Below are 55,482 nucleotides of genomic sequence, written 5' to 3'. Positions count from 1 at the left end.
CAAGTGGTCTTGAAGTCTCTGGAAGCTGAAGCGAACGATGTCTTCAGGGGCGGCAAAAGGATCGGCTCTCCTTTCCCTGGGATCTGGATCAAGCCTGAATAATCCGTTTCTCTGGAGAATTTCAAACCATGTGGTTCCCGGAGGTGCCGGGTATGCGTGGAACCTCCCATCGACGATACGTATGGCGTCGCTATGCGGGACATAGTCCCGTCTGTTTGCAGCCATCTCTGATGCAATAGCAGCGAGTGCCTGGTTCGTCGGCCTTACCAACTCATCGCTACCATCCCTACCGGCACCCAAGTTGCGAGCAATACTCTTCGTATAGAACGAAAAAACCTGCTTCGTGCCGACCAAACCCTTGGGGAACCACTTTTGATTTTCCCTTTCAAGAGCAACGCAGGCGCTACGCAAAAAAAGCGGATTTACAAACTCGGCAGCTAACCATGGGGTGTTCGGTTGAGATATGCCGCGCTTTCCCAAGTATATTCGAGCCGCTCTGGACTGCTCTTCCTGTGTCTCAAATCCGCGAATTCGGAACGCCGGAACCTTCTCACTTACCGCAGGAGGGATAATGTAAGGAATGTATTCAGTCCTACAACTGAAGGCCAGCGTTAGGTTCGGGTGGCGTTCGATTCTTGCCACGAACTCTGCAAGCTCATTACGCCAGAGAGTTAATCCAGCCCCCTCATTTACCGCATCCACCAGGATCAATCCGCGCTTGCCGGTAACGTCTGCGGCGGCACTCAGTGCTTGAAGCAATGCGTCAGGATTAATGTCTCCGACTCCCAGGCGCTTTGAAAACTGAGCCCAGACGCTGTCGCCGTTTAGCTGTTGGCCAAGTATCAGGACGACAGCTCTGCCCTCTGATATGGCGTTCTGCGCTACGTTACCCAGCAGATGCGATTTTCCCGTTCCCGCTTTTCCAAATATGAAGATGCTGCGACCTGATTCCGCAGAAATGTATCGACCCTCGATGAGTGATCTGAAGGCGTATGCTGCACCACTGAGATCTCGCAGTCGGTACTCTATATAGTCCAATGAGGAGCTGCTGGACTTTGGTTCCTTCGCCTTTTCTTGCTTCGCTCGCCAAAAAATTCTTTCTAGATCATGGACGCTTTCTGAAATAGACTCGATTATCTCTAAGGCTGCCGCTACAGGCCAGACTCTGTAGGCGTCTGAAGTAAATGCGAGGCTAAGTTTCTCCAAGTCAATTGTTTTGGCGTGGATATTCTCAATAAGCTCTAAGCTGCCTTCGAATGACTGCTCAATGTCTCCAAGTTGGGCGGCTTTTTGTATTTTTGAAAAGTGATCCTGGATCTCGGAGACAATGCTATCGTCTCGTAATATGACCTTGAATATTCTTTCAATGCCAACTTCCACATGGTCTTCAGGATGGTATCTTTCGTCCAGCGATTTGACTGCTAGGTCAATGTGATCGGAAAACCATTTTGGTGAGAACTCAACGTCGCCGAACCAATATCTGCGCAACCCCTCCGCATTCGGATGGGTGAGTCGATCCGTGATCTCTGAGGCCGTCCATGCAATAAAGTCGACATGTTTACCCGGCGCAACGAGCTTTCCCCATGTTTCCTTTCGAGAGTGCCAGCGTTCCCAACCTGTGTTGCCGCCACCTTGCTTGCCAGTCTTATCAGTCAGGTCACAGGGGAGAGCGACAATATACCTGGACAATCCTGGATGCGTTTCCAAGGCTCGCCGCACGGAGTCGTCAATGTTAGCCCAGTTTATATCAGCCGATTTCGTATAGTATTTAGCTTGATAACCAACCTCGCTTCCATCACTGAGCAACCAGTACGCCTCGATTCCCCCATCTCCTCCAGCACCTTCTATTCGCCTGAACTCCGCGTCAGCGGCTGGTGGTTCACGTCGGGCTAGCTGGCAAACGAGTTCTTCAAATGCGAGGCGCTGTCCTGAATCCATGCCTCTGATGCGTCTGTAATCCATGGAGTGTCCATTGCGAAAGCTAATAGTCGTGATGGCAGATAGCCTGTGCCAAGTGTATACGGTACGGACACGTTCGGAGTCACTAGCCCGTGGGCGAGACGGGCCTACGTGAAGATCGGTGGATCTAGGGGTATCGGAGGCCATCAACAAGTGTTGGCATAGCGACACATTTTCCTGGGCGTCAACGTGGGTAAGGCCCGCAAATGCATGCGCAATGAATGAAGGTAAGTGCTTGTTATTTCTCACGTAATGTGCAATTATAATTCTGCACTACGAGATGATACAGATATTGCTCAAGGATACATTCGTAGTGTGCATCATAGGTGTCGCATGAAGCCACTGGGCACGCCGTTCAACCTCACCGAGGGCGCCGCGCTGCTGAGCCTGGTCGGTCGCCTGACTGGCTACACGCCGCGCTGGTTCACCTATTTCATTGGTGACGCGCACGTCTACGAGAACCACCTGGACATGCTCAACGAACAGCTCACCCGTGAACCGTTCCCGATGCCCAAGCTGGTGATTTCCGACCGTGTACCGGAGTTCGCCAAGACCGGCGTGTACCAACCGGAATGGCTGGAACGGGTAGAGCCGAGTGATTTCTCGCTGGAAGGCTACCAGCACCACGCGCCGATGACCGCGCCGATGGCGGTCTGAACTGCAATCCTTAAACCTGTGGGGATAACCCTGTGGGTGTAAAACCTGTGGGGGTGTGGATCAACTCTCAATGCCCGTGACTGCGCCCCACATGTGAATGCTCGACCTCGGTCGCCACGACCCCGCCACTGACCTCCAGCCGCTGCAAGATCCCGCACTGTTCGATATCCGGCCCTTCGCTGCAGCGTTGGCGCAGGTCGAGCAGTTGCGCCTGCAGCGCGAGCAGGCCGTCGATCCGTGCCTTGACGTGATGGATGTGCTCATCGATCAGCGCGTTGACGCTTTCGCACTGGTCCTGCGGGCTGTCGCGCAAGGCCAGCAGGCTGCGGATTTCCTCCAGCGTCATGTCGAGGGTGCGGCAGTTGCGGATGAAGGTCAGGCGCTCGGCGTGGGCCTGGGTGTAGACCCGGTAATTGCCGTCGCTGCGGGCCGGCTCCGGCAGCAGGTTTTCGCGCTCGTAGTAGCGAATGGTCTCGACCGCGCAATCGGTCAGTTTCGCCAGTTCTCCAATCTTCATCGCAACGATCTCCAAAAGGGTGCTTGACCCTATAGTGGCTACAGGGTCTTTACTTGGCAACAGGCACCTTCATGGACGCGACCCAATGAGCGACTCCCGGCACACCCACGCCCCCGGCGACCAACACCCCCACAGCCACGGCGCAAAATTGCAGCCTGTGCAAAAGCCCCATGATCACGCCAGTCACGGCGGTTCCTGCTGTTCTTCGGCTGCGTCGCCGGCGCTGGTGAAAATCAGCGAGGCCGTGACTGAAAGCGCGCGCCTGAGCCGCTTTCGCATCGAAGCCATGGACTGCCCGACTGAGCAGACGCTGATCCAGAACAAGCTCGGCAAGCTGGCCGGGGTGCAGCAACTGGAATTCAACCTGATCAACCGGGTGCTGGGGGTGACCCACGACCTGCCGAACACTGCGCCGATCATCGAGACGATCAAGGCCATTGGCATGCACGCTGAGCCGATCGAGGAGGGCGCCGCTGACGACAGCCGTCCGCTGCCGGCGAAAAAACATTGGTGGCCGCTGGCGCTTTCGGGTGTCGGCGCGCTGGCCGCTGAAGTGATCCACTTCACCAACGCCGCGCCAAACTGGGTGGTGGCGATCATCGCGCTGATCTCGATTCTCAGCGGTGGCCTGGGCACCTACAAAAAGGGCTGGATTGCCCTGAAAAACCTCAACTTGAACATCAACGCGCTGATGAGTATCGCGGTGACTGGCGCGGTGTTGATCGGCCAATGGCCGGAAGCGGCGATGGTGATGTTCCTGTTCACCGTTGCCGAATTGATCGAAGCCAAGTCCCTGGACCGGGCGCGCAATGCCATCAGCGGCCTGATGCAAATGACCCCGGAAAAGGTCACGGTGCAGTTGGCTGATGGCAGCTGGGTCGAACAGGAAGCCAAAAGCATCGAGCTGGGTGCTTTGGTGCGGGTGCGTCCCGGCGAGCGGATTGGCCTCGATGGCGAAGTGATGGCGGGCAACTCGACCATCGACCAGGCGCCGATCACCGGTGAAAGCCTGCCGGTGGAAAAGACCGTCGGCGACAAGGTTTTTGCCGGCACCATCAACCAGTCCGGCTCCCTTGAATACAAGGTCACCGCGGCGGCCAACAACTCGACACTGGCGCGGATCATCCACGCCGTCGAGCAAGCCCAGGGCGCACGTGCGCCGACCCAGCGCTTCGTCGACGCCTTCTCGAAAATCTACACCCCGGTGGTGTTCGTCTTCGCCCTGGGCGTGGCGTTGATTGCGCCGCTGTTCATGGGCGCCGCCTGGTTCGACTGGATCTACCGCGCCCTGGTATTGCTGGTGGTTGCCTGCCCGTGCGCGCTGGTGATCTCGACCCCGGTGACCATCGTCAGCGGCCTCGCGGCGGCGGCGCGCAAGGGCATCCTGATCAAGGGCGGCGTGTACTTGGAGGGCGGCTACAAGCTCGATTATCTGGCGCTGGACAAGACCGGCACCATCACCCACGGCAAGCCGGTGCAAACCGATTATCTGCCGCTCGACCCAACCGCCGAAGCCACCGCTCAGGTACTGGCCGCCAGTCTCGCCGGACGCTCCGACCACCCGGTATCGCTGGCCGTCGCCAACGCTGCTGTGGATAAACAAATGGCGCTGCGCACTGTGGATAACTTCGCAGCGCTGACGGGGCGCGGAGTGCGCGGCGAAATCGACGGGCAGGTCTACCACTTGGGTAACCATCGCTTGGTGGAAGAGCTCGGCCTGTGTTCACCGGCCCTCGAAGAAAAACTCTTCGCGCTGGAACAACAGGGCAAGACCGTGGTGCTGTTGCTCGACAACTCAGGTCCCTTGGCGCTGTTTGCCGTGGCGGATACAGTCAAGGAATCCAGCCGCGAGGCGATCCAGCAACTGCATGCGTTGGGGGTGAAAACCCTGATGCTCACCGGCGATAACCCGCACACCGCTCAGGCCATCGCTGCCCAGGTGGGCATCGATCAGGCCCAGGGCGACTTGCTGCCGACCGACAAACTCAAGGCCATCGAAGCGCTGTATGCCCAGGGGCATCGGGTCGGCATGGTTGGCGACGGGATCAACGACGCTCCGGCGCTGGCCCGTGCCGAGATCGGTTTTGCGATGGCTGCAGCCGGCACCGATACTGCGATTGAAACCGCCGATGTCGCCCTGATGGACGACGATCTACGCAAAATCCCGGCATTCATTCGCCTGTCACGCCAGACCTCGACTGTCCTCACGCAAAATATCGCGTTGGCATTGATCATCAAGGCGATCTTTCTTGGGGTAACCTTCTTCGGTCTGGCCACCATGTGGATGGCCGTGTTTGCCGACATGGGCGTGGCCCTGCTGGTGGTGTTCAACGGTCTGCGCCTGCTGCGCAAGTAAACGAAGAGAGGGTGATGTGCTGAGTGCCGAGCTGAAGGCTTTTTATATGGTCGCGCGTCTGGGCAGTATCACCCTCGCCGCGAAAAAGCTCGGCCTGAGCCAACCCACGGTGACCACGCAGATTCGCCACTTGGAGAGTCAGTACTCAGTCGAGTTGTTCTATCGCGGCGGGCGCCGGCTCAGCCTCAGCGATGAGGGCGCGCGGTTGCTGCCGATGGTCAAGGCGCTGCTGCAACAGGAAGCGGATATCGAGTTTTTCCTGCGCAACAGTGGCCAGGTCCAGGGCGCACTGCGCATCGCCGCCACTGCGCCTTATTACATTCTCGACCTGGTGAAAACCTTCCGCGAGCGCCTGCCGCAGGTAGAGGTGGCGGTGGAAATCGGCAACTCGCAGCAGGTTCTCGAAGCGCTGGAGGACTACCGGGTCGACCTCGCCGCTTCGTCGCAACTGGTGGAAGATGCACGCCTGATTCGCCGCGTACTCGGCTCCGATCCCTTGGTGCTGGCCGTCCACCGCAACCACCCGCTGGCGGTGCGTGAACATGTGCCTTTGAGTGCGCTGGTCGGGCATACCTTGTTGATGCGTGAGCCGGGCTCCACCACTCGGCGCCTGACTGAAGAATTGCTGGCCGGCGCCGGTGTGAGTTTTGGTCCGTTGCTGGAAATCGGCAGTCGCGAGTCGATCCGTGAGGCGGTGCTGCGCAATATCGGCATCAGCATCATCGCCCGCCAGGAAGTGCCTCACGATCCGCAACTGCGGGTGTTGACCCTGGAAAATGCGCCGCAGATTCCCGAATACCTGTATTGCCTCAAGGAGCGCAAGAATGCGCGCTTGCCGGCGGCGTTTCTGGGGTTGGCGCAGGAGATGGCGCCTGTAGGAGCGGGCTTGCCCGCGAATGCGTAAACCCAAATCGCCCAATACCACTATCGGCAATTTTTGCCTCACTGCCACATGAAGTAAGCATTCGCTCCCTAGGATGGCCTGCATCTGCCAGATGAGGTCCGTCCATGAACCGTTCCGTCGCCACAGCCCTGACCCACCCCGGTATCCCGATGCGGGTGCGCGGTATCGAAAAACGCTTCGGCGCGTTTACCGCGCTGGATCATGTGTCGCTGGACGTGGCGGCCGGCGAGTTGGTGTGTCTGCTCGGGCCTTCGGGCTGCGGCAAGACCACCTTGCTACGCTGTATCGCTGGCCTTGAGCGTCAGGACCGCGGTGAGCTTTACCTGGGTGAGCGCGACGTTTCGTTGCTGGCACCCCAGGCGCGGGACTACGGCATTCTGTTCCAGTCCTACGCGCTATTTCCCAATCTCAGCGTCGAAGCCAACATTGCCTACGGCCTGGCCGGCAGTGGTCGCGACGAAGTGCGCAAGCGTGTCGCGCAGATGCTGGAGTTGGTGGGCCTGACCGGCAGCGAGAAGAAATTCCCCGGCCAGTTGTCCGGCGGCCAGCAGCAGCGCGTCGCTCTGGCCCGCGCCCTGGCGCCAGCCCCTTCGTTATTGCTGCTCGACGAGCCGATGTCGGCCCTTGATGCCCGGGTGCGCGAGCATCTGTGTACCGAGTTGCGTCAATTGCAGCGCAACCTCGGCATCACCACCCTGATGGTCACCCACAATCAGGACGAGGCGATGCTGATGGCCGACCGGATTGCCGTGATGAACAACGGCAAGGTCGAGCAGTACGCCACCCCGCAGGAAATCTACAACCGTCCGGCCACCCCCTTCGTCGCCGAATTCGTCGGCCAGGGCAACTGGTTGCCGTTCCAGCGCAGCAGCGACAGCCACGCCCAGGTCGGCGGCATGCCGGTGCGCCTGGCCGACAACAGCGCCAAGGCCGCGTCGGGGCGCTTGTTCTGCCGCCCGGAAGCGATCAGCGTCAACCCGGCGGTGCACGAGGAAAACCTGTTCCCGGCCAAGGTTCGCGAAATCACTTTCCTGGGCAATCGCTGCCGGATGAGCTTCGAACTCAACCATCTGCCGGGTCATGCACTGCTCGCCGAATTAGCGCCTGAAGCCATGCCACGCCTTGGCGCCCAGGACATCATGGTTGCCTTGCCGCCGCGCAGCCTGCAGGTGTTTGCCTGATGAGCGCGCCCGTTGCCCTGCCGCTGGCGCACAAGCAGATTCGCCAGAGCTCCCGTGCTGAAATCGGTGACCGTTTGTTCGTGGTCGGCGGCAAGCTGCTGCTCCTGTGTTTGCTCGGCGTTGCGGTGTTGATGCCGCTGCTGGCGATCTTCTGGCGTGGTTTCAGTAACGATGCAGGGCAGGGCGGTGGCTGGGTCGCGGCCCGGGAACTGCTGAGCAGCGCCAACTTTCACTGGTTGCTCGGTAACAGTCTGAAGGTCGCGTTCAGCGTCGCCGCCATCGTCGTACCGCTGGCCTACCTGTTTGCCTACGCCTTGCAACGCACGCTGATTCCCGGCAAGGCGGTCTGGCGTGGCCTGTCGTTGCTGCCGTTGATGGCGCCGTCGATGCTGCCCGGGATCGCGCTGGTCTACCTGTTCGGCAACCAGGGTCTGTTGCGCGGGCTGTTCTCGGACAACATCTATGGCTTCTGGGGCATTGTCCTCGGCGAGGTCATCTACACCTTTCCCCATGCCTTGATGATCCTGCTCTCGGCGCTGTCCCTGGCCGATGCACGGCTGTTCGATGCCGCCTCGAGCATGGGCGCCAGTCCGGCCAAGGCGTTTCGCAGTATCACCTGGCCGGCGACGCGTCAGGCGGTGTTCGCCGCGTTCTGCCTGGTGTTCACCCTGACCATCACTGATTTTGGTGTGCCGGTGGTGGTCGGTGGCGACTATCAGGTGCTGGCGCTGGAAGCCTACAAGGCGGTGGTCGGCCAGCAGCAATTCGGCCGTGGTGCCTTGATCGGCATGGTGCTGTTGCTGCCGGCGCTGTTCAGCTTCGCCGTTGATGCCTGGTTGCGCCGTCGTCATGGTGATTCCATGAGCGGTCGGGCCCAGGTGTTCCAGCCGACACCCTCGCGCTTGCGGGATAGCTGCTACCTGGCGGTGGTGCTGTTGATCTGTGCGGTACTGCTGTTGGTGTTCGGCATGGCGGTGTATTCGTCGCTGGTCAAGTTCTGGCCCTACAACCTGTCGCTGTCGTTGAAGCACTACCAATTTGGCGACACCGCCGGCGGCGGCTGGCTGGCCTACGGCAACAGCGTGAAGATGGCCTTGTGCACGGCGTTGATTGGTAGCGTGGTGATTTTCACCGGCGCCTACCTGATGGAAAAAACCAAGGGCCAACGCGGCTTGAACCTGGCCTTGCGTATGCTCAGTTTCGTGCCGATGGCAGTGCCGGGTCTGGTGCTGGGCCTGGGCTACGTCTTTTTCTTCAACCTCAACGGCAACCCGCTGCATGTGCTCTACGGGACCATGACCCTGTTGGTGGTGTGCACCATTGCCCACTACTTGACCACCGCACAAATGACCGCGACCACCGCTCTGCGTCAGCTCGATGCGGAATTCGAAGCCGCCGCGCTGTCGCTCAAGGCCCCGCTGTATCGCCACTACTGGCGCGTCACGCTGCCGATTTGCCTGCCGGCGCTGCTGGACATCGTGCGCTACCTGTTCGTCTCGGCGATGACCACCGTTTCCGCAGCGATCTTCCTCTACAGCCCCGACACCATCCTCGCGGCGGTAGCGGTGCTGAACATGGACGACGCCGGCAACGTCGGCGGAGCTGCCGCCATGTCGACTTTGATCCTGATCACTTCGGTGGGCGTGTCCCTGCTCCTGGCCTGTGCTTCGCGCGGTTTGCTGCGCCGCTCCCAGGCCTGGCGGGTGACCGCGCCCGGCCACTGATTCCCTCAACCCCTGCTTCGCACCCAAAAGGAACCGCACCATGTTCAAGCCCCTGGCTCTAGCCGCTGCTGTCCTCACCGCTTTCAGCTTCAATGCGTTCGCTGCGAAAACCGAGCTGACTGTCTACACCGCGCTGGAAGCCGAGCAACTGAAGACCTACAAGCAGGCTTTCGAAGCGGCCAACCCGGACGTCGAGATCAAGTGGGTGCGTGACTCCACTGGGATCATCACCGCCAAGTTGCTCGCTGAAAAAGCCCGACCACAGGCGGATGCGGTCTGGGGTCTGGCAGCGTCCAGCCTGGCGATCCTCGATCAGCAAGGCATGCTGCAAAGCTACGCGCCCAAGGACCTGGGCAAGATCGGCGCGAACTACCGCGACGCCGCCAACCCGCCAGCCTGGGTCGGCATGGACGTCTGGGCTGCGACTATCTGCTTCAACACCGTCGAAGCCGAGAAGCAGGGCCTGAGCAAACCGGTGAGCTGGCAGGACCTGACCAAACCCGAGTACAAGGGCAAGATCGTCATGCCGAACCCGGCGTCGTCCGGTACCGGTTTCCTCGACGTCAGCGCCTGGCTGCAGACCTTCGGCGAGAAGCAGGGCTGGCAGTACATGGATGACCTGCATCAGAACATCGGCCAGTACGTTCACTCCGGCTCCAAGCCGTGCAAGCTGGCGGCTGCCGGCGAATTCCCGATCGGCATTTCCTTCGAGTACCCGGCCGTGCAACTCAAGCGCCAAGGCGCGCCGCTGGACATCATCCTGCCGAAAGAAGGCCTGGGTTGGGAGATCGAAGCCACCGCCGTGATCAAGGGTACCGCTCATGAAGAGGCGGCGAAGAAACTGGCCGACTTCTCCGCCAGCCCCGCGGCGATGGAGCTTTACAAAGAGAACTTCGCGGTGCTTGCCCAACCGGGGATTGCCAAGCCGCAGACCGAACTGCCGGCTGACTACGAGCAGCGCCTGATCAAGAACGACTTCGCCTGGGCCTCGAAGAATCGCGACGAGATCCTCAGCGAATGGCGCAAGCGTTATGACGGCAAGTCCGAGAAAGTGGCTGCCAAGTAAGATCTCTATTGGCTGATAGGGCCTCATCGCTGGCAAGGCAGGTCCTACGGGTTTTGCGTCGTGTGCAATTTTTCTGGAATATGCAAACCCCTGTAGGAGCTGGCTTGCCAGCGAAAAAGGTCCTGAATTTGGGACAAAAACTACATGACCCACCACAACGACCTGCTGATCATTGGCGCCGGCATCCTCGGCCTGTCCCATGCCTACGCTGCGGCCAAACGCGGTCTCAAGGTCCGCGTCTTCGAACGCACTGCCACGCCCCTTGGCGCCTCAGTGCGCAATTTCGGCCAGGCCCTGATCACCGGCCAGCCACCCGGGAAAATGCTGCAACTGGCCCAAGCCAGTCGCGAGATCTGGGGCCACTGGGCGCAAGTCGCCGGCCTGCAGCTCAAGCGCAACGGCTCTTATCTATTTGCTCGCAGCGAAGCCGAAGAGCAACTGCTGCAAGCCTTCTGCGAAGGTCGGGCGATCGAACATGGCTACCGCGTCAAACTGCTGCGCGGTGCCGCCCTGCATGCCTTGTACGACGGGCAGTTCAGCCATCACCGTGCGGCGTTGCACGGTCTCGACGACCAGCAACTGTATTCCCGTGAAGCGATCCCGGCGCTGATCGACTTCCTGCGTCGCGAACTGGGCGTGGAATTTCACTTCAGCACCCTGGTACGCGAGGTCGAGCCCGGCCGCGTTCACACCACCGCCGGCAGCTTCAGCGGCGAGCAGATCATTGTCTGCTCCGGCCACGACTATCAAACCCTGCTGGCCGAGCCGCTTGCCGCGCTCAAGCCGCAGGTCTGCCGTTTGCAAATGCTCCGCGCCCGGCCGCAGACCCCGCTCAACCTGCAGCATGCCGTGCTGACCGGCCTGAGCTGCGTGCACTACGGCGCCTTCGCTGACCTGCCGCAGGCGCAAGCAGTACGGGCGCAGATTCTGCGCGAGACGCCGCACCTGGATGAACACGGGATTCACCTGCTGATCAGCCCGACGCCCCACGGCGAGCTGATCATCGGCGACTCCCACCATTACGGCAGCGATCCCTCGCCATTCAACGCCGAGCAGGTGGACGACTGGATGATCGAACTGGCCGAGCAGACCCTCGGCTGTCGGGTGCAGGTGGTCGAGCGCTGGCAGGGCGTCTATGGTGCCAAGGGGCCGGCGCCGTTTTCGTTCCTGCAGGCCGCGCCGGGGGTGCATGCGGCGTTGATGCACACCGGCGTGGGCATGAGCGTCGGCCCGGCGCTGGCCGAGCGAAATATCCAGAGCTTATGGGGAGCGTGCTGATGCAACGCAGTGAACAGGTGGTCGCCGAAGTCTTCGCTCTTTACGAACGCTTCGGTGCCAGCGATTACATCGGCGAGCCTATATCGCAGATCGAACACATGTCCCAGGCCGCCGAACTGGCGATGGCCGAAGGGTATGACGACGAAGTGGTGCTGGCGGCGTTCTTCCACGACATCGGGCACATCTGCGCCGAGAACGCGGAAAACATGGGCGGCTTCGGCGTGGTCAGTCACGAGCGCCTCGGCGCTGACTACCTGCGCCGGCTGGGCTTTGGCGAGCGCATGGCGCGGCTGGTGGAGTATCACGTCCAGGCCAAGCGCTATCTGACCCTGACCGAGCCGGGTTACTTCCAGCGCCTGAGCGAAGCCAGTCGTCGCACCCTGGAATACCAGGGCGGGGTGATGACGCCCGGTGAAGCGCGGGCGTTCGAACAGGACCCGCTATGCGCCGTCAGCTTGCGCCTGCGCCACTGGGATGAGCAGGCCAAGGAAATCGGTGTGCCGCTGCTCGATCTGGCGACATTGAAAGCCAAGGCGCTGGGTGTGTTGGCTCACTAGAGATCAGGCCTCGATCACCTTCTGCGCCAGGGCCTCCACCTGTTCCTGGCGCTCGGCCTGGCTCAGCTTCGCCTGTGGATTGAGCGACGACCACTGCGGATGCGCTCGCGCCCGACTCAGGGCTTCCGGCAACTTGCCCTCGCGCCAGCCTTTGTCTTCAGGCGTCGCGACCTGGACGCTGTCCATTGCCGCATGCCCGCGTTGATCAAGGGCTTGCACCAGTTGTCGCTGACGCAGGGCCAACAGGCGCAGCACGTTGTCGTCGACGGTCAGTTCGCGCTGGCCCTTGAGCTTGCCCAGCAGCCGGCCGCCATAACTGCGTGCGGTCTGCAGGGCGCCGCCGGCAATCGCCCCGGCCAATGCCGCCGCGCCGAGGGTCAGGCCACCCACCAGCAAGTCGACCCCGGCGCCGGCCGCCGCGCCTGCAGCGATCCCGCCGCCGACTCTGACGCCAAGCTGCTTGAGAGTTTCCGGGTTGAACAGGTCATCGCCCCAACGTCCATCGAGCAGCGGTAGATCGCTGGCGGCGGCGTCCTGTGGGCGGAAGGCATACAACTTGAGCAGCGCTTCGACGCAGCGCTGTTCGCGTTGGCGGATGGCCTTGCGCAGTGCGCTGATCGCTTGCTGTTCCTGCTCGGCGTCACTGACCACGCTGCGGCGGCAGGCGGCGCAGTCGATCAGCAATTCGGCGATCAGTCGCGCCGCGCTTTGCCGGCGGGCCAGACGCTGGGCCTGTTGGTCGGCGATCAGTCGCTCCAGTTGCCCGCGCGCACTTTCCATCATCAGCGCCAGGCTTTCATACAGTCGGCGCTCGCCGTCCTCCGGCGGCGCCACGCTGTCGAAACGCACCAGCGCATGCAGACCGAGGCGGGCCAGGGCGTCGCGCCAGTCCGGTTCGCGATGGTTGGCGCTGCTGACGAAATTCAGTACCGGTAGCAGCGGTTTGCCGCACCCTGCCAGAACCTCCAGTTCGTCGCGATACTTGGCCAGCACCGGTTCGCGGGCGTCGATCACGTACAGCCCGGCATCCGACGCCAACAGCTGGCGCAGCACCTTGGCCTCTTGTTCGAAACGCTGGCGCGCCTCGCTGCCCTCGAGAAACCGCGCCAGCCGCGCCGGGCCGTCGAGGCGTTCGCCGGGGCGCTCCAGGTGTTCCAGATAGTCGAGCAGGGCAATCGCGTCTTCCAGTCCCGGCGTGTCATAGAGCTCCAGCAATGCCTCGCCATCGACCGACAATCGCGCACCCTCGACGTGCCGGGTGGTGCTGGGGCGATGGGACACTTCGCCGAAGCCGACATCGCGGGTCAGGGTGCGCAGCAATGAAGTCTTGCCGACATTGGTATGACCGACCACGGCCAGTTTCAGCGGTTTGTTATGGGCATCAGTCATGACCCGACTCCAGCCAGTTCATCGGTGCGCAATCGGCGAAGGGCAGGCCCAGTTGCTTCAGTGCGGCGTGCCAGTCGCCCAAGCGTTCGGCGTCCAGCGCCTGACCGGCGGGCGCTTGCAGCAGCCAGACGCGGCTGGCGGTGGCGTTGCGCGCCAGTTCGGCGATCAGCGCCAGGCTGCCACGGTCGGGGGAGCGTCTTGGGTCGCAGGCGATCAGCAGCCGCGCCGGCGGGAAGCGGGTCAGTTGTTCGAGGAGTTTTTGCCGCGACTCGCGGCTGTCGAGAATGCCGGCGTTCTTGACCGTCTTCGGCAGCGCCGGTGGCCACGGGCGCTGGTCGTCGAGTTCGATACCCACCAGCAACGCGCCGTCGCTGTGCAACCCATGGCTGCCGCCTTCGACCTGATGCAACTGTTGCGGCGCGGCATCACTGACGCCGAGGCGTTCGCTGCTGGGCATCAGTCGCTCACGCAGCTGCGCATAACCCGGCAGATTCAGGTCCAGGCGCAATTCGCCACGGCCGCTTTTCCAACGCCACAGGCACAGCAGCGTCAACAGCAGGCGCGGGATGATGCCGTACATCAGCAGCACGCCCACCAGCCAGCCGGCCCAGGCTTGCCGGGCGGTTTCGATGTTCAGCGCGGCATCGCCGCTGGCGCGGATCATTGCTTCGCTGGGAACACTGAAACCAAGCAACGCGGGCAGGGCGCCGAGGGCCTGGGTCAGGTTGACGAAGGTGGCGCCGCTGAGAATGGTGGTTTCCCAGACAAAGCCGTAACGCCGGGTCGCCAGCAGCGTCAGGACGATCACCAGCGCACTGACCAGGGCCAGCAGCCACAGACCGTTGACCAGCATGCCGAGCACCCAGCGGTTGAGTTTTTGCCGTTGCAGCAACAGCAGCAGGGCCGGCGCCAGGTGCGCAGCCTTGGCGTCGCGGGCGAGCTTTTCGCTGAGCCACATCCACAGGCGACCGAGGGTCGCGCCGTAGTCGCCGGCAAAGATCAGCCCGGACGCCCAACTCAGCAGCAGAATCAGGTTCAGCCCGAGCAGGCTGCCCAGGGCCCAGAACACATTGACCGGGCTCTGACCGTCGCCGAGGGCGGCAAAGGCCAGGCCGGCGCCGCTGACGATCGCCAGCGCCGCGAGGACGATCAGCGCCAGTCGCGCGCCTTGCAGCCAGTGTTGCAGGGCGCTGCTCAGGCCGTCGCGTTCGGCCAGCCACAGCGCTCGCGCCTGGATCCGTGTCGGCAGATCGCCGCCGGCAGTTCGGGCCAGGCGGTTGGCTTCCGAGTCCTCCAGGGCGCCGGCGTGTTCCTCGCGCAGGCGAATGGTTTCGGTCAGCCAGAGTGTGTGCAGTTCAGTCACGCGTCGTCCCGTCGCTCAGGTGAATGAATGAGCATAACCGCTGTGGCGCTTATCGGGGAAAGCATGGCTCTGGTATCCTCGGCGCCATGAAAAAATCACTCCCCCTCAGCCTGATCGCAGCCCTCGGCGAAAACCGTGTGATCGGCGTCGACAACAGCATGCCTTGGCATTTGCCGGGCGATTTCAAATATTTCAAGGCCACCACCCTCGGCAAGCCGATCATCATGGGGCGCAAGACCTGGGACTCTCTCGGTCGGCCGTTGCCGGGCCGGCTGAACATCGTGGTCAGCCGCCAACCTGACCTGCAACTGGAGGGCGCCGAAGTCTATCCGTCCCTCGAGGCCGCCGTGGCGCGGGCGCAGGAATGGGCGCTGGAGCAGGGTGTCGACGAGCTGATGTTGATTGGCGGCGCGCAGCTCTACACCCAAGGCCTGGCCCACGCCGACCGGCTGTACCTGACCCGCGTGGCCTTGAGCCCCGAGGGCGATGCGTGGTTTCCAGAGTTCGATGCGGCGCAGTGGAAGCTGGTGTCGGACACGCCGAATGCGGCGCAGGATGGCAAGCCGGCGTACAGTTTTGAGGTTTGGGAGAAAGCTTAAAAGCTTCGCGGGCAAGCGGAACGCCGCCCGGCCCTCTCCCACCGTTCACAACCCATTGCAGGAGCGGGCTTGCCCGCGAAGAGGCCCGCCCGGTCACCCTGGATCTCAGGCGTGCGCCAATTCCTCATGCTCATCGGCATCGAGCAATGCTTTATCGGTCTGCTGCATGATCTGGCTGGTGATCGCCCCGGCGGTCATCGAGCCGCTGACATTCAGCGCGGTGCGGCCCATGTCGATCAGCGGTTCGACCGAAATCAGCAACGCCACCAATGACACCGGCAAGCCCATGGCCGGCAGCACGATCAGCGCGGCAAAGGTCGCGCCGCCACCGACGCCGGCCACACCGGCCGAACTCAGGGTCACAATCGCCACCAGCGTCGCGATCCACAGTGGGTCCAGCGGGTTGATGCCTACAGTTGGCGCAACCATCACCGCGAGCATCGCCGGGTAGAGACCGGCACAACCGTTCTGGCCAATGGTCGCACCGAACGACGCGGCGAAGCTGGCGATCGACTGTGGGATACCCAGGCGGCGAGTTTGCGCTTCGATGCTCAGCGGAATGCTCGCTGCGCTGGAGCGGCTGGTGAAGGCGAAGGTCAGCACCGGCCAGACTTTGCGGAAAAAGCGCAGCGGGTTGATCCCGGCCAGCGCCACCAGCAGGCCGTGCACCACAAACATAAGGCCCAGTCCGAGGTAGGACACCACCACGAAACTGCCGAGCTTGATGATGTCCTGCAGGTTGGAGCCGGCAACCACCTTGGTCATCAGCGCGAGCACGCCATACGGCGTCAGCTTCATCACCAGGCGCACCAGACGCATCACCCAGGCTTGCAGGGTGTCGATGGCGTTGATCACTTTCTGACCTTTTTCCACGTCATCCTTGAGCAACTGCAGCGCTGCGACACCGAGGAACGCGGCGAAGATCACCACGCTGATGATCGAGGTCGGCTTGGCGCGCGCCAAGTCGGCGAACGGGTTCTGTGGAATGAACGACAGCAGCAACTGCGGAACATTGAGGTCGGCGACCTTGCCCGCGTAATCGCTCTGGATGGTTTGCAGGCGCGCCATTTCCTGGGTGCCGGCCACCAGGCCTTCGGCGGTGAGGCCGAACAGATTGGTCAGGCCGATGCCGATCAGCGCGGCGATCGCCGTGGTGAACAGTAGGGTGCCGATGGTCAGGAAGCTGATCTTGCCCAGGGACGAGGCGTTGTGCAGGCGCGCCACTGCGCTGAGGATCGAGGCAAATACCAGCGGGATCACGATCATTTGCAGCAATTGCACGTAACCGTTGCCCACCAGGTCGATCCAGCCAATGCTGGCCTTGAGGATCGGGTTGCCAGCACCGTAGATCGAATGCAGGGCGACGCCAAAGCCGACGCCCATGGCCAGTGCCAGCAGGACTTTTTTGGCCAGGCTCCAAGTGGTGTGGCGGGTCTGGGTCAGGCCGAACAACAGGGCGAGGAACACCAGCAGATTGAGGATCAGCGGCAGATTCATGACAACTCCAAAAAGACTTGTGCCAATCGCGATGCAAGGGCGATTGCGAACCGGTAAGCCTAACAGCTTGATTTCTATTGAATTAATATCAAAAAGGCAGGTCGACTGTCGTTTTTGGAATAAGGCCGTGGCGCTGTGGGTTATGTCGGTGGCGGAATCAGCACGCAAGCGGTCGCGCTCAGACGAGGACTGTCACACTTATTTGTTAGCGTCGATAGCTTTCATCCAGGGAGAAATGCACATGAAAGTCGCCGCGAAAGTGTTAGCCGTCGCCATGTGCCTGGGCCTTGCCGGCCAGGTGTCCGCCACTGATCTCAAGCACTGGCCCGAGGCCCAGGCCAAGCAATTGGACGCGATGATCGCGGCCAATGCGAACAAGGGTAACTACGCGGTGTTCGACATGGACAACACCAGTTACCGCTACGACCTGGAAGAGTCGTTGCTGCCGTTCATGGAGAACAAGGGCCTGATCACCCGTGAGAAACTCGATCCCTCGCTGAAACTGATGCCGTTCAAGGACACCGCCGATCACAAGGAAAGCCTGTTCAGTTACTACTACCGGCTCTGTGAAGTCGACGACATGGTCTGCTACCCCTGGGTCGCGCAAGTGTTCTCGGGCTTCACCCTCAAGGAGCTCAAGGGCTACGTTGATGAGCTGATGGCCTCCGGCAAGCCGGTGCCGAGCACCTATTACGAAGGGGATGTGGTCAAGACCATCGAGGTCAACCCGCCGAAAATCTTCACTGGGCAAGCCGAGCTGTACAACAAGCTGATGGAAAACGGCATTGAGGTCTATGTGATGACCGCCGCCTCGGAAGAGCTGGTGCGCATGGTCGCTTCCGATCCGAAATACGGCTACAACGTCAAACCGCAGAACGTCATCGGCGTGTCGATGCTGCTCAAGGACCGCAAGACCGGCGAGTTGACCACCGCACGCAAACAGATCACCGCCGGCAAGTATGACGAAAAAGCCAACCTGGGCCTGGAATTGACCCCGTATCTGTGGACCCCGGCGACCTGGATGGCCGGCAAACAGGCCGCGATCCTGACCTACATCGATGAGTGGAAAAAACCGGTGCTGGTAGGCGGCGATACCCCGACCAGCGATGGCTACATGCTGTTCCACGGCGTCGACGTAGCCAAGGGCGGCATCCACCTGTGGATCAACCGCAAGGACAAATACATGACCCAGATTAACGGCATGATGGCCAAAAACGCTGCGGCCCAGGCCAAGGAAGGCTTGCCGGTGACGGCGGACAAGAACTGGGTGATCGTCAAGCCGGAGGAGATTCAGTAACTCCGGCATCCCGCCGCTCCTGTAGGAGCGAGCCTGCTCGCGAAAAACCTTAGGGCGCCGCAGGTTGTCAGAATATGAGATCCAGGTGCGCTGACAGTCAGGTATTGGCGCACTTGGTTTCCGGCTTTACAGAGCCGTCCTACACCAAACAACGAAACGTCTGATTTAACTCCGGCATTGGCTCTTCTAGCGTGCGTCCTTTCGATCTGACAGGGACACATTTCGCATGAAGCGCCACCTCATCACCGTTGGGGCCAAAACCACCGTCGGCGGCGACGTACGCACGGGCACCGGATTTTTCAAGATCGAAGACCAGCCCGTCGCCTGTGAAGGCGATGAAGTCTATTGCCCGGCATGCGACAGCTACGGGGTCATCGCCTTCGACGGTCCCCATCTGAAAAACTCGTTCTACGGCCGCCAAGTCGCCCTCGACGGTGACCTCTGCCGCTGCAAGTGCGACCCGCCACCCCGGCTCGAAGCCAGCCAGACAATCTTCTCGGAAGTGTTCGAAAATGCCCAGGCGTTCGACCACAGCCGAGCCGCCACTCAATCATTCGCCCCCACTCCCGCCGCCCCGCGCTCCTTCAACGCCTCGCCTGCCGCAGCGTTCAGCGAGCAACCCACGCCATTCTGCGAAAACCTCTGGCGCAGCTACCAAATGCGCGCCGAAGCCATCGTCGCCCCGGGTGGCATCCTCATCGCCGACCCCAAAGCCCGCAACCGCGTGATCAATGCCGCCTACGCCAACCTCTGGCTGAAAGACCCACGCTTCCAATGGGCAGGGCTTGCGGCGTTTGCGTCGAAGCAGGTGGGGTGTGGGTTGTTGCATGCGGTGGAGTCGATCGAGAAGATCCAGGCCGAGCACCAGGCAGGACAACGCATGATTGATAGCGCTGAGCGGCGCTGGAAATTTCCTGGACTGACCCTCTTCGGCAAGACCGACAAACGAGCGCAACACGACTACGAACAAGCCCGCAGCAACAACCCGGTGCCAGGCGTCGACCTGCGGCGCGACGGCGAACCGCTATCGCTGGTGCAACAGCAACTGCAATTCGTCCACGACATGCTGGCGCTGGGTAATACCACGCTGTTTTTGGATGTGTATCCGTTGCATTTGTTTTATAGCGAGAGGGGGGTGGGGGCGTTTGAGGAGTGTTTGCCGTCGCGGAAGAATCTTTATGGGAATGAACGGTATCCGCTGTTGTGGCCGATTGAGCAGGAGAAGTTGGGTTTTGGATTCAACCACAAGGAAATTGGGCAGGCTTTTCATGCCATCGAGAATGGTGACGTAGCGAAAAGTGTGGACCATCTTGCCAGACACGAGCAGGTCAATATCTTGCAACCGTCGATGTACAGCGACGCTCGATTTGTAAGGTTGTTGCGAGGCAACCATGCATCCTATGTCACGGGTTTTCCGTCCGGCGCTGCACAAGCCATTGAGCTCACATTAGCTAGTCAGTGTCGGCGCGTCGATGACAGCCGTACTATTGGATTCGGCAACAATCCCCTGGCAGACCTATCCGATATCGACCAGCGCATGGCTTTTGTGCTCAAGGCTGCTGGGGAGTTTGATAGGCTGCTACAGGGTGCAGACCGTTATCTAATCGAACAGTCAATTCGGGATATTGCCGGCGGGCATGGTGTGCGATGAGCTGGCTCAAACGATTGGGTTGGCAGCGTGGTGTATTTGCAACTGCTGTGGCAGTCCTATTGTGGGCAGCATTTAGAGAGCCGGAAATTGCGTTGGTTATTGGCGAACCATATGAGGCCATGCGTCATCGCTCTAGCGCAAGCATTGGTCCTGCGATCCCAGGGCGTGCCTGGTTCAACATTCCCAAGTCAGATGCTCGTTTGAAATTTGTTGATCCTCAATACGGCTTCGTGACACCTCCGGCTCGTTTTTTCGCAGTTATGTTTGATGACGAGTTGGTCGACGGCGTTCGAATGTCTCCCCAAATCGAACCGCTCTTGCTCGATGACACCCTCAAGATTGTATTGGACCTACAAGACCAGTGGCGCAAAGCAGGTTGGAACCCAATCCGCATCAAAGATGATCCACCGTTTGCCGACACGCCCGAATGGCGCGCTCAATTACGAGGTGTAAAAAAAGGCGGCACCTCTTATTGGCAAGCAGGAAGCAAGTACCAAGCGATGTTGGTGGTAGGGCGATTCAGAGACGATAAGCGCCCGAGCGAGGAGCGATATCTCATCACGCTGGCTATAGCCGAGCCTTGGGTCCGGCCATGATCCGTGTTCGAGGTGTGCTGAAGAGTCCGATCAAACATGTGATTTGGCACACACGTATTTCGGTAATGGGCATCGCGGCTCTGTTGGCGGTAGTTGTGATCAAGGCGGTTTCGGTTGAGCCAGAAATCGCTTTGGTGATTGGTGAGCCCTACGAGGATATGCGCCAGCGATCCAGTGCATCCATAGGTGCTGCCGTTCCCGATGGTGTGTCTTTTTCCATTCCGCAATCAGATGCCCGTCTTCGTTTCACTGATCTCCAGTACGGATTTTTCACTCCTCAGGCTCGTTTCTTTGCGGTGTTTTACAACGATGGGTTGGTATACAGCGTGCGTATGTCTCCCCAGCTCGAGCCGCTTTTGCTCGACGACACTCTCAAGCTGATATTGGATTTGCAAGACCAATGGAGGCAGAAAGGCTGGCGAGCTATTCGTCCACCGATTGCTGACACGCCCTATTGGCGTGCTCGATTACAAAATGAGAGGAAGGGCGGTACAACTCGTTGGCAGGCAGCCAATCTTTATCAGGTCATGCTGAATGTGGGGCGCTTTGATGATCCCAAGCGTCCGAACGAGGAGCGATATCTTATTACCCTGTCGATCGCGGAGCCTTGGGTCAAACCATGATCCTGCAAATAGTCTGAGCAGCTCCGCAAAAACCTCGCATCTATCCAGTACCGGTTCACCCAGTGCGACGCCGCGCTTATGCCGGTTGTTCGTGCTGGGTGATTTCTCGCGAATCTGTGAGCGGCCCGTTGCCGACATTTCCAGTCACTCACCCCTGCGGTCACAATCTTGCGTAAAGGACTACGCCTACATCAGAATCGTCCGACTTGTGCGCCTTGTCCTCGGCCACTACCGTGATCCGTCGCTGAATATCAGCGATCGGGTTTGGTAGCCCGAGTGTGTGAGGTGCAAGGCAACACCTTGGGCAATGCTTTGTCATTGCTGCATTTATGGTGGCCATGCACAGGGCGCTTTCGGGCGCGCCGGATTCCTTACACCCCGGTCTACCAACCTGTGTATTGGCCGCCACCCTTCGTTTGGTAGCGAGGGTGATGGCTCCTTATCTATAGGTGTAAGGAGTTTTTCCCATGTTGAAGATCACCCCCGATCCTCCAGAACACAACGCCCCACTTTCCCGCGCTCACACCACTCCCCGCAAACCCTGCCGCACCTTCCTGATTACCCCTGGCCTCGACAATGAAGCCCTGTTGGCGCACGCCAGTGAGTCGCTGGCCTCGGCGCACGTCATGGCCAGTGATTTCGCCGGGTTGCTGGAAGGTCCGCAACGCAGCACGATGCTGGGTATTGCGCAGGTCATCATGCTGGGTGAGTTGGCGGTGAATCAGGCGCTGGATAATCTTGATCCGCACGATTGATACAGGCAAAAAAATGCCCCGCACGAGGCGGGGCATTTTTTGTTCAGCAGCTAGCGATCACAGCCCGTCAAGCATGGCCTTGTTGCGTACCGCGCCCTTGTCGGCGCTGGTGGCGAGCAGGGCGTAGGCTTTCAGCGCGGTGGTCACTTTACGTGGGCGCACTTCCACCGGTTTCCAGCCTTTCTTGTCCTGCTCAGCGCGGCGGGCGGCGAGTTCTTCGTCGCTGACCAGCAGGTTGATCGAACGGTTCGGGATGTCGATCAACACCTTGTCGCCGTCCTGCACCAGGCCAATGGCACCGCCGGCAGCGGCTTCTGGCGATGCGTGGCCGATGGACAGGCCCGAGGTGCCGCCGGAGAAGCGGCCGTCGGTCAGCAGGGCGCAGGCTTTGCCCAGGCCCTTGGACTTCAGGTAGGAGGTCGGATAGAGCATTTCCTGCATGCCCGGGCCGCCTTTCGGACCTTCGTAGCGAATGATCACGATGTCGCCGGCCTGCACTTCGTCGGCGAGGATGCCGCGTACGGCGCTGTCCTGGCTTTCGAAGATTTTCGCGTTGCCTTCGAACACGTGGATCGACTCGTCGACACCGGCAGTTTTCACCACGCAGCCGTCGAGGGCGATGTTGCCGTACAGCACGGCCAGGCCGCCTTCTTGCGAGTAGGCGTGTTCGAAGCTGCGGATGCAGCCGTTTTCACGGTCGTCGTCGAGGGTTTCCCAACGGGTCGACTGGCTGAATGCGGTCTGGGTCGGGATGCCTGCCGGGCCGGCCTTGAAGAAGTGATGCACCGCTTCGTCGTCGGTCTGGGTGATGTCCCACTTGGCAATGCCTTCGGCCATGGTCTTGCTGTGTACGGTCGGCAGGTCGGTGTGCAGCAGGCCACCACGGGCCAGCGAGCCGAGGATGCTGAAAATCCCGCCGGCACGGTGCACGTCTTCCATGTGGTACTTCTGGATGTTCGGCGCCACCTTGCACAGTTGCGGCACTTTGCGCGACAGGCGGTCGATGTCACGCAGGTCGAACGCGATCTCGGCTTCCTGGGCGGCGGCCAGCAGGTGCAGGATGGTGTTGGTCGAACCGCCCATGGCGATGTCGAGCATCATGGCGTTTTCGAAGGCCTTGAAGTTGGCGATGTTGCGCGGCAATACCGACTCATCGTTCTCGCCGTAGTAGCGCTTGCACAGCTCGACGATGGTGCGGCCGGCCTGCAGGAACAGCTGTTCGCGATCGCTGTGGGTGGCCAGGGTCGAACCGTTGCCCGGCAGGGCCAGGCCCAGGGCTTCGGTCAGGCAGTTCATCGAGTTGGCGGTGAACATGCCGGAGCACGAACCGCAGGTCGGGCAGGCGCTGCGCTCGTACTCAGCGACTTTCTCGTCAGAAGCGCTGGAGTCGGCGGCGATGACCATGGCGTCAACCAGGTCCAGGCCGTGGGAGGCGAGTTTGGTCTTGCCGGCTTCCATCGGGCCGCCGGAAACGAAGATCACCGGGATGTTCAGGCGCAGGGCGGCCATCAGCATGCCAGGGGTGATCTTGTCGCAGTTGGAGATGCAGACGATGGCGTCGGCACAGTGCGCGTTGACCATGTATTCGACGGAGTCGGCGATGATCTCGCGGCTCGGCAGCGAATAGAGCATGCCGTCGTGGCCCATGGCGATGCCGTCATCGACCGCGATGGTGTTGAATTCTTTGGCAACGCCGCCAGCGCGCTCGATCTCGCGGGCGACCAGTTGACCCAGATCCTTCAAGTGAACGTGGCCCGGTACGAACTGGGTGAACGAGTTGGCAATGGCGATGATCGGCTTTTTGAAGTCGTCATCTTTCATCCCCGTGGCGCGCCACAGGGCACGAGCACCGGCCATGTTGCGGCCGTGGGTGGATGTTTTCGAACGGTAATCAGGCATGGAGCACTCCGGGCGGCAAATCAGGTATCAAAGGGGAGTGAGCTTCTATTGACGTCTGGAACACCCGAAAAATGGCCGTGTGTCCGGACGTTGCCGCAAACGTGACGGGATCGCCGTGCGCATTGGCCTTGAGCTCATAAACCCGCCGGGGGATGACTGGCGATGAATAGCGTCGATTCTACACCGCTGGCGGCTGGAGGGAATGGCCGAAACCGTGAACACGGCGGCTTTGGGACGTGTGGAGTTGTAGGAGTGAGCTTGCTCGCGAAAAACGTCAACGATAACGCAGTGCTATTAGGTAGAACGCATTGGATGGCGTTTAGCGTAGATTTTGGCGTTGGTCAGCCAGCCCAAAAGGCTGAGGAGAATAAAGCTTATTGCGATAGTTACGAGCAGATATTTGCCCGTCTGCGCCAGTGCCGCGCTGCTGATGGCAGCTGTGAGGAACATGATGCTATTACCTGCTGACGCCGCCGTACCCGCGCTGCTTGAGAACATTGACATCGCTGCAGAAATTGCGGCGGGCCGCACGAGTGTTACGGCGAGGGCGCTTATTAGCATTGGGGCCAGCAAGGTCACGGGCGTGATGGCGTCAACATTGAGAGTCAGCGCTAACAGTACGCCGGCAACACAGAGCAATCCGAGGCCGATGTTGATTTGCCGGGACAGTGGAACACGTTTTTGCAACAACCCCGCGGCGACACCACCCAATAAATAGGCGATGCCGTACACCATCAACACCAGCGCGTATTGGTATTGGGATAGTTGCAAAGCGTCCATGAAAATCAGCGGTGTCACACTGATTAACGCGAAGTAACAGGCGAAGGCCAGAGAGGCGATCCACCAGTAGCGCAGGAAATTATGGTTGCCCGCTACGGCTTTCAGTGTGGCGATAATCGATAACGTCACGCGATGCGGGCTGGCGGACTTGGAGGGTAGGGTGGATATCGCATGGATCAGCATGCCCAGGGCCATCAAGGCGAATCCGTAGAAGCTCCCTTGCCAGTCGAATAAGGTTTGCAGCCATGAACCGATCAGCGGTGACAGGGCGACAAACGAGCCGCTCAGCGTCATGTAGTAGAGACGTACTCGCGCTCGATCCTGTTCCTCGAACAGATCTTCCACCAGAGCATGCCCCAGCACAAAAAAGCCGCAGCCTAAAGCCTGCACTGTGCGAAACAGCATGAAAGTCAGGTAGTCAGCGGCCAGTACACAGCCTATCGCTCCCAGGATCGACAGGCTGATACAAGCCAAAAGCACTGCCTTGCGTCCCCATTTATCCGAGAGTGGACCGACGACTAGTTGGGATATCGAGAAAGCCAGGGTGAACACGCTGATGGACAGCGCAATGTCGGCGCTGGTGGTATCGAAGTGGGTGGCGAGGGCTGGGAAAGACGGCAGCAGAATATTGATTGGGAAAAAGCTGATCAGCGAGATGCAGGTGATAAGGATGAATCGTGAAAGGTATTGTCGCCTGGATTCGTCACTAGCCGTGGGCGGTTGTGAGGACTTAGACATTATTTTTGTTTTCCGCAGGAAAGCCAGAAACCGATACTAATCTGCGAGGTGTGGAGTTCAATCAAAATGGGCGTGGGGTATTTCCCTTTTTTATGTAGGAATGGGACTGCGTAGGCGGCGGGTCGTGATTTATCACGCAAATCGGCAGTTCGATTCGAAACCTGAGCGAGCTTGCTCGCGAAGAGCGCATGGACACCGCAGACTGCCTGATAGCGCTGCGTTATCGTTTACGTTTTTCGCGAGCGAGCTCGCTCCTACGGTGGGGTAGTAGTTCGATCAGCTATTCGGCAACAACCGGCAAGTAATGCTCTTGATGTAACGCGTTTCAGCAATCGCCGGATGCACCGGATGATCCGGGCCCTGGCCGCCGCGTTCGAGCATCTGGATGTTGCGGTCCAGGTGGCGGGCGCTGGTCAGGAGGATGTTCTGCAGGTCGTCTTCGGGCAGGTGCATCGAACACGAGGCACTGACCAGGATGCCGTCTTTGTTGAGCAGGCGCATGGCTTGCTCGTTCAGGCGGCGGTAGGCGCCTTCGCCGTTCTTCATGTCTTTCTTGCGCTTGATGAAGGCGGGCGGGTCGGCAACGATCACGTCGAAACGCTCTTCGCTGGCTTTCAGTTCCTTCAAGGCTTCGAACACGTCGCCTTCGATGCAGGTCATCTTGTCGGCGAAGCCGTTCAGTGCGGCGTTACGCTCGACACCGTCCAGCGCAAAGCCCGAGGCGTCGACGCAGAACACTTCGCTGGCGCCGAAGGCTGCTGCTTGCACGCCCCAGCCGCCGATGTAGCTGTACAGGTCGAGCACGCGCTTGCCCTTGGCGTAGGGTGCCAGGCGCGCGCGGTTCATGCGGTGGTCGTAGAACCAGCCGGTTTTCTGGCCCTGGATCACCGGGGCCTCGAATTTCACCCCGTTCTCTTCCAGGGCAACCCACTCCGGCACGAGGCCGAACACGGTTTCGACGTAGCGCTCAAGGCCTTCGGCGTCGCGCGCGGCGGAGTCGTTCTTGAACAGAATGCCGCTCGGCTTCAGTACCTGGGTCAGGGCGGCGATCACGTCGTCCTTATGGGCTTCCATGGTTGCCGAAGCGATCTGCACCACCAGGATGTCGCCGAAACGATCGACCACCAGGCCCGGCAGCAGGTCGGAATCGCCGTAGACCAGGCGGTAGAACGGCTTGTCAAACAGGCGCTCGCGCAGCGACAGGGCGACGTTGAGGCGGTGCACCAGCAGCGACTTGTCCAATGGCAGCTTGATGTCGCGCGACAGCAGGCGGGCGCAGATCAGGTTGTTCGGGCTCATGGCCACGATGCCCAGCGGCTTGCCGCCGGCAGCTTCCAGAATCGCTTGATCGCCAGCCTTGAAGCCGTGCAGTGGGGTGGTGGCTACGTCGATTTCGTTACTGTAGACCCACAGGTGACCGGCGCGCAGGCGACGGTCGGCGTTGGCTTTGAGGCGCAAGCTTGGCAGGGACATGACGTCGCTCCAGGTGAAAAAAAGAGCGGGATTATAGCGCTAGATGGGCGCTCGAAGCGCGCTAGTTTGTCGGTGATACGCTGGACATAGCGCCCATTGGGCGGTTTTTTTCCGCTAGAATCGCCCACTTGCCCAGAGTGAGTACTTATGTCCCAAGAGCTAACTTCCGAACAGATTCAGCAGGCCCTGCAAGGCATCAGCGTTCCACCGCAACCACAGATCATGGTGGATCTGCAAATGGAACAGTACATGCCCGACCCGGACCTCGCCGTGATCGCGAAGTTGATCTCCCAGGACCCCGGTCTCTCTGGTGCGTTGTTGAAAATCGTCAACTCGCCGTACTTCGGGCTGAGCAACAAGATTGCCTCGATCCAGCGCGCGGTGAACCTGCTGGGCAGTCGCTCAGTGATCAATTTGATCAACGCGCAGTCGATCAAGGGCGAGATGAATGACGACACTATCGTCACGCTCAACCGTTTCTGGGACACCGCCCAGGACGTGGCGATGACCAGTCTCAGCCTGGCCAAGCGCATCGGCTCGCAAGCGGTGGACGAGGCCTACGCCTTGGGCTTGTTCCACGATTGCGGGGTGCCGCTGATGCTCAAGCGTTTCCCCAACTATATGGCGGTGCTGGAGCAGGCCTACGCCAATGCCGGTGCCGAGTGCCGGGTGGTGGACACGGAAAACCGCGCCTTCAATACCAACCATGCCGTGGTCGGTTACTACACCGCCAAGTCTTGGCGGCTACCGGAGCACGTGACCCACGCCATCGCCAATCACCACAATGCCTTGTCGATTTTCAGCGACGAGTCGGCGCGCAACAGCCAGTTGAAGAACTTGCTGGCGATCCTGAAGATGGCCGAGCATATCTGCGCGTCCTATCGGGTGCTGGGCAACCAGACCGAAGACCATGAGTGGGACAGCATCGGCCATTTGGTGCTGGACTATGTCGGCCTCTCGGATTATGACTTCGAGAACCTGAAACAGACGATTCGCGAGCTCGGTGCTCACCACTGAGTGTCGGACCTTTGCCTGAACCGAGTGCGCCATGCCTGAATTGCCAGAAGTCGAAACCACCCGTCGCGGTATTGCGCCGCACCTTGAAGGCCAGCGCGTCAGTCGGGTGATCGTGCGTGACCGGCGCTTGCGCTGGCCGATCCCTGAAGATCTCGATGTGCGCCTGTCCGGGCAGCGCATCGTGCTGGTGGAGCGGCGGGCCAAGTATCTGCTGATCAATGCCGAGGTCGGCACCCTGATCAGTCACCTGGGCATGTCGGGCAATTTGCGTCTGGTGGAAGTCGGCTTGCCGGCAGCCAAGCATGAGCATGTGGATATCGAGTTGGAGTCCGGCCTGGCCCTGCGCTACACCGACCCACGACGGTTCGGCGCCATGCTCTGGAGCCTCGACCCGCTGCAGCACGAGTTGCTGGTTCGCCTGGGACCGGAACCGCTGACCGATCTGTTTGATGGCGAGCGGCTGTTTCAGCTATCTCGCGGGCGCTCGATGGCGGTCAAGCCGTTCATCATGGATAACGCGGTGGTGGTGGGGGTCGGCAATATTTATGCGACCGAAGCGTTGTTCGCGGCCGGCATCGATCCACGGCGCGAGGCCAAGGGCATCTCCCGGGCGCGCTACCTGAAGCTGGCGATTGAAATCAAACGCATTCTCGCGGCGGCCATCGAGCGTGGCGGCACCACCTTGCGCGACTTCATTGGCGGCGACGGTCAGCCGGGCTACTTCCAGCAGGAACTGTTCGTCTACGGCCGAGGCGGCGAGGGCTGCAAGGTCTGCGGCACGCAGCTGCGGGACGTGAAGCTGGGGCAACGCGCGAGCGTGTTCTGCCCGCGCTGTCAGCGCTAATCGCCGGCGCTTGCCAGGCCGATCAGGCCTTGCCGGTGATCTTGCGGTATTTCTCCATCAACTGTTCTTCAGTTTCCGGATGGGCTTCGTCCAGTGGAATGCAGTCCACTGGGCACACCTGCTGGCACTGCGGTTCGTCGTAGTGGCCGACGCACTGGGTGCAGAGGTTCGGGTCAATCACGTAGATTTCTTCGCCCTGGGAGATAGCGGCGTTCGGGCACTCGGGTTCGCAGACGTCGCAGTTGATGCAATCGTCGGTGATGATCAGGGACATTGGAGACTCCAGCCAGGGTCGTCGGCCCGGGCATTTTGAAAACTAATGCGCGCAATTGTGCCGCATTGGCGCTGTAGGAGCGAGCTTGCTTGCGAAAAACGTCAGGGCGCCGTGTACTTTCTGATAGCGCTGCGTAATTGTTGACGTTTTTCGCTGCGATGCGGCGGCCCGACAAGCCAGCTCCTGCAGTCGGGGTCTATTTCTTGAACCGGAGTGTAAGGGCATCGGCCACGACAGGGTGGACGAACTTGGTGATATCACCGCCCAGGGCAGCAATTTCACGGACCAGCGTCGAGGAAATAAACGAATAACGTTCCGACGGGGTCAGGAACAGGCTTTCCACGTCCGGCGCCAGTTGGCGGTTCATGTTGGCCAGCTGGAATTCATATTCGAAGTCCGAGACCGCGCGCAAACCACGCAGGAACACATTGGCGTTCTGCTCTTTGGCAAAGTGCGCCAGCAGCGTCGAAAAGCCGACGACTTCGACATTCGGCAAATGTTTGGTGACCTCGCGCGCCAGTTCAACACGCTGTTCCAGGGGGAATAGCGGGTTTTTCTTGGGGCTGGCGGCGACGGCAATGATCACGTGGTCGAACAGGCGCGAGGCGCGTTCGACCAGATCGCCATGGCCCTTGGTAATAGGGTCGAAGGTACCTGGGTACAACACTCGGTTCATCGCGTCGTCCTGGCGGGAATCCGTTGGGGAGTCGGATGGTATCGCAGCATTCCCGGTCGGCCAAGTCGCCTTTGGCCCAAGAAAGCACTATAGACACGGCGAATAAGCAGTTTTTTCACGGATTTCTCAGGCGTTCGGCTAATGCGCTCGATAATTGCGCAGTCAGGCCGTAGACCGACAACTGCGGATTGGCACCGATGCTGGTGGGAAACAACGAGCCGTCATGAATCGACAGGTTGCTCAGTTGATGATGTCGGCCGAGGCTGTCGGTCACCGCTTGCTTCGGATCTTCACCCATGGCGCACCCCCCCATCACATGGGCGCTGCCGAGCCGCGTGCGGTACAACTCAAGGCTCAGGCCGTCGATCAGCGTGCGCGCTTCAGCGAGGTTTTTGACGTAGCGCGCATCCGCGTGCATCGGCATTACCGCCTTGGCGCCACCGGCAAACTGGATCTCGGCCATGCTGTGGAAGGCCCGGCGCAGGCCCTCCCAGGCATAGTCCGAGACGTGATAATCGAGCACCGGCGAGCCATCGCCACGCAGTTCGACGTTGCCGCCGCTGCTGTCCGGGTGAAAACCGTCGCGCAGTAGCGCCAGCATCGCGTGGGTGTGGGGCAGTTGCTGCATGTGCGCCGCGCTCTCGCCGCCAAAGCCGCCGAGCAGGGTCGCCGCCAGTGCCGGGTGCAGCGGCGGCACTTCGAGCTTGTAGGACATCTTTCCGGTGGCGCCGTGCTGCCATTGAAAGTGGTCGGAATAAATCGACTGCGGCGCACCGTAGAACGGGTTGATGACCTCGTCGAACAACGCGGCCGACATGTTCACCGGGTGCAGGAAGGTGCGCTTGCCCAGGCGTTCATGGGGGTCGGGCGCCTTGGAGCGCATCAGCAGCGCCGGGCTGTTGATCCCGCCACCAGCCAGCACGTAATGCCGCGCCTTGACGTTGACGCGTCGGCCTGTGGGTTCCACGCAGCGCTGATCCATTGCCACGCAGAGCAGGCCGGTGACCTTGTCGTCCTTGATCTGCAATTGCTCGGCGCGGGCGAAATAGAGCAGTTCGCCGCCTTTTTCCAGGGTCGCCGGAATAGTGGTGACCATCATTGATTGCTTGGCGTTGGTCGGGCAGCCCATGCCGCAGTAGCCGAGGTTCCAGCACCCGCGCACGTTGCGCGGGATCACATGCCAGCTGTAGCCCAGTTGCTCGCAGCCTTTGCGGATCACATCGTTGTTGGCGTTGGGTGGGACCCTCCACGGGGCGACGCCGAGGCGTTGTTCCATCTTTTCGAACCAGGGCGCCATTTCCTCCACGCTGTGGCCTTTGACCCCGTGCTCGCGGGCCCAGTGGTCGAGGGTCGGTTCGGGGGTACGAAAGCTCGACGTCCAGTTGATCAAGGTCGTGCCGCCGACCGCTCGGCCCTGCAGGATGGTGATCGCGCCATCCTTGCTCATGCGGCCGATGCCTTCCTGGTACAGCTGGGTGTAGGCCTGGTCTTCCAGCAATTTGAAGTCGCTGCTGGTCTTGAGTGGGCCTTCTTCGATCAGCAGCACCTTGTAGCCGGCAGCGCTGAGGATTTCAGCCGTGGTGCCGCCGCCCGCGCCGCTGCCGATGATTGCGACATCGGTTTCCAGGGTCAGGTCATCGGTCAGTTGCGAGCCGTCATGGGTCTTCCAGCCGCGGGCCATGCCTTCGCGGAACGGATCGGGTACAGGCATCAGGTGCGTCTCTTTTTATAGTTATGGAAGGGCGGGATCAGACGTTCGGTGGCCCGGGGTAACCGCAATGCGCCCAGGATTCGGCGCGGTTGTACCAGGCCATCATCACCAGTTGCACAATGGAGTTGTGGCCCATGCGCAGCAGGCTCAGGGAGCTGTTTTCCCAACGCTGGAGGAAATCGCGTATGGCCCCGGGGCTGGCGTTTTCCCAACTGCCCCAGATCCCCGTCAACGGTCCTCGCGTGATGGTCATGCCCAATACATCAAACAGTTGCCGGGTCAGCTTGAGCATTTCCGGCGACAGGTGATTGAGGCCGTTATCCAGGCTGAGCAGGGTTTGCTCGACCGCCGCCGTGAGTTTTTCGCTGTCCACCGCGCCGTCGATCATCACCGGGATGATCGCCCGCAAGCAGGGCAGGTCGCTGCTGCGCAAGGCGGCAAAACCGTTGGCCGGGATACTGGCCGAGCAGCCGCTGAGGCTGGCGCCGAGCCCAGCCGTGGCGAGGAAGGCGCTGGCACCTAGGCTGAATTTGAGCAGGCCACGCCGGGACAGCGCGGGGGTATCGGAAACACTAGGGTTCATTGTTGTTATTACCCGGCAGTGAGGTGTCAGCGGATGAACAATTTCTGGATCAGCTTCTGGATCGATTTACCGTAAGGCGGGTAGATCAGCTTAGCCGCGTTGAAACGCTGCTTGATCAGTACGCCCTTGGCTTTGCTGAAGGTCAGGAAGCCTTCATGGCCGTGGTAATGACCCATGCCTGAGGGGCCGATGCCGCCAAACGGCATGTCGTCCTGGGCCACGTGCAACAGAGTGTCGTTAAGGCAGACGCCACCGGAATGGGTTTCGTGGAGAACGCGATTCTGCTCGGACTTGTTGTAGCCGAAGTAGTACAGCGCCAGCGGTCTTGGTCGTTGGTTTATGTAGGCAAATGCCTGGTCCAGGGTGCTGTAAGGCACGATCGGCAGCAGCGGACCGAATATTTCGTCCTGCATCACCAGCATCTCGTCGCTGACATTCAGCAGTAGGCTGTGGCTCATGCGTCGGTCCTGATCCTGATCGTAAATCGGGATCAACTGCGCACCCTTGCTGGTGGCATCGCTGACATAGCTGTTGAGGCGCGCCAACTGCCGCTGATTGATGATCGCGGTGTAGTCCGGATTGTTGACCAGGGTCGGATAAAACCTGCGAACGGCCTGGCGGTAAGCATCGACGAAGGCATCTACCCGGCCTTCTGGCACGAGCACGTAGTCTGGTGCGACGCAGGTCTGTCCGGCGTTCAACGTCTTGCCGAAGGCGATGCGCTCGGCGGCGTCCTTGAGCGGCACGTCATGGGAAACGATGGCCGGCGACTTGCCGCCCAGTTCCAGGGTGACCGGGGTCAGATTTTCCGCGGCAGCGCGCATTACGTGCTTGCCGACGCTGGTGGCGCCGGTAAATAGCAAGTGATCGAACGGCAAGCTGGAGAAGGCGATGCCGACATCGGCCTCGCCCAGCACCACGGTCACCAAGTCCTGGGGAAAGATGTGCGCCAGCAGTTCCTTGAGCAGTTGCCCGGTGGCCGGGGTCGATTCGCTGAGCTTGAGCATGACCCGGTTGCCCGCCGCCAGAGCTCCGACCAGCGGTCCGATGGCCAGGTACAGCGGGTAGTTCCACGGCACGATCACCCCGACCACGCCCAGCGGCTGGTAGACCACTTTGGCGCTGGCCGGCTGAAACGCCACGCCGACCTTGCGCCGTGAGGCTTTCATCCAGCCCCTGAGGTGTTTGCTGGCGTAATCGATGTTGTGCAGGCTGGGCATCAGCTCGGCAAACAGGGTTTCGTCGGCGCTGCGGTTGCTGAAGTCCTCGCTGATGGCCTTGATCAGCCGATCGCGCTGGGTATCCAGCACATCACGCAATACTTTGAGCCACTGCTGACGCTGGGCCGCCGACGGCATCGGGTTGCCGGCATACGCCAGACGCTGCGCAGTAAACAGCTCGTTCAGCTCACTCAACGGCTGCTGGGCGTTTTGCATGTAGGCGATGTCGGCGGTCATGGTGGTTCCAGTTTTTTTTAGAATGAGGATGTTTTTAGAGTCTATACTCTAAAATGTCAAATGGCTTCCTCGGGACACGATGATTTATCCGCCGACGGATACGCCGTAAGATGCCCGCAACGCACAGAAGAATTAAAGCTCAAGCCATGGCCCCAAGAATAAAAACCAGCGAGCGCATCGTGCAGAACAGCCTGGAGCTGTTCAACCAGCAGGGTGAGCGCAGCATCAGCACCAACCACATTGCCGCGCATATGGAGATTTCTCCGGGCAACCTGTACTACCACTTCCCCAACAAGCAGGCGATCATCGCCGTGCTGTTCAGTGAGTACGAGGCCCTGGTCGAAAGCTTCCTGCGCCCGCCCCAGGGTCGTGCCGCCACCGTCGAAGACAAGCGCTACTACTTGAAAGAACTGCTGAACGCGATGTGGCGCTATCGGTTCCTGCACCGCGACCTGGAGCACTTGCTCGACAACGATGCAGAGTTGGCGGCCCGCTACCGGCGTTTCTCCCAGCGCTGCCTGATCCAGGGTACGGCGATCTACGCCGGGTTTGTCGACGCCGGCATCCTCAAGATGGACAAGGTCCAGATCGAATCCCTGACCCTGAACGCCTGGATCATCCTGACGTCCTGGGTGCGCTTCCTGTGCACCACTCGCGACAATTCCAATCACCTCAGCGAGCAGGCCATTAAACGTGGCGTGTATCAGGTGCTGGTGCTCGAAGCCGGGTTTGTTACAGAGCAGTCGCGGGACGAAATCGACGCCCTGTTCGAAGAGTTTTACGTGCCGTTGGGCCAGGCCCTCGAAGAAGTGCAGTAGGATCGCTCACCGCTTGAACTCACAGGAGCCCGCCATGCCCATCGCGCAACTGATCAGCCCACTCGACCTGGACCTGAAGAAGGACCAGCCGGGGCTGGTGATTCTGGACTGTCGTTTTGCCCTTGAAGACCCCGATTATGGCCAGCGCAGCTATGCCGAGGGGCATATCGCCGGCGCCGCTTTCGCTGACCTCGAGCGTGATCTCAGTGGGTCTGTGACCAAGGGCGTCACCGGTCGCCACCCATTGCCACAAGCGACGGACTTGATCGAGCGTCTTCAGGCCTGGGGTGTCAACAACGACAGCGTCGTGGTGCTCTATGACGACGGTCCCGGTGCCTTTGCCGCGCGGGCCTGGTGGTTGTTGGCCTGGCTGGGCAAGCGCGACGGGGTGTTTATCCTCGATGGTGGCCTCAAGGCCTGGCATGCCGCTGGCTTGCCGTTGAGCCTGGATGCGCCGGCCACCGCGCGCGGTAACTTCAGCGGCAGCCCGGACTCGAGCCTGGTGCTGAATGCTGAACAATTGCTCAAGCGCTTGAGCCGTCCGCAGTTGACCCTGCTCGATGCCCGTGGACTGCCGCGTTTTCGCGGTGAAGTCGAGCCCATCGATCCGGTTGCCGGACATATCCCTGGCGCACAGTGTGCAGCATTTACCGACAATCTCGGGGCGGACGGTCGCTTCCTGCCAGCCGAACAACTGAAGCAGCGCTTTGCCGAGAAGCTGGCGGATCGTTCACCGAACGAGTTGGTAGCGTACTGCGGTTCCGGCGTGACCGCCTGCCACAATCTGTTTGCCCTGTGTCTGGCCGGCTACCCGCTGGGGGCGCTGTATGCCGGTTCGTGGAGCGAGTGGATCACTGATCCCCAGCGAGCGGTTGCCACTGGCGACTGATGGGCTAAATGGGCAGTTGCCCGAACAGCCAGCGCAGGAGGAAGAACACCAGCATGCCACCCCCGATAGTCGCCAGCAGGTGTCGGGTGGTGGCGGCGATGGCGATGGCCGCCAAGCCTCCGAGTAAGTAGGCATTGTCCAGGGTCAGTGCCCAGTGCTGGCCATCGGGCAGCAGCATGCCCGGCACCACAATCGCCGTCAGTACGGCCGTCGGCACATAGTGCAGGCCTTGGCGCACCAGGGTCGGAAAGCGCAGGTTGGGCCAGGCGAACAGGCTATAGCGCAGCATGAAGCTGATCGCCATCATGCCGAAAATCATCCACCAATAATTCATGTGTGCAGCTCCCTGGCGGTATGGCGGGTCAATTGTCGACGCTCCAGCATCACGCCTACCGCGATGCCACTGAACGCCGCGGCCATCAGGCCCAGCTTGTACGGCCAGTGGAATGTGGCCAGGGCTACGGCGCCCGCTGCCAGTGCGGCGGCCAGCTGTGGTTGATTGCGCAGCAGGGGGATGACGATGCCGATAAAGGTCGCCAGCATGGCGAACTCCAGGCCCCAACTTGCCAGGTCTGGCACGGCCTGGCCGAACAGCACGCCGGCCAGTGAACTCAATACCCAGCAGGCATACAGCGAACTGGCGACCCCGAGCCAGTACCACTGCGCCAGCGGTCGGTCGCCGTGCAGTAAGTAGAAGCGCTGGACCACGGCGAAGGTCTCGTCAGTCAGCCAGAACGCCAAGAGGATGCGCCAGCGCTGCGGCAGTTGGCCGACATGAGGCTGCAGGGTGGCGCTGTAGAGCACGTGGCGCAGGTTGACGATGAAGGTCGTCAGCAGAATCACCAGCAGGCTGGCGCCACTGCCGAGCAAACTGAGGACGACAAGCTGCGCCGAGCCGGCATACACCAGCGCCGACATGCCGAACGCCTGCCAGAGTGTCAGGCCGGCCGCCCCAGCCAGGGTGCCGAAGATCAGGCCAAACGGCAGAATGCCCACCGCCATGGCGAAACTGTCGCGGATACCGCGTGAATAAAGCTGCTTTCGGGTCATCGTGACTCTCCTTGTCCGCCCATCTTGCGCCGGGCGGCAAAGGTCTGTCTTGAACGATCTTGCAGGTTTCTAGGATGCAGCCGGTGCCACTGATCGGGCGCTGCGATAGGCACCGGGCCCGACTCCATAGACCTTCTTGAATTGCCGGCTCAGATGGCTTTGATCGGCGAAACCCAGCTGCGTGGCGACGGCCAGCGGCAGGCAGCCTTCCTGCAGCAGGGCGCGGGCCTGGGCAATGCGCTGTTGCATCAGCCAGGTGTGCGGTGGCATGCCGGTAGCGCGGCGAAATACCCGGGCGAAGTGAAACGGCGACAGATTGACCGCTGCCGCCAGGGCTTCCAGCGAGGGCGGGGCGGCCAGTTGGCTGTGCATCAATTCCTTGGCCCGGGTAATGGCGCGATGTTCTCGTCCCGGTTGTCCGGGTGTCGCCACGGCGGCATGGCGTTGCAGTAGCGCAAACATCATTTCGCGCCACAGGGTTTGTTGTTGCAAGGCGCTGGCCGGACTCTCCAGCAAGCGGTGCAAGTAGCTGAAACCACTGACCAGGTCCGGGTCGCGGTACAGCGTCGCGCCGAAGGCCGGCAGGTTGTGTGCGGGCAGTTCGAGTTCGGCCAGCAGGGTGTGGATCTGTTGGTTGTCGGGATAGAACGCACGGTACAGCCAGCCGTCTTCCGTGCCCTTGTTGCCGGTGTGCAGTTCGTCCGGGTTGATCACCACGAGGGTACCGCTGGCGGCCAGGTGCTCGGCGCCGCGATACCGATAGCGCTGGGCGCCGGCCATGATCATGTCGATCACGAAGCCATCATGCACATGCGGGACGAAACGCTGCTCGATATAGCGAGCTGACAGCAGTTCGACGCCGGCCAGGGGGGCGGTTTGCCAAAAATGGATGGATTCGCCCGGAAGGTTTTGCACAGGCTTAACCGCGTCCCGCGAGGGTCAGCCACTGAGGGATGCGCCGCTCGAGGTAATAGCCGGGATTTCGCAATGTGCCATCAACGAAGCCGACGTGGCCGCCCTTGGGCTGCAGTTCGAAGTGAGTACAGGTAGACAGTTCGTGCGCCTCGGGCAGGCTGTGAGGGTAGACAAAGGGGTCGTCGGCGGCCTGGATAATCAGGGTGGGCGTACGAATTTCGCCCAGGTAGTAACGGCTGGACGCTCGCCGATAGTAATCCTGCGCGTCGGCAAAGCCATGCAGGGGCGCAGTGACGCGGCCGTCGAAGTCCCAGAAGGTACGCATCTTGTCCAGCGAGCCGAGGCTGGCCAGGGTCGCCAGGCCTTCGTGGCGGCCGTCCTGGAGAAACTGACGCTGCTTGTTCTTGATGTAGGCCAACATCTCCCGCATGAAATGCGCCTGATAGACCCGGGAAAAGCCCTGGCCGATACGGTCGGCGCACTGGTCCAGGCGGAAGGGCACGGAAACCGCGACGGCTCCCTGCAACTGACTGTCGCCAGCGCTTTCCCCGAGGTGCTTGAGCAGCACATTGCCGCCCAGTGAATAGCCAACGGCATACAGCGGGGCCAGGGGTCGAACTGTGCGCAGATGTTTGATCGCGGCGGCCAGGTCTTCGCTGGCGCCGGAGTGATAGCTGCGTGGCAGCAGGTTGGGCTCACCGGAGCAACCGCGCCAATTCAGCGCCACGCTGGCCCAGCCCTGCGCGGACAAGGCACGCTGCAGACCCGCGACGTAAGGCGAATTGGAGGAACCGGTCAGACCGTGCAGCACCAGCACCAGTGGCGCTTCTGCACTGTGCGGACCATGCCAGTCGAAATCGAGAAAATCGCCGTCGTCGAGCCACAGGCGTTCACGTTGGCGCTCCAGGTGTGTGGTTTTGCGCCACAGAGGACCCCACAAAGTTTGCAGGTGCGGGTTGCCGAGGCCCAGGGCCGGGGTGAAAGACGTTACAGGTGTAGAAGGCTGTGGCACGACGATCTCGAGAGGGGCGGGTAAGCGAGTGGCAGAAAATCTAACTTGCCACAAACGGCTCGTCAGCGCGACACATGCTCTGGATCGGTGGATCGACAGTCACCGACCGGGCGCTGTGGGCGGTCAGCACTATCATGGGCATCAGCCCGCTCAAGAGCAGCAGGACGCTGCAGTAGAAGTTCATGTATTGGGCATCCTTGGTGATTGACTTGAAACGCTGTCGATCACTGTCGCTTATGCCGCAGCAAAGGGGGTGGTAGCTATTTAATACCGGGCGGACGGAGGAACGGGCGATGCGCTTGCCCGTTCCTTCGGTGGCGTCAGACCAGGCGGTGCCACAGCGCGTAGTAGACCCGTCCGGATTTCTGTTCCCGGTGCAGGCGCCAGGTGCCCGGCAGGCCGAGAGTGGAAGGGGCGTTTTCGCTTTCGGTATAAATCCAGGCGTCATCCGCCAGCCACTGCCGTTCTTCCAGCAGCGTGCACACCGCTGGCAGCAGGTTCTGGTTGAACGGAGGGTCGAGAAACACCAGGTCGTAGGCGGTGGCCGGCTGGGTTTCCAGGTAGCGCAGCGCGTCGGCGGTCTGCACCTGGCCCACGGTGCAGCGCAGGGTCCCCAGATGCTCCTTCAGGCTGGATACTGCCAGGCTGCTGGCGTCCAGCGCCTGCCCCATGGCTGCGCCACGGGACAAGGCTTCGAGAAACAGCGCACCGCTACCGGCGAAGGGGTCGAGTATTTTCGCCCCAGGCACGTAGGGCGCGAGCCAGTTGAACAGGGTCTCGCGCACGCGGTCCGGCGTCGGGCGCAGGCCCGGGGCGTCGGGGAAGCTCAGGCGACGGCTGCGCCATTCGCCGCCGATGATGCGCAGCTGGTTCACGCCGTTATGTACGTTGTGAACCGGTTTTTTTGGATTCGATGAACGGGCCATTAATGCTCCGGAACCCCGAGCGGCTGCTCGGAAGGTTTGTCAGTAGGGGCCGGTAACGGCTGTTGCGGCACGGTAGGACCGACGGTGACGATCACCATCTTGTCCATGCTCAAGTGTTTGTTCATGGCTGCGGTGACTTGCTCGACCGTCAGACTCTGGGATTGCTGCATGAAGTCTTCGAGGTAGCTCAACGGCAGATTATAGAAGCCCATCGCACCCAACTGACCAACAATATCGGCGTTGCTGGCGGTGGACAGCGGGAAGCTGCCGGCCAGTTCGCGCTTGGCGTCGTCGAGCTCCTTCTGGGTCGGACCGGTCTTGAGGTAGTCAGCCAGCACGTCCTGCACCAGTTTCAGGGTGCCTTCGCTCATTTCGGCGCGAGTCTGCAGGTTGATCATGAACGGACCGCGCGCCTGCATCGGCGAGAAGCCCGAATAGACACCGTAGGTCAGACCGCGTTTTTCCCTGACTTCGCTCATCAGGCGGGTGCCGAAACCACCGCCGCCGAGAATCTGGTTGCCCAGGGACAGGGCGGCGTAATCCGGATCGTCGCGGTCGATGCCCAATTGCGCGAGCATCAGGTTGGTCTGTTTGGCAGGGAACTCGACGCGGCTGGTTCCGGGCTTGGGCTCGGCCGGCTGAGCGATCTTCGGCAGCGCCGGGCCCTTGGGCAGCGCGCTGGAGACCTGGGCGGCAATCGCCTCGGCTTCGCTGCGCGACAGGTCGCCGACCAGCGCGATCACCACGTTGCCGGCGGCATAGGCCTTGGCGTGGAAGGCCTTGAGCTGCGCCAGGGTGATCGGCGGGATGCTCAGGGGATTGCCATCGCTGGCGTGGGCGTAAGGGTGCTGGCCATAAAGGCGGCGCATCAGCTCCAGGCTCGCGACTTTCGCCGAGTTCTGTTTCTGGTACTCGAAGCCGGCCAGCACCTGGTTCTTGATCCGCGCCAGTGAGTCGGCAGGAAAGGTCGGGTGGCCGACCACTTCGGCAAACAGCTTGAGGGCCGGCTCACGTTTGTCCACGGCACTGAGGCTGCGCAGTGAAGCAACGGCCATGTCTTTGTAGGCACCATTGCCGAAGTCTGCACCCAGGCCTTCAAAGCCCTGGGCGATCTGGCTGACGTCCTTGCCAGCAACGCCTTCGTTGAGCATGGCGTTGGTCAGCATGGCCAGGCCCGGGGCATTGCCGTCCTGGCTGCTGCCGGCGGCGAAAATCAGGCGCAGGTCGAACATCGGCAGCTCAGGGGCGGCGACGAACAGCACTTTCGCACCCTCGGCGGTGTTCCAGGTCTGCACATCGAGTTTGCGCCGGCTCGGAGCCTTGCCGTCGAGTTCGGCCAGCGATTGCAGTTTCTGGCTCGACTGGGCTTTGTCGATGGCTTCGCTGGCGACGGTTTCAGCGCTGCGCGAGAAATAGAAAGCGGCGGAGCCCGCCAGTGCGACAGCGACCAGGCTGATCAGCAGCAGGCGCGGTGGTTTACGCTCACTCATGAGACGTCTCCTGTGGCAGTACATGGGCGACGCTGAGACGTTCGCGTGTGAAGTACAGCTTGGCGGCATTCTGGATGTCTTGCGGGGTCACGCTTTCCAGCTCGGCGAGTTCGCTGTCCATCAGTTTCCACGACAGGCCGACGGTTTCCAGCTGGCCGATGGCGGTGGCCTGGCTGGTGATCGAATCACGCTCGTAGACCAGGCCGGCGATCACCTGGGCGCGGACACGCTCCAGTTCCTCGGCTGACGGCGCGGTGGTTTTCAATTGCTCCAGCAGCCTCCACAGGCCAGCTTCGGCTTGGGCCATGGTTTTCTGCTTCTGGGTATTGGGTGTGGCCGACAGGGTGAACAGCGAGTCGCCACGGGTGTAGGCGTCGTAACTCGACGAGCCACCGGACACCAGTTCTTCGCCGCGTTCCAGCTGGGTCGGAATGCGTCCGCTGTAGCCGCCGTCAAGCAGCGCCGAGATCAGGCGCAAGGCGTTGACCGAGCGTTTGTCTTCGGTGGTGGCAATGCTCGGTACGTTAAAGGCCAGCATCAGGGCCGGGAGCTGGGTCTGCACTTTCAGGGTGATCTGCCGTTCACCCGGCTCGGCCAGTTCCAGCGGAATCTTCGCCGGAGGTACTGCGCGGCGGGCTATCGGGCCGAAGTAGCGCTGGGCCAGGGCCTTGACCTCGTCCGGGGTGACGTCGCCGACCACCACCAGGGTGGCATTGTTCGGCGCATACCAGGATTCGTACCACTGACGCAGTTCCTCGACCTTCATGCGGTCCAGGTCGGCCATCCAGCCGATGGTCGGCGTGTGGTAGCCGCTGGCCGGGTAGGCCATGGCCTTGAAGCGCTCGTAGGCTTTGGACATCGGCTTGTCGTCGGTGCGCAGGCGGCGTTCTTCCTTGATGACCTCGATCTCGCGGCTGAACTCGTCCGGTGGCAGGCGCAGGCTGGCCATGCGGTCGGCTTCCAGTTCGAAAGCGACACCCAGGCGATCACGGGCCAGTACCTGGTAGTAGGCGGTGAAGTCGTCGCTGGTGAAGGCGTTCTCTTCGGCACCGAGATCGCGCAGGATCAACGACGCTTCGCCGGGACCGACCTTCTCGCTGCCCTTGAACATCATGTGTTCCAGGGCGTGGGACAAACCGGTCTGGCCCGGGGTTTCGTAGCTGGAGCCGACCTTGTACCAAACCTGCGACACCACCACTGGCGCCCGATGATCCTCGCGCACGACGACCTTGAGGCCGTTGTCGAGGGTGAATTCATGGGTCGGTTGCGGGTCGGCAGCCATGGCTGCGAGGGGTAGGCAAACTGTGCTGAGCAGCAGGCCAGCGGCGCGGCGGGCTAGAGCATTCATTGGTTTTTTAACCTGTTGAGCTGCCCGCTTGGTCTTAGCGTCGGCGGGCGAGGAGGTGCTAGGATACTGATCCGTTTTACTGGCGGCCACGCCTATCAGGCCTTTGATCGCCTGACAGGTTGTATGGGTTTCCGGAAGAAGCTTTGAGTTTATTAGCTAAACTCTGCGTTTTCGCCGACGATGCCGTTCCAGTCCTTAGTGTTAGTCGACCTTTTGAGATGCCCGCGAGCATCTCGACAAATTATTGCGCGTGAACAAGCTGTGTGAATCGCAGTCTGTTCTGCATCGAATATTCAATTGCCGGGGCGCCATTGGCGCGCCGCTACTGTGAGATAGCCGTCCTCCATGTTTGGTTCCAACGACGACAAGAAGAACCCAGCTGCGGCTGGCGAGAAAAAAAGCCTGTTCGGATGGCTGCGTAAAAAACCGCAGCAAGCCGTCGTCGAACAGCCACAACCAGAACCCGAGATAGCCCCGCAGCCTTTAGTAGAAGCCGCGCCGGTGGTCGAGACGACTGCGCCGGTGGTGCTGCCCATCGCTGAGCCGGTTCTGCAGCCTGCAGTCGAGCCAGCGCCGGTACCTGCACCAAGCCCCGAGCCGTGGTTGACCCTGCCGGTGCCTGAAGAACCGGTGGCCCTGGTCGAAGATGAGCAGGCGCCGCACATCACGCCGCCGATTCCCGCGCCGACAGTGGTCCAGCAAGCCGTGGAACTGTTGGTGGCCGAGCCAAAGCCGGTCGCCGCAGTTGAAGTCGCGGAAACCGAAGAGCCCGATCTGCCGCAGCCGGTCATTGCCGCTTTCGTCGCCCCACCGGCTGTTTCGCAGCCGACGTCGGCTGCCGCCGCTCCCGCACCAGTTGCACCTGGCCCCGTTGCTTCAGCGCCAGTTGCTCCAGCACCTGTTGTGGCCGAGCCGGTAGTCGCCGATCCGGTGCGCAGCGAAGAAGCCAAGACCGGTTTCTTCGCCCGCCTCAAGCAAGGCCTGTCGAAGACCAGCGCCAGCATCGGCGGAGGCATGGCCAGCCTGTTTCTGGGCAAGAAAATCATTGATGACGAGTTGCTCGAAGACATCGAAACCCGCCTGCTGACTGCTGACGTCGGGGTTGAAGCGACTTCGGTGATCATCCAGCGCCTGACCCAGAAGGTCGCCCGCAAGGAGTTGGCTGACGCCGACGCCCTGTACAAATCCCTGCAGGCTGAATTGGCGGCGATGCTCAAACCGGTCGAGCAGCCGTTGAAAATCAACGCGCAGAACAAGCCGTTCGTGATCCTGGTGGTAGGCGTCAACGGCGCTGGCAAGACCACCACCATCGGCAAGCTGGCGAAGAAGCTGCAGCTCGAAGGCAAGAAAGTCATGCTCGCGGCGGGTGATACCTTCCGTGCGGCGGCTGTCGAGCAACTGCAGGTCTGGGGCGAGCGGAACAACATTGCGGTGATCGCCCAGCACACCGGTGCCGACTCGGCGTCGGTGATCTTCGACGCCGTGCAGGCGGCCAAGGCACGGAATATCGACGTGCTGATCGCTGATACCGCCGGTCGCCTGCACACCAAAGACAACCTGATGGAAGAATTGAAGAAGGTTCGCCGGGTGATCGGCAAGCTCGATGCCGAAGCACCGCACGAAGTGTTGCTGGTGCTCGATGCCGGTACCGGGCAGAACGCGATCAACCAGGCCAAGCAATTCAATCAGACGGTAGCGCTGACCGGCCTGGCCCTGACCAAGCTCGACGGCACCGCCAAGGGTGGGGTGATTTTTGCCCTGGCCAAGCAGTTCGGCCTGCCGATTCGCTACATCGGTGTCGGTGAAGGCATCGATGACTTGCGCACCTTTGAAGCAGAACCCTTTGTCCAGGCATTGTTTGCCGAGCGGGAGCGTGCATGATTCGTTTCGAACAGGTCGGCAAGCGTTATCCGAATGGTCACGTCGGCTTGCATGAGCTGAGCTTTCGAGTCCGCCGCGGCGAGTTCCTGTTTGTCACCGGCCATTCCGGTGCTGGTAAAAGCACCCTGCTGCGTCTGTTGCTGGCGATGGAGCGTCCGACCACTGGCAAATTGCTCCTGGCCGGGCAGGACCTGGCGACCATCAGCAACGCCCAGATCCCGTTCCTGCGCCGGCAGATCGGGGTGGTGTTCCAGAATCACCAGTTGCTGTTTGACCGCACAGTGTTCAACAACGTCGCCTTGCCGCTGCAGATCCTCGGCCTGTCCAAGGTCGAGATCGCCAAGCGCGTGGATTCGGCCCTGGATCGGGTCGCGCTGTCGGACAAGAGCGACCTGTACCCCGGCGACCTATCCACCGGCCAGCAACAGCGTGTGGGCATCGCCCGCGCCATCGTCCACCGTCCGGCCCTGCTGTTGGCGGACGAGCCCACCGGTAACCTCGACCCGCGCTTGGCGGCAGAGATCATGGGGGTTTTCGAAGACATCAACCGCTTGGGTACCAGCGTGCTGATTGCCAGTCACGACCTGGCGCTGATCGCGCGCATGCGCCATCGCATGTTGACCCTGCAGCGCGGCCGATTGATTGGCGACGGGGAGGCCGGAGCATGAGTGCGACACGCAGTCCAAAGGTTTCCGAGCGCGTAGCCCCCAAGGCTGCCGATCCGCAACCGCAGAAGAAAAAACACGACGAAGATGATGGTCCGGATTTCGGCACCCTGTTGCGGGCCTGGATCGAAAGCCACCGCGCCAGCCTGCTCGACAGCCTGCGCCGGCTTGGCAAGCAGCCGATCGGCAGTTTCTTTACCTGCCTGGTCATGGCCGTGGCCCTGAGCTTGCCGATGGGGCTGTCACTTCTGCTAAGTAACGTCGAACGCCTGGGCGGCTCCTGGCAGCGTGCAGCGCAGATTTCCCTGTACCTGCAACTGGATGCCAGCGCCGGTGAAGGCGAGCAACTGCGCGAACAGATCAAGGCGCTGCCCGGGGTGGCGGATGCCGAGTACATCAGCCGCGATCAGGCGCTGGAAGAGTTCCAGCAGCAGTCGGGCCTGGGTGAGGCGCTCAAGGAGTTGCCGGAAAACCCGCTGCCGGGCGTCGTTCTGGTGACCCCGAAAGAAGTCGACAAGGCGACCCTCGAGGCCTTGCGCCAAAGACTTGCCGAGATGCCGAAGGTGCAGCAGGCGCAACTGGACCTGGTTTGGGTCGAGCGACTGGCGGCGATTCTCAAGCTGGGCGACCGGTTTGTCTTCGGTCTGACGGTGTTGCTGGTTTCTGCATTACTTTTGGTGATAGGCAATACCATTCGTCTTCATATTGAAAACCGCCGCACAGAGATAGAAGTGATTAAACTCGTCGGCGGCACAGACAGCTATGTGCGTAGGCCCTTTCTCTATATGGGCGCGCTTTATGGCTTCGGTGCGGGGATTTTTTCCTGGGGCGTCCTGGCGTTCGGCCTGAACTGGCTGAATGACGCGGTGGTCGGCCTTGCCGGCTTGTACGGCAGTAACTTCTCGCTGGCCGGCGTGCCGGTAGCCGATGGTCTGTCGCTCTTGCTAGGCGCGGTGTTGTTGGGTTATATCGGTGCGTGGATTGCGGTGGCACGCCATTTGAGAGAGCTTGCACCGAAGTAAATCGTATTTTTTGCTTGTATGTCCTTTCAGCGTGTAGGGGAACTTGTTCTTCGGTTTCCGGTCAATTTTCGCAGTGCTGAACTGCACGAGTTATGTGAGTCGGAGGTTTTTTCGTATGACCACTTCTTTGCAACCTGCTTATGCCCTGGTTCCTGGTGCAAACCTGGAAGCCTATGTGCACACGGTGAACAGCATTCCACTGCTGACGCCAGAGCAGGAGCGTGAACTGGCCGAGAGTCTCTACTATGAGCAGGATCTTGAGGCGGCTCGGCAGATGGTGCTCGCCCACCTGCGTTTTGTTGTACATATCGCCCGTAGCTACAGTGGCTACGGCCTGGCCCAGGCTGACCTGATCCAGGAAGGCAACGTCGGCCTGATGAAAGCGGTGAAACGCTTCAATCCGGAAATGGGTGTGCGCCTGGTGTCTTTTGCCGTGCACTGGATCAAGGCGGAAATCCACGAATTCATCCTGCGCAACTGGCGTATTGTGAAAGTCGCGACCACCAAGGCCCAGCGCAAGCTGTTCTTCAACCTGCGCAGCCAGAAAAAACGCTTGGCGTGGCTGAACAACGAAGAAGTCCATCGTGTGGCTGAAAGCCTCGGCGTAGAGCCGCGGGAAGTCCGCGAGATGGAAAGCCGCCTGACCGGCCACGACATGGCCTTTGACCCGGCCGCCGAAGCGGACGACGACAGTGCCTTCCAGTCTCCAGCCAACTACCTGGAAGATCACCGCTACGACCCGGCCCGCCAGCTGGAAGACGCTGACTGGAGCGACAACTCCACCAGCAACCTGCACGAGGCGCTGGACGTCCTGGACGAGCGCAGCCGCGACATCCTCTACCAGCGTTGGCTGGCAGAAGAAAAAGCCACGCTGCACGACCTGGCGCAGAAGTACAACGTCTCGGCCGAGCGGATTCGTCAGCTTGAGAAGAGCGCGATGAACAAGCTGAAACTGTCGATTGCGGCGTAAGCTGAAAGCCGGCAACAAAAAAAGCCCCGACTCGCAAGAGCCGGGGCTTTTTTGTGGATCTTCTCCCACCCTGTGGAAGCGGGAACGGGGTTTATTCCGCCCAAGGCGCCCGACGCGAGTCATTCAGGCCAATCAGGTAGCTATCTCCGCCCAACTGGCGCATTTGTTGGCGAATCCAGCCGGCACGGCGTTGCACGTAGGCGGTCGGATGGCTGGCGCTCCACACCCGTGGATTGGGCAGTACCGCCGCCAGCAGGCTGGCCTGTTGGGGACTGAGATTTTTCGCGCTGACGCCGAAATGGTGGCGGGCGGCGGCTTCGGCGCCGAACACGCCGTCATCCCACTCAACGCTGTTGAGATACACCTCGAGAATCCGCTGCTTCGGCCAGAGCACCTCGATCAGCCCGGTGAACCAGGCTTCCAGGCCTTTGCGCAGCCAACTGCGGCCGGACCACAGGAACAGATTCTTCGACACCTGCTGACTCAAGGTGCTGGCGCCGCGTACCGAGCCGCCCAATTCGTTATGGGCCAGGGCTGCGCGGATCGCGCCGATGTCGAAGCCCCAATGCTCAGGGAATTTCTGATCTTCGCCGGCAATCACCGCGACTTTCAGGTCATCGGAGATGTCCTCCCACGGCGTCCAGTCGCGTTGCAGGTCGATGGGCTCGCCGTCGATCCAGGATTCGATCTTGCGTTCGACCATCAGTGTCGTGCCCGGTGGCGGGACGAAGCGAAAAATCAGCACCAACACCACGCTGCCAGCCGCGAACCAGAGCAGGGCCTTGGTGAAACGTCGAAAAAATATACGCAGCATAGAGATGGCTTGGCCGAACCCGTCGAGCGGGCCATTATACAGACCCTGTTGATCGAGTCTGACTGGAGTTCTTCATGCTGCGTGGCTTTCTGATGCTGGCTGCTTTCTTCGGTTTCACCGGCGTTGCCCTGGGAGCCTTCGCCGCCCATGGCTTGAAGAGCCGCCTGACCCCTGAGTACCTGGCCATTTTCCACACCGGCGTCACCTATCAGTTAGTGCATGCGCTGGCATTGTTTGGCGTCGCGCTGCTGGCCACTCAGATGCAGGGTCGGTTGGTGGCCTGGGCCGGTATTTCGTTCAGCATCGGTATCCTGCTGTTCTCCGGCAGCCTGTACCTGCTGACCACCACCGGCATCGGCAAGCTTGGCATCATCACCCCGTTCGGTGGCCTGGCTTTCCTGATTGGCTGGCTGTGCCTGGGACTCGCCGCCTGGCGCCTGCAGGCGACCGCCTGACGCTTGTTACTGACCTTTAGGTCATGATCGGGCTAGAATGCTGGCCCCTAAAAATGATGGCGGCATTCGGCATGCGCATTCAGTTGAACGGCGAATCCCTTGAACTGCCCGACGGCGAGACCGTTGCGGGCCTACTGGTCCGTCTGGACCTGACCGGACGCCGTGTCGCGGTCGAGCGCAATCTGGACATCGTCCCGCGTAGCCAGCATGCAGACACCACCCTCACCGAAGGCGATTCGGTAGAAGTGGTGCACGCCATCGGCGGCGGCTGATCGTCCATCGCGACAGCCGCGCCCTACACGCATTGTGCAAGAACCTCACCCCCACAGAGGATTTCCGATGAGCAACGTTCGCAGCGACAAGCCCTTCGTCCTGGCCGGTCGTACGTACCAGTCGCGTTTGCTGGTAGGTACCGGCAAGTACCGTGACATGCAAGAAACCCGTTCGGCCATCGAAGCCTCGGGTGCCGAGATCGTCACCTTCGCCGTGCGCCGCACCAACCTCGGGCAGATCGAGGGCGAGCCGAACTTGCTCGAAGTGCTGTCGCCGGATCGCTACACCTTCCTGCCGAACACCGCCGGTTGCTACGACGCGATCGAGGCCGTGCGCACCTGCCGCCTGGCCCGTGAGCTGCTCGACGGCCATAACCTGGTGAAGCTGGAAGTGCTGGCGGACCAGAAAACCCTGTTCCCCAACGTGATCGAAACCCTCAAGGCCGCCGAAACCCTGGTCAAGGAAGGCTTCGACGTGATGGTCTACACCAGCGACGATCCGATTATCGCCCGGCAACTGGCGGAAATCGGCTGCATCGCGGTCATGCCACTGGCCGGCCTGATCGGCTCGGGCCTGGGTATCTGCAACCCGTACAACCTGCAGATCATCCTTGAAGAGGCGAAGATCCCGGTGTTGGTGGATGCGGGTGTGGGCACGGCTTCCGATGCCACCATCGCCATGGAACTGGGCTGCGACGCGGTGCTGATGAACTCGGCCCTCGCCCATGCACAGCAACCGATCATGATGGCCGAAGCCATGAAACACGCGATTGTTGCCGGTCGCCTGGCGTACCTGGCCGGACGCATGCCGAAAAAACTCTATGCCAGCGCCTCCTCGCCGCTGGATGGTCTGATCAAGTAAGAGCCATTGATGACTGAATCGAACGACACGCCTATCCAGACGGAAGAAGGCGAAGAGCGCCAACACCGCCGCATCAAGAGTTTCGTGATGCGCGCCGGGCGCATGACCGAAGGCCAGCAAAAGGGCCTGGAGCAGGGCACCCCGCTGTTCGTCCTGCCACTGGCCGACGCGCCGGTAGACTTCGACCAGGTGTTTGGCCGCTCGGCGCCACGCTCGCTGGAAATCGGTTTCGGCATGGGCCATTCGTTGCTGGAAATGGCCGCGGCTGCGCCTGAGCAGGACTTCATCGGTGTCGAAGTGCACCGTCCGGGTGTCGGTGCGCTGCTCAATGGCGTGCTGACCCAGGGCCTGACCAACCTGCGCGTCTACGATTGCGATGCGATCGAGGTGCTCAATCGTTGCGTGGCCGACAACAGCCTGGATCGCCTGATGCTGTTTTTCCCGGATCCGTGGCACAAGAGCCGCCACCACAAGCGCCGCATTGTTCAGGCCTCGTTCGCCGAGCTGGTGCGCAGCAAGTTGAAGGTCGGCGGTGTGCTGCACATGGCCACCGACTGGGAGCCGTACGCCGAGTACATGCTGGAAGTCATGAACGTCGCCCCGGGTTATCGCAACCTGGCTGAAGACGGCAAGTGCGTGCCGCGCCCGGCCGAACGCCCGATCACCAAGTTCGAACGCCGTGGTGAGCGGCTTGGGCATGGGGTGTGGGATTTGAAGTTCGAAAAACAGTCTTAAGCTGAGCACTGCAAAAACTGTGGGAGCGAGCCTGCTCGCTCCCACATTTGATTTAGCGCATGGTCGAGATCACCGCCGATCCGCCACCACCCCAATCAACACCAGCACCACCAACAACACCGGCGCCAGGCTGTAGTTGTTGAACTGGCTCAGGCCCTTGACGATCCACGGGGTGGCGTAGAGCAGGGCGGCGCCGCTGCCGATCACGCACAGCAACGACATCATCGGCACGCGCAAGGCTCCGGCGATGTTGCCCAAGCGCTGTTCGATCCAGCCTTTAAAGTCCGCGCCAAACAGCACCAGCAAACAACCCACCAGCGCCAAAGAGATTTCCGACAGGTTGCTGCGACTCCAGCGCGAGACAGTGGCGAGCAGGTCGAGTACCAAATCCATTCGTTTTCCCTTAGGTCTGAGATCAGATCAGAAAATTCTGCAGCAGGTCATTGAGGAACAGCTGTCCGCGCTCGGTAGCCGCCAGACGTGATGGTTCGACCCGCAACAAGCCACTTTGTTCGGCGTCGCGACGGCCTTCGGCAAGGCTGTCCAGGGGCATGCCGGTGCGCTCCGGGTACAGCCTGGCCTCGACCCCGTCCGTCAGACGCAGGGCGTTCATCAAAAACTCGAACGGCATTTCCTCGTCACCCAGGGCCTTTTCGCCAGCCTTGAAGCTTTTCGCCGGGTTCAGGTAGTCCTTGGGCAGGCGGGTCTTCCAGGTGCGCAGGATGCGTCCGTCCGGGTGACTGAGCTTGCCATGGGCGCCGGCGCCAATGCCGATAAAGTCGCCAAAACTCCAGTAATTGAGGTTATGCCGCGCTGCCCGGCCGGGCTGGGCGTAGGCCGAGACTTCGTATTGGGCGTAACCGTGTTCGGCCAACAGCGCTTGCCCGGCTTCCTGAATGTCCCAGAGTGTGTCGTCTTCCGGCAGGATTGGCGGCTGGTTCCAGAACACCGTGTTGGGTTCCAGGGTCAGTTGATACCAGGACAAATGAGTCGGCTTCAGCGCGATAGCTTGGCGCAGGTCGTCCAGGGCGTCTTCCAGGGACTGATCAGGCAGGCCGTGCATCAGGTCCAGATTGAAGTTGTCGAACCCGGCCTGGCGCGCCATACCGGCGGCGCGGATGGCCTCGTCGCCATTGTGGATGCGTCCCAGGGCCTTGAGCTTTTCCTGCTGGAAGCTCTGGATGCCGATCGACAAACGATTGATTCCCAAGGCGCGGTAAGCGACGAACTTCTCTTGCTCGAAAGTGCCCGGATTGGCTTCCAGGGTGATTTCGATGTCGCTGGCGAACGGGATGCGCTGTTCCACGCCCTTGAGCAGGCGACCCAGTGCGGGGGCGCTGAACAGGCTGGGGGTGCCACCGCCGAAGAAGATCGAGCTTAGCTCCCGGCCGTACACCGCGTGCAGGTCCTGGTCGAGGTCAGCAAGCAGGGCGTCGACATACTCCTCCTCCGGCAGCTCTGGACTGGCGGTGTGGGAGTTGAAGTCGCAATACGGGCATTTGCGTACGCACCACGGGATGTGGATGTACAGCGCCAGGGGCGGCAGCGATGGCAACGAGCCCCGGGACGAAGGTGCGGCGCCACCGAAAATCAGCGACGACGCGGGAGAGTCGTGGGTCATTTCAGGCCCAGACGCTGGCGCAGCAGAACCATTGCGCGGGCGCGGTGGCTGATCTGGTTCTTGTCGGCCGGACTCAGTTCGGCGCTCGAGCAGTTACGCTCCGGTACCCAGAACAGCGGATCGTAGCCAAAGCCGTGCTCGCCGCTGGCCTGGGTCAGCATGCGGCCGTGCCACAGGCCTTCGCAGAGAATCGGCAGCGGGTCGTCAGCGTGTCGTACCAGTGCCAGCACGCAGACGAACTGGGCGCCACGCTCGGCCTCCGGGACGTCCTTGAGCACGTCGAGCAGCTTGGCGTTGTTCGCCGCATCGCCCTGGCCATCGGCATAACGTGCCGAGTAGATGCCCGGGGCGCCGCCAAGGAAGTCCACCGCCAGACCCGAGTCGTCGGCTAACGCCGGCAAACCGGAGATGCGCGCGGCATTGCGCGCCTTGAGGATGGCGTTCTCGACGAACGACAGGCCGGTTTCTTCAGGCTCGACCTGGCTGAACTCGCCGATCGAGCGCAGTTGCACCGAGTCGCCGAGCATGGCCTGGAGTTCCTTGAGTTTGCCGGCGTTATGGCTGGCCAATACGAGTTGCGGGAAATTGATCATTCGCCGGGAAAGAGCTCTTGGTTGAAATTGATGGTGTTGATCGCGTCACCGGTCTGCACCTTGATCTCGAAGGTGCGGGTCTCCTGCTGTTCAACCGGATATTGGGCAATGTAGTAGATCGCCCCTTGCTCAGTGATCTGCTTGAAGTTCAGCGGTACGCTTTTGCTGGTCAGGTCCTTGACGCTGCCGCTGACATTGGCGACCTGTGGCTTGCCGGCCTTGAGCACCGAGACGTTGATCACGCCCTGGTTCTTGCTTCGGATCAGCTCGGCCGCCTTGGCAATATCCGGCTGGATGTACGTCGAATTAAAGGTGTTGTAGTGCACCGTGACGTCGCCGAAGGTTTCCTGGCGTTCGCCCTTGATCACATCGGCGGCCATGGCACCGATGCTCAGGCAGGCCGTTAAGACAAACAGCGCAAGACGACTCATGATCGTTCTCCTCGAATAACAGGGTTAAACCGCTACCTGGTGATCCTGAAGGCCAGGACTGCTGACCCGGTAGATGCCAATCTCACCTAATAGATTAGGCCATAGCTTGCTGGCCCACCCGTGGCGGTGTTGTTGATCGACAGCAAGTCTATCGATGACCTTGGCTTGCCGTTCGCTGCATAGCGCTTCGAAATCCTCGAAGGTGCAGAAGTGAATGTTCGGCGTGTTGTACCAGGTGTAGGGCAGGAACTCCGACACCGGCATCCGGCCCTTGCTGGCCAAGTACCAGCGGCAGCGCCAGTGACCGAAGTTGGGGAAGGTGATGATGCACTGGCGCCCGACCCGCAGCATTTCGTCGAGGATCTTGTCAGGGTAATGCACGGCCTGCAGGGCCTGGGTCATGACCACGATGTCGAAGCTGTTGCTGGCAAAGTTGCCCAGGCCCTTGTCCAGGTCCTGCTCGATGACGTTGATGCCCTTGGCCACGCACTCGGCGATGTTGTCCGGGTCATTCTCCAGGCCGTAGCCGGTGACTTGCTTGTGGTCGCGCAGCCAGGTCAGCAGCTCGCCATCGCCGCAACCGAGGTCGAGCACGCGGCTGCCGGCGGGGATCCATTCCTGGATGATTTCCAGATCAGCTCTCATGGCTTTCTCACACCGTAATCCGCTTCATGTAATTGCTGAACGCCTGCAGGTAGCGCGGGATCGGAATCAGGAAGGCGTCGTGGCCTTGCGGAGCGTCGATCTCGAGGTAGCACACGTCTTTTTGAGCCGCCATAAGCGCGTCCACCAGCTCGCGCGAACGCGCCGGGGAGAAGCGCCAGTCAGTGGTGAACGACATCACGCAGAACTTGGCCTTGGCGCCGGCAAAGGTTTTCGCCAGGTTATCGTCGAAGTTCGCCGCTGGATCGAAGTAATCCAGTGCCTTGGTCATCAGCAGGTAAGTGTTGGCGTCGAAACGCCCGGAGAACTCCTCGCCCTGATAACGCAGGTAGCTCTCGACCTGGAACTCGACGCTGTGGAAGTCGTAGTTGAGCTTTTCGCTCTTGAGGCCACGGCCGAATTTCTCACCCATCGAATCGTCCGACAGGTAAGTGATGTGTCCGACCATGCGCGCCAGCATCAGGCCACGCTTGGGAATGACCCCAGCCTCCTGGAACGAGCCGCCATGGAACTCCGGATCGGTCAGGATCGCCTGGCGTGCCACTTCGTTGAAGGCGATGTTCTGCGCCGACAGCTTGGGAGCCGAGGCAATGGCCAGACAATGGCGGATGCGATCCGGGTAGGTGATGCTCCATTGCATGGCCTGCATGCCGCCAAGGCTGCCACCGATCACCGCGGCCCACTGCTGGATGCCGAGGCGCTCGGCCAGGCGCGCCTGACTGTGGACCCAGTCTTCGACGGTCAATACCGGGAACTCGGCGCCAAACGGCTTGCCGGTCTCCGGGTTGATGCTGATGGGGCCGGTCGAACCATTGCAGCCGCCGAGGTTGTTCAGGCTGACCACGAAGAAGCGATTGGTATCGATCGGCTTGCCGGGGCCGATGCAGCTGTCCCACCAACCCGGTTTGCGATCGTCGGGGCTGTGGTAACCGGCCGCGTGGTGGTGACCGGACAGGGCGTGGCAGATCAGCACGGCGTTGCTCGCCGTGGCGTTCAGCGTGCCGTAGGTTTCGTAGATCAGGTCATAGGCTGACAGGGAGCGGCCGCAGGCAAGGGCCAGGGGCTCGCTGAAGTGCGCCACTTGGGGCGTCACCAGACCAACAGAATCGGCGGGAAAGGCAGTTGGCATCGACCCTGCTCTCGTTGAAATGAGGCGTAAGTCTAAAGACCGCTGTGGCTAGCGGCAAGCGAAGGGCGGAGGGGATTTTGTGCAGTTGGATTGGGGGTGCCGCCTTCGCGAGCAGGCTCGCTCCTACAAGTACGATATATACCTGTAGGAGCGAGCCTGCTCGCGAGAGGGCAGACGCGGTCTATCAGATCAACAGACGCAGGATCTCCGGCATCATGGTCATCGCCGCAAGGTTGTTGATCACCAGCATGTCGATCAACTTCAGCACCATGAACGCCAGGATCGGCGAAATATCCAGGCCGCCGAGGTTCGGCAGGATCTTGCGGAACGGCGCCAGGGCTGGCTCGCAGATCTGATTGACCAATTCCGCGCCCGGGTTGTGGCTGCCCGGTGCGACCCACGACAGGATCACGCTGATGATCAGGGCGTAGAAGAAGATGTTCAGGAACAGCGCCGTGACTCCGATGATCGACCAGATCAGCAGTTGCAGCGGGTTACCGGTAGTGCCGTAGGTCAGCAGCAGGGTCAGGGCCATCAACGCCAACTGCACCAGGATCGCCAGTACCAGCGACGACAGGTCGAGGCCGAATAGGCTCGGGATGACCCGGCGCAGTGGCTTGAGCAGCGGCTGGGTGGCCTTGACCGCGAATTGGCACAGCGGGTTGTAGAAATTCGCCCGCACCAGTTGCAGGACGAAGCGCAGCAGGACGATCAGCAGGTAGAGGCTGCCAAGGGTTTGCAGCACATAGACCGCTGCAGTGTTCAATCCAATCATGTATGGCTCCTTTATTGACCCAATTGCTCAGCCATCTCGGCCGAGCGGTGTGCGGCGGCACCCAGTGCTTTTTCCACCAGGGCTTCGAAGCCGTCGGCCTGGAAGGACTTGATCGCCGCTTCAGTAGTGCCGGCAGGCGAGGTGACACGGCGGCGCAGTTCGGCGGCGTCGACGTCGCTGGCAACGGCCATGTGTGCCGCACCGAGGGCAGTTTGCAGGGTCAGTTGCGCTGCGGTTTCACGCGGCAGGCCGAGCTTTTCTCCGGCTGCGGTCATGGCTTCGATCAGCAGGAAGAAGTACGCCGGACCACTGCCGGAAACGGCGGTGACGGCATCCAGTTGCTGTTCTTCGTCGAGCCAAAGGGCGATGCCCACAGCTGACAGCAGTTCCTCGGCCTGCTGGCGTTGCTCGGCGCTGACCTGGGCGGTGGCGTACAGGCCGCTCACACCCTGACGCAGCAGTGCCGGGGTGTTGGGCATGCAGCGCACGATGGGTTGCGCGCCCAGCCAGTTGTTCATGCTGGCGCAGGTGATGCCAGCGGCAATCGAAACCACCAATTGGCCCGGCTGCAGGTGCGGGCGAATCGCCTCGCAGACCACTTTCATCGCCTGCGGCTTGACCGCCAGGACCACCACATCGGCGCCCTGGATGGCGTCGGCGTTATCGGCGAACACTTCAATGCCGTGCTCGGCGCTGACTCGTGCACGGGTCTCGGCGCCTGGGTC

Annotated in this window: 56 protein-coding genes (2 of these 56 running past the window's edge); 26 read left to right on the top strand and 30 right to left on the bottom strand. The window is 61.1% G+C overall.

Annotated features, from left to right (window positions below; translation table 11 throughout):
* Positions 1-1,962, bottom strand: partial view of an AAA family ATPase gene (locus tag NR126_RS18745; RefSeq protein WP_105753682.1) — the start only. It extends 2,529 nt beyond the left edge of the window; only the first 1,962 of its 4,491 coding nucleotides appear in the window; its start codon is at positions 1,960-1,962; its stop codon lies off the left edge, out of view.
* Between the two features lie 249 nt (positions 1,963-2,211).
* On the opposite strand from NR126_RS18745, the gene NR126_RS18740 reads away from it, so the two are divergent.
* On the top strand, positions 2,212-2,616 hold the full coding sequence (locus tag NR126_RS18740; RefSeq protein ID WP_256351155.1) for a thymidylate synthase: 405 nt from the start codon (positions 2,212-2,214) through the stop codon (positions 2,614-2,616).
* 67 nt (positions 2,617-2,683) lie between these two features.
* Here NR126_RS18740 and cadR read toward each other — a convergent pair whose 3' ends face one another.
* Positions 2,684-3,133, bottom strand: a complete 450-nt coding sequence (cadR, locus tag NR126_RS18735) for a Cd(II)/Pb(II)-responsive transcriptional regulator (protein ID WP_027616958.1) — start codon at positions 3,131-3,133, stop codon at positions 2,684-2,686.
* A gap of 85 nt (positions 3,134-3,218) precedes the next feature.
* Between cadR and NR126_RS18730 the strand changes: the two genes are divergently transcribed.
* From NR126_RS18730 to NR126_RS18700, 7 genes are all read left to right on the top strand, one after another.
* Complete coding sequence (locus tag NR126_RS18730) at positions 3,219-5,489, top strand: heavy metal translocating P-type ATPase (protein WP_105753683.1); 2,271 nt, start codon at positions 3,219-3,221, stop codon at positions 5,487-5,489.
* A 16-nt stretch (positions 5,490-5,505) separates the two neighbouring features.
* Positions 5,506-6,393, top strand: a complete 888-nt coding sequence (locus tag NR126_RS18725; RefSeq protein ID WP_027616960.1) for a LysR family transcriptional regulator — start codon at positions 5,506-5,508, stop codon at positions 6,391-6,393.
* Between the two features lie 104 nt (positions 6,394-6,497).
* Complete coding sequence (locus NR126_RS18720; protein ID WP_027616961.1) at positions 6,498-7,574, top strand: putative 2-aminoethylphosphonate ABC transporter ATP-binding protein; 1,077 nt, start codon at positions 6,498-6,500, stop codon at positions 7,572-7,574.
* Positions 7,574-9,298: a putative 2-aminoethylphosphonate ABC transporter permease subunit gene (locus NR126_RS18715; protein ID WP_256830832.1), complete on the top strand. Its 1,725-nt coding sequence runs from the start codon at positions 7,574-7,576 to the stop codon at positions 9,296-9,298. Before NR126_RS18720 ends, NR126_RS18715 begins: the two co-directional genes overlap by 1 nt.
* Before the next feature lie 40 nt (positions 9,299-9,338).
* The gene (locus NR126_RS18710) at positions 9,339-10,364 is read left to right on the top strand and encodes a putative 2-aminoethylphosphonate ABC transporter substrate-binding protein (RefSeq protein ID WP_027616963.1); all 1,026 of its coding nucleotides are present in this window, start codon (positions 9,339-9,341) and stop codon (positions 10,362-10,364) included.
* A gap of 144 nt (positions 10,365-10,508) precedes the next feature.
* The gene (locus tag NR126_RS18705; RefSeq protein ID WP_256830831.1) at positions 10,509-11,642 is read left to right on the top strand and encodes a TIGR03364 family FAD-dependent oxidoreductase; all 1,134 of its coding nucleotides are present in this window, start codon (positions 10,509-10,511) and stop codon (positions 11,640-11,642) included.
* The gene (locus NR126_RS18700) at positions 11,642-12,199 is read left to right on the top strand and encodes a phosphonate degradation HD-domain oxygenase (protein ID WP_027616965.1); all 558 of its coding nucleotides are present in this window, start codon (positions 11,642-11,644) and stop codon (positions 12,197-12,199) included. The genes NR126_RS18705 and NR126_RS18700 overlap by 1 nt, the downstream gene beginning before the upstream one ends.
* Before the next feature lie 3 nt (positions 12,200-12,202).
* Here the strand turns inward: NR126_RS18700 and NR126_RS18695 are convergent, their stop codons facing one another.
* The gene (locus NR126_RS18695) at positions 12,203-13,588 is read right to left on the bottom strand and encodes a GTPase/DUF3482 domain-containing protein (RefSeq protein ID WP_027616966.1); all 1,386 of its coding nucleotides are present in this window, start codon (positions 13,586-13,588) and stop codon (positions 12,203-12,205) included.
* A complete protein-coding gene (locus NR126_RS18690) occupies positions 13,581-14,951 on the bottom strand; it encodes a DUF2868 domain-containing protein (RefSeq protein ID WP_256830830.1) in 1,371 nt (456 codons plus the stop codon). The genes NR126_RS18695 and NR126_RS18690 overlap by 8 nt, the downstream gene beginning before the upstream one ends.
* Before the next feature lie 86 nt (positions 14,952-15,037).
* Between NR126_RS18690 and NR126_RS18685 the strand changes: the two genes are divergently transcribed.
* A complete protein-coding gene (locus NR126_RS18685) occupies positions 15,038-15,550 on the top strand; it encodes a dihydrofolate reductase (RefSeq protein WP_256830829.1) in 513 nt (170 codons plus the stop codon).
* Between the two features lie 105 nt (positions 15,551-15,655).
* Here NR126_RS18685 and NR126_RS18680 read toward each other — a convergent pair whose 3' ends face one another.
* Positions 15,656-17,047: an L-cystine transporter gene (locus tag NR126_RS18680; protein ID WP_256830828.1), complete on the bottom strand. Its 1,392-nt coding sequence runs from the start codon at positions 17,045-17,047 to the stop codon at positions 15,656-15,658.
* Between the two features lie 241 nt (positions 17,048-17,288).
* On the opposite strand from NR126_RS18680, the gene NR126_RS18675 reads away from it, so the two are divergent.
* The 5 genes from NR126_RS18675 (at position 17,289) to NR126_RS18655 (ending at position 21,969) form a co-directional block, all read left to right on the top strand.
* Positions 17,289-18,344: a haloacid dehalogenase-like hydrolase gene (locus tag NR126_RS18675; protein WP_256830827.1), complete on the top strand. Its 1,056-nt coding sequence runs from the start codon at positions 17,289-17,291 to the stop codon at positions 18,342-18,344.
* Between the two features lie 226 nt (positions 18,345-18,570).
* Entirely contained in the window at positions 18,571-19,995 is a 1,425-nt protein-coding gene (locus NR126_RS18670) for a PAAR domain-containing protein (RefSeq protein WP_256830826.1), read from the top strand.
* Complete coding sequence (locus tag NR126_RS18665; protein WP_256830825.1) at positions 19,992-20,591, top strand: hypothetical protein; 600 nt, start codon at positions 19,992-19,994, stop codon at positions 20,589-20,591. The genes NR126_RS18670 and NR126_RS18665 overlap by 4 nt, the downstream gene beginning before the upstream one ends.
* The gene (locus tag NR126_RS18660; protein ID WP_372826841.1) at positions 20,588-21,214 is read left to right on the top strand and encodes a hypothetical protein; all 627 of its coding nucleotides are present in this window, start codon (positions 20,588-20,590) and stop codon (positions 21,212-21,214) included. The genes NR126_RS18665 and NR126_RS18660 overlap by 4 nt, the downstream gene beginning before the upstream one ends.
* 467 nt (positions 21,215-21,681) lie before the next feature.
* Positions 21,682-21,969, top strand: coding sequence for a DUF6124 family protein (locus tag NR126_RS18655; RefSeq protein WP_256830824.1), 288 nt, complete (start codon positions 21,682-21,684; stop codon positions 21,967-21,969).
* A gap of 57 nt (positions 21,970-22,026) precedes the next feature.
* Here NR126_RS18655 and ilvD read toward each other — a convergent pair whose 3' ends face one another.
* The 3 genes from ilvD to NR126_RS18640 form a co-directional block, all read right to left on the bottom strand.
* Positions 22,027-23,868, bottom strand: coding sequence for a dihydroxy-acid dehydratase (gene ilvD / locus NR126_RS18650; protein WP_027616973.1), 1,842 nt, complete (start codon positions 23,866-23,868; stop codon positions 22,027-22,029).
* A 294-nt stretch (positions 23,869-24,162) separates the two neighbouring features.
* Positions 24,163-25,386 carry an MFS transporter gene (locus NR126_RS18645; RefSeq protein ID WP_105753692.1) on the bottom strand — a complete coding sequence of 408 codons (1,224 nt, stop codon included), beginning with the start codon at positions 25,384-25,386 and terminating at the stop codon, positions 24,163-24,165.
* Positions 25,387-25,662: 276 nt separating this feature from the next.
* Complete coding sequence (locus tag NR126_RS18640) at positions 25,663-26,859, bottom strand: class I SAM-dependent rRNA methyltransferase (protein WP_027616975.1); 1,197 nt, start codon at positions 26,857-26,859, stop codon at positions 25,663-25,665.
* A 147-nt stretch (positions 26,860-27,006) separates the two neighbouring features.
* Between NR126_RS18640 and NR126_RS18635 the strand changes: the two genes are divergently transcribed.
* Positions 27,007-27,876 (top strand): HDOD domain-containing protein, encoded by an 870-nt coding sequence (locus NR126_RS18635; protein WP_027616976.1) that lies wholly within the window; start codon positions 27,007-27,009, stop codon positions 27,874-27,876.
* Positions 27,877-27,907: 31 nt separating this feature from the next.
* Complete coding sequence (gene mutM, locus NR126_RS18630; protein WP_027616977.1) at positions 27,908-28,720, top strand: bifunctional DNA-formamidopyrimidine glycosylase/DNA-(apurinic or apyrimidinic site) lyase; 813 nt, start codon at positions 27,908-27,910, stop codon at positions 28,718-28,720.
* 22 nt (positions 28,721-28,742) lie between these two features.
* Here the strand turns inward: mutM and NR126_RS18625 are convergent, their stop codons facing one another.
* From NR126_RS18625 to NR126_RS18605, 5 genes are all read right to left on the bottom strand, one after another.
* The gene (locus NR126_RS18625) at positions 28,743-28,994 is read right to left on the bottom strand and encodes a YfhL family 4Fe-4S dicluster ferredoxin (RefSeq protein ID WP_003195146.1); all 252 of its coding nucleotides are present in this window, start codon (positions 28,992-28,994) and stop codon (positions 28,743-28,745) included.
* Between the two features lie 196 nt (positions 28,995-29,190).
* A complete protein-coding gene (gene coaD, locus NR126_RS18620) occupies positions 29,191-29,670 on the bottom strand; it encodes a pantetheine-phosphate adenylyltransferase (RefSeq protein WP_008019993.1) in 480 nt (159 codons plus the stop codon).
* 115 nt (positions 29,671-29,785) lie between these two features.
* Positions 29,786-31,381, bottom strand: coding sequence for a GMC family oxidoreductase (locus tag NR126_RS18615; protein ID WP_105753693.1), 1,596 nt, complete (start codon positions 31,379-31,381; stop codon positions 29,786-29,788).
* A 37-nt stretch (positions 31,382-31,418) separates the two neighbouring features.
* On the bottom strand, positions 31,419-31,964 hold the full coding sequence (locus NR126_RS18610) for a twin-arginine translocation pathway signal protein (protein ID WP_256830821.1): 546 nt from the start codon (positions 31,962-31,964) through the stop codon (positions 31,419-31,421).
* Between the two features lie 26 nt (positions 31,965-31,990).
* Positions 31,991-33,421 carry a coniferyl aldehyde dehydrogenase gene (locus tag NR126_RS18605; protein ID WP_105753694.1) on the bottom strand — a complete coding sequence of 477 codons (1,431 nt, stop codon included), beginning with the start codon at positions 33,419-33,421 and terminating at the stop codon, positions 31,991-31,993.
* A gap of 146 nt (positions 33,422-33,567) precedes the next feature.
* Here NR126_RS18605 and NR126_RS18600 point away from each other — a divergent pair, with 146 nt between their 5' ends.
* Positions 33,568-34,239, top strand: a complete 672-nt coding sequence (locus NR126_RS18600; RefSeq protein WP_027616981.1) for a TetR/AcrR family transcriptional regulator — start codon at positions 33,568-33,570, stop codon at positions 34,237-34,239.
* 34 nt (positions 34,240-34,273) lie between these two features.
* Entirely contained in the window at positions 34,274-35,128 is an 855-nt protein-coding gene (locus NR126_RS18595) for a sulfurtransferase (RefSeq protein WP_256830820.1), read from the top strand.
* A gap of 4 nt (positions 35,129-35,132) precedes the next feature.
* Here the strand turns inward: NR126_RS18595 and NR126_RS18590 are convergent, their stop codons facing one another.
* The 8 genes from NR126_RS18590 to NR126_RS18555 all read right to left on the bottom strand — a co-directional run bounded on the left by NR126_RS18590 (position 35,133) and on the right by NR126_RS18555 (position 41,869).
* Positions 35,133-35,462 (bottom strand): AzlD domain-containing protein, encoded by a 330-nt coding sequence (locus NR126_RS18590; RefSeq protein WP_027616983.1) that lies wholly within the window; start codon positions 35,460-35,462, stop codon positions 35,133-35,135.
* Positions 35,459-36,178, bottom strand: a complete 720-nt coding sequence (locus NR126_RS18585; RefSeq protein ID WP_027616984.1) for an AzlC family ABC transporter permease — start codon at positions 36,176-36,178, stop codon at positions 35,459-35,461. Before NR126_RS18585 ends, NR126_RS18590 begins: the two co-directional genes overlap by 4 nt.
* Before the next feature lie 69 nt (positions 36,179-36,247).
* Entirely contained in the window at positions 36,248-37,093 is an 846-nt protein-coding gene (locus tag NR126_RS18580; protein WP_256830817.1) for an AraC family transcriptional regulator, read from the bottom strand.
* 4 nt (positions 37,094-37,097) lie between these two features.
* Entirely contained in the window at positions 37,098-38,105 is a 1,008-nt protein-coding gene (locus NR126_RS18575) for a hydrolase (RefSeq protein ID WP_027616986.1), read from the bottom strand.
* A gap of 40 nt (positions 38,106-38,145) precedes the next feature.
* Complete coding sequence (locus NR126_RS18570) at positions 38,146-38,289, bottom strand: hypothetical protein (RefSeq protein WP_256830815.1); 144 nt, start codon at positions 38,287-38,289, stop codon at positions 38,146-38,148.
* A 136-nt stretch (positions 38,290-38,425) separates the two neighbouring features.
* On the bottom strand, positions 38,426-39,031 hold the full coding sequence (gene rsmD / locus NR126_RS18565) for a 16S rRNA (guanine(966)-N(2))-methyltransferase RsmD (protein WP_027616987.1): 606 nt from the start codon (positions 39,029-39,031) through the stop codon (positions 38,426-38,428).
* Positions 39,031-40,521: a pitrilysin family protein gene (locus NR126_RS18560; protein WP_105753698.1), complete on the bottom strand. Its 1,491-nt coding sequence runs from the start codon at positions 40,519-40,521 to the stop codon at positions 39,031-39,033. Before NR126_RS18560 ends, rsmD begins: the two co-directional genes overlap by 1 nt.
* Positions 40,514-41,869: a pitrilysin family protein gene (locus tag NR126_RS18555; RefSeq protein WP_256830814.1), complete on the bottom strand. Its 1,356-nt coding sequence runs from the start codon at positions 41,867-41,869 to the stop codon at positions 40,514-40,516. Before NR126_RS18555 ends, NR126_RS18560 begins: the two co-directional genes overlap by 8 nt.
* Positions 41,870-42,214: 345 nt before the next feature.
* On the opposite strand from NR126_RS18555, the gene ftsY reads away from it, so the two are divergent.
* From ftsY to rpoH, 4 genes are all read left to right on the top strand, one after another.
* On the top strand, positions 42,215-43,750 hold the full coding sequence (gene ftsY / locus NR126_RS18550) for a signal recognition particle-docking protein FtsY (RefSeq protein ID WP_256830813.1): 1,536 nt from the start codon (positions 42,215-42,217) through the stop codon (positions 43,748-43,750).
* A complete protein-coding gene (ftsE, locus tag NR126_RS18545) occupies positions 43,747-44,418 on the top strand; it encodes a cell division ATP-binding protein FtsE (protein ID WP_027616991.1) in 672 nt (223 codons plus the stop codon). The genes ftsY and ftsE overlap by 4 nt, the downstream gene beginning before the upstream one ends.
* Positions 44,415-45,437: a permease-like cell division protein FtsX gene (gene ftsX, locus NR126_RS18540; protein ID WP_027616992.1), complete on the top strand. Its 1,023-nt coding sequence runs from the start codon at positions 44,415-44,417 to the stop codon at positions 45,435-45,437. Before ftsE ends, ftsX begins: the two co-directional genes overlap by 4 nt.
* Positions 45,438-45,552: 115 nt before the next feature.
* Entirely contained in the window at positions 45,553-46,407 is an 855-nt protein-coding gene (gene rpoH / locus NR126_RS18535; protein ID WP_027616993.1) for an RNA polymerase sigma factor RpoH, read from the top strand.
* Positions 46,408-46,498: 91 nt separating this feature from the next.
* Here rpoH and mtgA read toward each other — a convergent pair whose 3' ends face one another.
* Entirely contained in the window at positions 46,499-47,221 is a 723-nt protein-coding gene (gene mtgA / locus NR126_RS18530; protein WP_105753701.1) for a monofunctional biosynthetic peptidoglycan transglycosylase, read from the bottom strand.
* A 74-nt stretch (positions 47,222-47,295) separates the two neighbouring features.
* Between mtgA and NR126_RS18525 the strand changes: the two genes are divergently transcribed.
* The 4 genes from NR126_RS18525 to trmB all read left to right on the top strand — a co-directional run bounded on the left by NR126_RS18525 (position 47,296) and on the right by trmB (position 49,545).
* On the top strand, positions 47,296-47,676 hold the full coding sequence (locus tag NR126_RS18525; protein WP_256830812.1) for a DUF423 domain-containing protein: 381 nt from the start codon (positions 47,296-47,298) through the stop codon (positions 47,674-47,676).
* A 71-nt stretch (positions 47,677-47,747) separates the two neighbouring features.
* Positions 47,748-47,948, top strand: a complete 201-nt coding sequence (gene thiS / locus NR126_RS18520; protein ID WP_051550480.1) for a sulfur carrier protein ThiS — start codon at positions 47,748-47,750, stop codon at positions 47,946-47,948.
* 67 nt (positions 47,949-48,015) lie between these two features.
* The gene (locus tag NR126_RS18515) at positions 48,016-48,810 is read left to right on the top strand and encodes a thiazole synthase (protein WP_027616997.1); all 795 of its coding nucleotides are present in this window, start codon (positions 48,016-48,018) and stop codon (positions 48,808-48,810) included.
* Between the two features lie 9 nt (positions 48,811-48,819).
* Positions 48,820-49,545, top strand: coding sequence for a tRNA (guanosine(46)-N7)-methyltransferase TrmB (gene trmB, locus NR126_RS18510; RefSeq protein ID WP_027616998.1), 726 nt, complete (start codon positions 48,820-48,822; stop codon positions 49,543-49,545).
* Between the two features lie 69 nt (positions 49,546-49,614).
* On the opposite strand, the gene NR126_RS18505 is transcribed toward trmB, so the two are convergent.
* The 8 genes from NR126_RS18505 to proC form a co-directional block, all read right to left on the bottom strand.
* A complete protein-coding gene (locus tag NR126_RS18505) occupies positions 49,615-49,938 on the bottom strand; it encodes a DUF3392 domain-containing protein (RefSeq protein ID WP_027616999.1) in 324 nt (107 codons plus the stop codon).
* Positions 49,939-49,960: 22 nt separating this feature from the next.
* Positions 49,961-51,166: a radical SAM family heme chaperone HemW gene (gene hemW, locus NR126_RS18500; RefSeq protein WP_256830811.1), complete on the bottom strand. Its 1,206-nt coding sequence runs from the start codon at positions 51,164-51,166 to the stop codon at positions 49,961-49,963.
* The gene (gene rdgB, locus NR126_RS18495) at positions 51,163-51,759 is read right to left on the bottom strand and encodes an RdgB/HAM1 family non-canonical purine NTP pyrophosphatase (RefSeq protein ID WP_027617001.1); all 597 of its coding nucleotides are present in this window, start codon (positions 51,757-51,759) and stop codon (positions 51,163-51,165) included. Before rdgB ends, hemW begins: the two co-directional genes overlap by 4 nt.
* On the bottom strand, positions 51,756-52,190 hold the full coding sequence (locus tag NR126_RS18490) for a DUF4426 domain-containing protein (RefSeq protein ID WP_105753702.1): 435 nt from the start codon (positions 52,188-52,190) through the stop codon (positions 51,756-51,758). The genes rdgB and NR126_RS18490 overlap by 4 nt, the downstream gene beginning before the upstream one ends.
* Before the next feature lie 24 nt (positions 52,191-52,214).
* Positions 52,215-52,835, bottom strand: a complete 621-nt coding sequence (gene metW, locus NR126_RS18485) for a methionine biosynthesis protein MetW (protein WP_027617003.1) — start codon at positions 52,833-52,835, stop codon at positions 52,215-52,217.
* Between the two features lie 7 nt (positions 52,836-52,842).
* A complete protein-coding gene (locus NR126_RS18480; RefSeq protein ID WP_256830810.1) occupies positions 52,843-53,982 on the bottom strand; it encodes a homoserine O-acetyltransferase in 1,140 nt (379 codons plus the stop codon).
* A gap of 184 nt (positions 53,983-54,166) precedes the next feature.
* Positions 54,167-54,757 carry a YggT family protein gene (locus tag NR126_RS18475; RefSeq protein WP_027617005.1) on the bottom strand — a complete coding sequence of 197 codons (591 nt, stop codon included), beginning with the start codon at positions 54,755-54,757 and terminating at the stop codon, positions 54,167-54,169.
* Between the two features lie 11 nt (positions 54,758-54,768).
* Positions 54,769-55,482 carry the 3' portion of a pyrroline-5-carboxylate reductase gene (gene proC / locus NR126_RS18470; RefSeq protein WP_027617006.1) on the bottom strand. It continues 105 nt past the right edge of the window, so the window shows 714 of its 819 coding nt (coding positions 106-819); its start codon lies off the right edge, out of view — the gene reads right to left on this strand; the stop codon is at positions 54,769-54,771.

Origin of the sequence: Pseudomonas sp. Pse1 (assembly GCF_024519635.1) — a bacterium.
GTDB lineage: Bacteria > Pseudomonadota > Gammaproteobacteria > Pseudomonadales > Pseudomonadaceae > Aquipseudomonas.
The sequence above is the reverse complement of the archived record's forward strand: the minus strand, read 5'-3'. Positions and strand labels throughout refer to the sequence as shown.

What these genes read in the sequence shown, in the direction of transcription:
- NR126_RS18570 (WP_256830815.1), bottom strand. Translation starts at nt 38,289, where the DNA reads ATGAACTTCTACTGCAGCGTCCTGCTGCTCTTGAGCGGGCTGATGCCC.
- NR126_RS18660 (WP_372826841.1), top strand. Translation starts at nt 20,588, where the DNA reads ATGATCCGTGTTCGAGGTGTGCTGAAGAGTCCGATCAAACATGTGATT.
- NR126_RS18720 (WP_027616961.1), top strand. Translation starts at nt 6,498, where the DNA reads ATGAACCGTTCCGTCGCCACAGCCCTGACCCACCCCGGTATCCCGATG.
- NR126_RS18600 (WP_027616981.1), top strand. Translation starts at nt 33,568, where the DNA reads ATGGCCCCAAGAATAAAAACCAGCGAGCGCATCGTGCAGAACAGCCTG.
- NR126_RS18525 (WP_256830812.1), top strand. Translation starts at nt 47,296, where the DNA reads ATGCTGCGTGGCTTTCTGATGCTGGCTGCTTTCTTCGGTTTCACCGGC.
- trmB (WP_027616998.1), top strand. Translation starts at nt 48,820, where the DNA reads ATGACTGAATCGAACGACACGCCTATCCAGACGGAAGAAGGCGAAGAG.
- NR126_RS18715 (WP_256830832.1), top strand. Translation starts at nt 7,574, where the DNA reads ATGAGCGCGCCCGTTGCCCTGCCGCTGGCGCACAAGCAGATTCGCCAG.
- NR126_RS18680 (WP_256830828.1), bottom strand. Translation starts at nt 17,047, where the DNA reads ATGAATCTGCCGCTGATCCTCAATCTGCTGGTGTTCCTCGCCCTGTTG.
- NR126_RS18645 (WP_105753692.1), bottom strand. Translation starts at nt 25,386, where the DNA reads ATGTCTAAGTCCTCACAACCGCCCACGGCTAGTGACGAATCCAGGCGA.
- NR126_RS18610 (WP_256830821.1), bottom strand. Translation starts at nt 31,964, where the DNA reads ATGAACCCTAGTGTTTCCGATACCCCCGCGCTGTCCCGGCGTGGCCTG.
- NR126_RS18665 (WP_256830825.1), top strand. Translation starts at nt 19,992, where the DNA reads ATGAGCTGGCTCAAACGATTGGGTTGGCAGCGTGGTGTATTTGCAACT.
- NR126_RS18555 (WP_256830814.1), bottom strand. Translation starts at nt 41,869, where the DNA reads ATGAATGCTCTAGCCCGCCGCGCCGCTGGCCTGCTGCTCAGCACAGTT.
- NR126_RS18585 (WP_027616984.1), bottom strand. Translation starts at nt 36,178, where the DNA reads ATGACCCGAAAGCAGCTTTATTCACGCGGTATCCGCGACAGTTTCGCC.
- NR126_RS18480 (WP_256830810.1), bottom strand. Translation starts at nt 53,982, where the DNA reads ATGCCAACTGCCTTTCCCGCCGATTCTGTTGGTCTGGTGACGCCCCAA.
- NR126_RS18670 (WP_256830826.1), top strand. Translation starts at nt 18,571, where the DNA reads ATGAAGCGCCACCTCATCACCGTTGGGGCCAAAACCACCGTCGGCGGC.
- NR126_RS18635 (WP_027616976.1), top strand. Translation starts at nt 27,007, where the DNA reads ATGTCCCAAGAGCTAACTTCCGAACAGATTCAGCAGGCCCTGCAAGGC.
- cadR (WP_027616958.1), bottom strand. Translation starts at nt 3,133, where the DNA reads ATGAAGATTGGAGAACTGGCGAAACTGACCGATTGCGCGGTCGAGACC.
- thiS (WP_051550480.1), top strand. Translation starts at nt 47,748, where the DNA reads ATGCGCATTCAGTTGAACGGCGAATCCCTTGAACTGCCCGACGGCGAG.
- NR126_RS18710 (WP_027616963.1), top strand. Translation starts at nt 9,339, where the DNA reads ATGTTCAAGCCCCTGGCTCTAGCCGCTGCTGTCCTCACCGCTTTCAGC.
- ftsX (WP_027616992.1), top strand. Translation starts at nt 44,415, where the DNA reads ATGAGTGCGACACGCAGTCCAAAGGTTTCCGAGCGCGTAGCCCCCAAG.
- ftsE (WP_027616991.1), top strand. Translation starts at nt 43,747, where the DNA reads ATGATTCGTTTCGAACAGGTCGGCAAGCGTTATCCGAATGGTCACGTC.
- coaD (WP_008019993.1), bottom strand. Translation starts at nt 29,670, where the DNA reads ATGAACCGAGTGTTGTACCCAGGTACCTTCGACCCTATTACCAAGGGC.
- NR126_RS18685 (WP_256830829.1), top strand. Translation starts at nt 15,038, where the DNA reads ATGAAAAAATCACTCCCCCTCAGCCTGATCGCAGCCCTCGGCGAAAAC.
- NR126_RS18700 (WP_027616965.1), top strand. Translation starts at nt 11,642, where the DNA reads ATGCAACGCAGTGAACAGGTGGTCGCCGAAGTCTTCGCTCTTTACGAA.
- NR126_RS18590 (WP_027616983.1), bottom strand. Translation starts at nt 35,462, where the DNA reads ATGAATTATTGGTGGATGATTTTCGGCATGATGGCGATCAGCTTCATG.
- NR126_RS18490 (WP_105753702.1), bottom strand. Translation starts at nt 52,190, where the DNA reads ATGAGTCGTCTTGCGCTGTTTGTCTTAACGGCCTGCCTGAGCATCGGT.
- NR126_RS18605 (WP_105753694.1), bottom strand. Translation starts at nt 33,421, where the DNA reads ATGACCGCCGACATCGCCTACATGCAAAACGCCCAGCAGCCGTTGAGT.
- NR126_RS18560 (WP_105753698.1), bottom strand. Translation starts at nt 40,521, where the DNA reads ATGAGTGAGCGTAAACCACCGCGCCTGCTGCTGATCAGCCTGGTCGCT.
- NR126_RS18615 (WP_105753693.1), bottom strand. Translation starts at nt 31,381, where the DNA reads ATGCCTGTACCCGATCCGTTCCGCGAAGGCATGGCCCGCGGCTGGAAG.
- rdgB (WP_027617001.1), bottom strand. Translation starts at nt 51,759, where the DNA reads ATGATCAATTTCCCGCAACTCGTATTGGCCAGCCATAACGCCGGCAAA.
- rpoH (WP_027616993.1), top strand. Translation starts at nt 45,553, where the DNA reads ATGACCACTTCTTTGCAACCTGCTTATGCCCTGGTTCCTGGTGCAAAC.
- NR126_RS18695 (WP_027616966.1), bottom strand. Translation starts at nt 13,588, where the DNA reads ATGACTGATGCCCATAACAAACCGCTGAAACTGGCCGTGGTCGGTCAT.
- mutM (WP_027616977.1), top strand. Translation starts at nt 27,908, where the DNA reads ATGCCTGAATTGCCAGAAGTCGAAACCACCCGTCGCGGTATTGCGCCG.
- NR126_RS18640 (WP_027616975.1), bottom strand. Translation starts at nt 26,859, where the DNA reads ATGTCCCTGCCAAGCTTGCGCCTCAAAGCCAACGCCGACCGTCGCCTG.
- NR126_RS18515 (WP_027616997.1), top strand. Translation starts at nt 48,016, where the DNA reads ATGAGCAACGTTCGCAGCGACAAGCCCTTCGTCCTGGCCGGTCGTACG.
- mtgA (WP_105753701.1), bottom strand. Translation starts at nt 47,221, where the DNA reads ATGCTGCGTATATTTTTTCGACGTTTCACCAAGGCCCTGCTCTGGTTC.
- ftsY (WP_256830813.1), top strand. Translation starts at nt 42,215, where the DNA reads ATGTTTGGTTCCAACGACGACAAGAAGAACCCAGCTGCGGCTGGCGAG.
- hemW (WP_256830811.1), bottom strand. Translation starts at nt 51,166, where the DNA reads ATGACCCACGACTCTCCCGCGTCGTCGCTGATTTTCGGTGGCGCCGCA.
- metW (WP_027617003.1), bottom strand. Translation starts at nt 52,835, where the DNA reads ATGAGAGCTGATCTGGAAATCATCCAGGAATGGATCCCCGCCGGCAGC.
- NR126_RS18475 (WP_027617005.1), bottom strand. Translation starts at nt 54,757, where the DNA reads ATGATTGGATTGAACACTGCAGCGGTCTATGTGCTGCAAACCCTTGGC.
- NR126_RS18675 (WP_256830827.1), top strand. Translation starts at nt 17,289, where the DNA reads ATGAAAGTCGCCGCGAAAGTGTTAGCCGTCGCCATGTGCCTGGGCCTT.
- ilvD (WP_027616973.1), bottom strand. Translation starts at nt 23,868, where the DNA reads ATGCCTGATTACCGTTCGAAAACATCCACCCACGGCCGCAACATGGCC.
- rsmD (WP_027616987.1), bottom strand. Translation starts at nt 39,031, where the DNA reads ATGGCCCGTTCATCGAATCCAAAAAAACCGGTTCACAACGTACATAAC.
- NR126_RS18625 (WP_003195146.1), bottom strand. Translation starts at nt 28,994, where the DNA reads ATGTCCCTGATCATCACCGACGATTGCATCAACTGCGACGTCTGCGAA.
- NR126_RS18705 (WP_256830831.1), top strand. Translation starts at nt 10,509, where the DNA reads ATGACCCACCACAACGACCTGCTGATCATTGGCGCCGGCATCCTCGGC.
- NR126_RS18505 (WP_027616999.1), bottom strand. Translation starts at nt 49,938, where the DNA reads ATGGATTTGGTACTCGACCTGCTCGCCACTGTCTCGCGCTGGAGTCGC.
- NR126_RS18655 (WP_256830824.1), top strand. Translation starts at nt 21,682, where the DNA reads ATGTTGAAGATCACCCCCGATCCTCCAGAACACAACGCCCCACTTTCC.
- NR126_RS18730 (WP_105753683.1), top strand. Translation starts at nt 3,219, where the DNA reads ATGAGCGACTCCCGGCACACCCACGCCCCCGGCGACCAACACCCCCAC.
- NR126_RS18740 (WP_256351155.1), top strand. Translation starts at nt 2,212, where the DNA reads ATGTGCAATTATAATTCTGCACTACGAGATGATACAGATATTGCTCAA.
- NR126_RS18595 (WP_256830820.1), top strand. Translation starts at nt 34,274, where the DNA reads ATGCCCATCGCGCAACTGATCAGCCCACTCGACCTGGACCTGAAGAAG.